This is a genomic window from Streptomyces sp. NPDC025721 (genome assembly GCF_055558595.1).
In genome coordinates, this window is the sequence record NZ_JBVHMF010000040.1 from 1 (window position 1) to 53,318 (window position 53,318).

At 72.5% G+C, this 53,318-nt stretch carries 43 protein-coding genes and 1 riboswitch; of the genes, 31 read left to right on the top strand and 12 right to left on the bottom strand.

The features are described from left to right. Positions 1-438: 438 nt before the first annotated feature. The 3 genes from ypfJ to ACZ4EF_RS34545 form a co-directional block, all read right to left on the bottom strand. Positions 439-1,344: a KPN_02809 family neutral zinc metallopeptidase gene (ypfJ, locus tag ACZ4EF_RS34535; RefSeq protein ID WP_391160763.1), complete on the bottom strand. Its 906-nt coding sequence runs from the start codon at positions 1,342-1,344 to the stop codon at positions 439-441. Between the two features lie 394 nt (positions 1,345-1,738). Beyond that, positions 1,739-3,193, bottom strand: a complete 1,455-nt coding sequence (locus ACZ4EF_RS34540) for a hypothetical protein (protein WP_467508128.1) — start codon at positions 3,191-3,193, stop codon at positions 1,739-1,741. A gap of 271 nt (positions 3,194-3,464) precedes the next feature. After that, the gene (locus ACZ4EF_RS34545) at positions 3,465-4,376 is read right to left on the bottom strand and encodes a MurR/RpiR family transcriptional regulator (RefSeq protein ID WP_467508130.1); all 912 of its coding nucleotides are present in this window, start codon (positions 4,374-4,376) and stop codon (positions 3,465-3,467) included. A 362-nt stretch (positions 4,377-4,738) separates the two neighbouring features. Between ACZ4EF_RS34545 and ACZ4EF_RS34550 the strand changes: the two genes are divergently transcribed. The 5 genes from ACZ4EF_RS34550 (at position 4,739) to ACZ4EF_RS34570 (ending at position 10,805) form a co-directional block, all read left to right on the top strand. After that, entirely contained in the window at positions 4,739-6,178 is a 1,440-nt protein-coding gene (locus tag ACZ4EF_RS34550; protein ID WP_391050593.1) for a GuaB1 family IMP dehydrogenase-related protein, read from the top strand. Positions 6,179-6,311: 133 nt separating this feature from the next. Continuing rightward, positions 6,312-6,770, top strand: coding sequence for an Lrp/AsnC family transcriptional regulator (locus tag ACZ4EF_RS34555; protein WP_355347055.1), 459 nt, complete (start codon positions 6,312-6,314; stop codon positions 6,768-6,770). A gap of 132 nt (positions 6,771-6,902) precedes the next feature. Continuing rightward, positions 6,903-7,919, top strand: a complete 1,017-nt coding sequence (locus tag ACZ4EF_RS34560) for a PRC and DUF2382 domain-containing protein (RefSeq protein WP_355347058.1) — start codon at positions 6,903-6,905, stop codon at positions 7,917-7,919. A gap of 294 nt (positions 7,920-8,213) precedes the next feature. After that, positions 8,214-9,014 (top strand): carbon-nitrogen hydrolase family protein, encoded by an 801-nt coding sequence (locus ACZ4EF_RS34565; protein ID WP_355347061.1) that lies wholly within the window; start codon positions 8,214-8,216, stop codon positions 9,012-9,014. Between the two features lie 78 nt (positions 9,015-9,092). Next, positions 9,093-10,805, top strand: coding sequence for a flavin monoamine oxidase family protein (locus ACZ4EF_RS34570; RefSeq protein WP_391050599.1), 1,713 nt, complete (start codon positions 9,093-9,095; stop codon positions 10,803-10,805). A 16-nt stretch (positions 10,806-10,821) separates the two neighbouring features. On the opposite strand, the gene ACZ4EF_RS34575 is transcribed toward ACZ4EF_RS34570, so the two are convergent. Both ACZ4EF_RS34575 and ACZ4EF_RS34580 read right to left on the bottom strand, forming a co-directional pair. Then, complete coding sequence (locus tag ACZ4EF_RS34575) at positions 10,822-11,496, bottom strand: DUF5995 family protein (protein ID WP_355347067.1); 675 nt, start codon at positions 11,494-11,496, stop codon at positions 10,822-10,824. Between the two features lie 128 nt (positions 11,497-11,624). After that, on the bottom strand, positions 11,625-12,488 hold the full coding sequence (locus ACZ4EF_RS34580) for an NAD-dependent epimerase/dehydratase family protein (protein WP_391050601.1): 864 nt from the start codon (positions 12,486-12,488) through the stop codon (positions 11,625-11,627). 153 nt (positions 12,489-12,641) lie between these two features. Here ACZ4EF_RS34580 and ACZ4EF_RS34585 point away from each other — a divergent pair, with 153 nt between their 5' ends. Beyond that, the gene (locus ACZ4EF_RS34585; RefSeq protein WP_355347073.1) at positions 12,642-13,484 is read left to right on the top strand and encodes a helix-turn-helix transcriptional regulator; all 843 of its coding nucleotides are present in this window, start codon (positions 12,642-12,644) and stop codon (positions 13,482-13,484) included. 378 nt (positions 13,485-13,862) lie between these two features. On the opposite strand, the gene ACZ4EF_RS34590 is transcribed toward ACZ4EF_RS34585, so the two are convergent. Further along, positions 13,863-15,092: an MFS transporter gene (locus tag ACZ4EF_RS34590; RefSeq protein WP_391160751.1), complete on the bottom strand. Its 1,230-nt coding sequence runs from the start codon at positions 15,090-15,092 to the stop codon at positions 13,863-13,865. 184 nt (positions 15,093-15,276) lie between these two features. Between ACZ4EF_RS34590 and ACZ4EF_RS34595 the strand changes: the two genes are divergently transcribed. From ACZ4EF_RS34595 to ACZ4EF_RS34645, 11 genes are all read left to right on the top strand, one after another. After that, positions 15,277-16,482: an ROK family transcriptional regulator gene (locus ACZ4EF_RS34595; protein WP_355347079.1), complete on the top strand. Its 1,206-nt coding sequence runs from the start codon at positions 15,277-15,279 to the stop codon at positions 16,480-16,482. 69 nt (positions 16,483-16,551) lie between these two features. Continuing rightward, positions 16,552-16,682, top strand: a riboswitch (FMN riboswitch). A gap of 149 nt (positions 16,683-16,831) precedes the next feature. Next, a complete protein-coding gene (ribD, locus tag ACZ4EF_RS34600; RefSeq protein ID WP_391160749.1) occupies positions 16,832-17,959 on the top strand; it encodes a bifunctional diaminohydroxyphosphoribosylaminopyrimidine deaminase/5-amino-6-(5-phosphoribosylamino)uracil reductase RibD in 1,128 nt (375 codons plus the stop codon). Position 17,960: 1 nt separating this feature from the next. After that, positions 17,961-18,593 carry a riboflavin synthase gene (locus tag ACZ4EF_RS34605; RefSeq protein ID WP_355347085.1) on the top strand — a complete coding sequence of 211 codons (633 nt, stop codon included), beginning with the start codon at positions 17,961-17,963 and terminating at the stop codon, positions 18,591-18,593. Further along, a complete protein-coding gene (locus tag ACZ4EF_RS34610; RefSeq protein WP_188279813.1) occupies positions 18,590-19,282 on the top strand; it encodes a nicotinamide mononucleotide transporter family protein in 693 nt (230 codons plus the stop codon). The genes ACZ4EF_RS34605 and ACZ4EF_RS34610 overlap by 4 nt, the downstream gene beginning before the upstream one ends. Continuing rightward, positions 19,279-20,571 carry a bifunctional 3,4-dihydroxy-2-butanone-4-phosphate synthase/GTP cyclohydrolase II gene (locus tag ACZ4EF_RS34615; RefSeq protein ID WP_391160747.1) on the top strand — a complete coding sequence of 431 codons (1,293 nt, stop codon included), beginning with the start codon at positions 19,279-19,281 and terminating at the stop codon, positions 20,569-20,571. Before ACZ4EF_RS34610 ends, ACZ4EF_RS34615 begins: the two co-directional genes overlap by 4 nt. Before the next feature lie 203 nt (positions 20,572-20,774). Next, positions 20,775-21,260 (top strand): 6,7-dimethyl-8-ribityllumazine synthase, encoded by a 486-nt coding sequence (ribH, locus tag ACZ4EF_RS34620; RefSeq protein ID WP_188279812.1) that lies wholly within the window; start codon positions 20,775-20,777, stop codon positions 21,258-21,260. A 34-nt stretch (positions 21,261-21,294) separates the two neighbouring features. Next, positions 21,295-21,567 carry a phosphoribosyl-ATP diphosphatase gene (locus tag ACZ4EF_RS34625; protein ID WP_188279811.1) on the top strand — a complete coding sequence of 91 codons (273 nt, stop codon included), beginning with the start codon at positions 21,295-21,297 and terminating at the stop codon, positions 21,565-21,567. Positions 21,568-21,697: 130 nt separating this feature from the next. Next, positions 21,698-22,546, top strand: coding sequence for an ATP phosphoribosyltransferase (gene hisG / locus ACZ4EF_RS34630; protein WP_355347093.1), 849 nt, complete (start codon positions 21,698-21,700; stop codon positions 22,544-22,546). Further along, positions 22,543-23,040: a PH domain-containing protein gene (locus tag ACZ4EF_RS34635; RefSeq protein ID WP_467508138.1), complete on the top strand. Its 498-nt coding sequence runs from the start codon at positions 22,543-22,545 to the stop codon at positions 23,038-23,040. Before hisG ends, ACZ4EF_RS34635 begins: the two co-directional genes overlap by 4 nt. Before the next feature lie 324 nt (positions 23,041-23,364). Continuing rightward, a complete protein-coding gene (locus ACZ4EF_RS34640; RefSeq protein WP_467508140.1) occupies positions 23,365-24,696 on the top strand; it encodes a hemolysin family protein in 1,332 nt (443 codons plus the stop codon). Next, the gene (locus ACZ4EF_RS34645; RefSeq protein ID WP_355347102.1) at positions 24,696-25,787 is read left to right on the top strand and encodes a hemolysin family protein; all 1,092 of its coding nucleotides are present in this window, start codon (positions 24,696-24,698) and stop codon (positions 25,785-25,787) included. The genes ACZ4EF_RS34640 and ACZ4EF_RS34645 overlap by 1 nt, the downstream gene beginning before the upstream one ends. A gap of 81 nt (positions 25,788-25,868) precedes the next feature. Here ACZ4EF_RS34645 and ACZ4EF_RS34650 read toward each other — a convergent pair whose 3' ends face one another. Together ACZ4EF_RS34650 and ACZ4EF_RS34655 are read right to left on the bottom strand one after the other, a co-directional pair. After that, entirely contained in the window at positions 25,869-27,761 is a 1,893-nt protein-coding gene (locus ACZ4EF_RS34650; protein ID WP_467508142.1) for an AAA family ATPase, read from the bottom strand. Between the two features lie 447 nt (positions 27,762-28,208). After that, positions 28,209-28,808 carry a uridine kinase family protein gene (locus tag ACZ4EF_RS34655; RefSeq protein WP_467508144.1) on the bottom strand — a complete coding sequence of 200 codons (600 nt, stop codon included), beginning with the start codon at positions 28,806-28,808 and terminating at the stop codon, positions 28,209-28,211. 121 nt (positions 28,809-28,929) lie between these two features. Here ACZ4EF_RS34655 and ACZ4EF_RS34660 point away from each other — a divergent pair, with 121 nt between their 5' ends. From ACZ4EF_RS34660 to ACZ4EF_RS34685, 6 genes are all read left to right on the top strand, one after another. After that, positions 28,930-30,072: a M24 family metallopeptidase gene (locus ACZ4EF_RS34660; protein WP_355347111.1), complete on the top strand. Its 1,143-nt coding sequence runs from the start codon at positions 28,930-28,932 to the stop codon at positions 30,070-30,072. 147 nt (positions 30,073-30,219) lie between these two features. Further along, entirely contained in the window at positions 30,220-31,629 is a 1,410-nt protein-coding gene (locus ACZ4EF_RS34665) for a C39 family peptidase (RefSeq protein WP_391050620.1), read from the top strand. Positions 31,630-31,906: 277 nt separating this feature from the next. Then, positions 31,907-33,157, top strand: coding sequence for a carbohydrate-binding protein (locus tag ACZ4EF_RS34670; protein WP_355347117.1), 1,251 nt, complete (start codon positions 31,907-31,909; stop codon positions 33,155-33,157). Positions 33,158-33,510: 353 nt separating this feature from the next. After that, a complete protein-coding gene (locus tag ACZ4EF_RS34675; protein ID WP_391050623.1) occupies positions 33,511-34,326 on the top strand; it encodes an SAM-dependent methyltransferase in 816 nt (271 codons plus the stop codon). Next, positions 34,323-36,512, top strand: coding sequence for a putative bifunctional diguanylate cyclase/phosphodiesterase (locus tag ACZ4EF_RS34680; RefSeq protein WP_355347124.1), 2,190 nt, complete (start codon positions 34,323-34,325; stop codon positions 36,510-36,512). The genes ACZ4EF_RS34675 and ACZ4EF_RS34680 overlap by 4 nt, the downstream gene beginning before the upstream one ends. A 104-nt stretch (positions 36,513-36,616) precedes the next feature. Beyond that, complete coding sequence (locus tag ACZ4EF_RS34685; RefSeq protein WP_467508156.1) at positions 36,617-37,921, top strand: SLC13 family permease; 1,305 nt, start codon at positions 36,617-36,619, stop codon at positions 37,919-37,921. Between the two features lie 15 nt (positions 37,922-37,936). Here ACZ4EF_RS34685 and ACZ4EF_RS34690 read toward each other — a convergent pair whose 3' ends face one another. Beyond that, on the bottom strand, positions 37,937-39,610 hold the full coding sequence (locus ACZ4EF_RS34690) for a serine/threonine-protein kinase (RefSeq protein WP_355347127.1): 1,674 nt from the start codon (positions 39,608-39,610) through the stop codon (positions 37,937-37,939). A 1,018-nt stretch (positions 39,611-40,628) separates the two neighbouring features. On the opposite strand from ACZ4EF_RS34690, the gene ACZ4EF_RS34695 reads away from it, so the two are divergent. Next, positions 40,629-41,840 (top strand): acyl-CoA dehydrogenase family protein, encoded by a 1,212-nt coding sequence (locus ACZ4EF_RS34695; RefSeq protein ID WP_401855182.1) that lies wholly within the window; start codon positions 40,629-40,631, stop codon positions 41,838-41,840. Between the two features lie 51 nt (positions 41,841-41,891). Here ACZ4EF_RS34695 and ACZ4EF_RS34700 read toward each other — a convergent pair whose 3' ends face one another. Continuing rightward, positions 41,892-42,344, bottom strand: coding sequence for a hypothetical protein (locus ACZ4EF_RS34700; RefSeq protein WP_401307219.1), 453 nt, complete (start codon positions 42,342-42,344; stop codon positions 41,892-41,894). 332 nt (positions 42,345-42,676) lie between these two features. On the opposite strand from ACZ4EF_RS34700, the gene ACZ4EF_RS34705 reads away from it, so the two are divergent. From ACZ4EF_RS34705 to fxsA, 6 genes are all read left to right on the top strand, one after another. Then, positions 42,677-43,933, top strand: coding sequence for an FAD-binding protein (locus tag ACZ4EF_RS34705; RefSeq protein WP_467508150.1), 1,257 nt, complete (start codon positions 42,677-42,679; stop codon positions 43,931-43,933). Between the two features lie 90 nt (positions 43,934-44,023). Continuing rightward, positions 44,024-44,464, top strand: a complete 441-nt coding sequence (locus ACZ4EF_RS34710) for an Lrp/AsnC family transcriptional regulator (protein ID WP_355347139.1) — start codon at positions 44,024-44,026, stop codon at positions 44,462-44,464. Between the two features lie 106 nt (positions 44,465-44,570). Further along, complete coding sequence (locus ACZ4EF_RS34715; protein WP_467508152.1) at positions 44,571-46,226, top strand: amidohydrolase; 1,656 nt, start codon at positions 44,571-44,573, stop codon at positions 46,224-46,226. A 658-nt stretch (positions 46,227-46,884) separates the two neighbouring features. Beyond that, positions 46,885-48,498, top strand: a complete 1,614-nt coding sequence (gene lnt, locus ACZ4EF_RS34720; protein WP_355347145.1) for an apolipoprotein N-acyltransferase — start codon at positions 46,885-46,887, stop codon at positions 48,496-48,498. Continuing rightward, a complete protein-coding gene (locus ACZ4EF_RS34725; RefSeq protein ID WP_355347148.1) occupies positions 48,498-49,262 on the top strand; it encodes a polyprenol monophosphomannose synthase in 765 nt (254 codons plus the stop codon). Before lnt ends, ACZ4EF_RS34725 begins: the two co-directional genes overlap by 1 nt. 152 nt (positions 49,263-49,414) lie before the next feature. After that, positions 49,415-50,017, top strand: coding sequence for an FxsA family membrane protein (gene fxsA, locus ACZ4EF_RS34730; protein ID WP_355347151.1), 603 nt, complete (start codon positions 49,415-49,417; stop codon positions 50,015-50,017). A 173-nt stretch (positions 50,018-50,190) separates the two neighbouring features. On the opposite strand, the gene ACZ4EF_RS34735 is transcribed toward fxsA, so the two are convergent. Next, the gene (locus ACZ4EF_RS34735) at positions 50,191-50,565 is read right to left on the bottom strand and encodes an RNA polymerase-binding protein RbpA (protein WP_093713023.1); all 375 of its coding nucleotides are present in this window, start codon (positions 50,563-50,565) and stop codon (positions 50,191-50,193) included. Between the two features lie 256 nt (positions 50,566-50,821). After that, positions 50,822-51,652 (bottom strand): membrane protein YczE, encoded by an 831-nt coding sequence (yczE, locus tag ACZ4EF_RS34740; RefSeq protein WP_401855193.1) that lies wholly within the window; start codon positions 51,650-51,652, stop codon positions 50,822-50,824. A 64-nt stretch (positions 51,653-51,716) separates the two neighbouring features. Here yczE and yczR point away from each other — a divergent pair, with 64 nt between their 5' ends. Beyond that, the gene (gene yczR / locus ACZ4EF_RS34745; RefSeq protein WP_355347155.1) at positions 51,717-53,228 is read left to right on the top strand and encodes a MocR-like transcription factor YczR; all 1,512 of its coding nucleotides are present in this window, start codon (positions 51,717-51,719) and stop codon (positions 53,226-53,228) included. The last annotated feature ends 90 nt before the right edge of the window (positions 53,229-53,318 follow it).

Below are 53,318 nucleotides of genomic sequence, written 5' to 3' on the forward strand. Positions count from 1 at the left end.
GGGTTTTTTTTTCCGCTCGACGATTTCCGGTGACAGCTGTTCTTTTTGGGCCCTTTTGGACCGCCGCCTTTCCCCTGCCCGTGGGGTGTTCTCCCCCCCTCGCGGGGCGGACACCGCTCAGTCGTATTGCGACAACGTTCTCCGATGACGGGTACCCCGGATATTCCGGGACAGGATGACAATGCTGGGGCGCCGCCCGCATCACCAGCGGTTCCACCTCCAGCGGGCAGCGCTCCAGTGCCCGCGACCGGGCCGGGGCGACCCCGGCACTGGCATTCAGGGGCAGTGGCATTCAGCGGCATTGACATCATTTGACATTCAGCGTTCAGGAACGCGGCGCTCATTCCGCGCCGCGCACGGTCTTGTCCGCGCGTGGTATCAGGTGTTCGGCATGTCCCGTCCGCGCTCACCGCGGACGGGGCCGGACGAGCTGACCTCTCAGGCGAAGGTGTCGCAGGCCGAGACGGCTCCGGAGGTGTAGCCCTTGGTGAACCACTGCTGGCGCTGCGCCGACGAGCCGTGGGTCCAAGTGTCCGGCGTGACCTTGCCCTGGTACTTCTGCTGGATACGGTCGTCGCCGACAGCGGCCGCCGCGTCCAGGCCCACAGTGATGTCGGACCGCGTCAGGTCGGTGATCAGCGGCTTTCCGCTCGCGGGGTCCGGGGTGGTCGTGGCGTGGTGGGCCCACACTCCGGCGTAGCAGTCGGCTTGGAGTTCGAGTTTCACCGAGCCGCTGTTCTCGCCCTGGCCGCTGCCGCGCGAGATGGTGCCGCTGAGGTCCTGAATGTGGTGTCCGTATTCGTGCGCGATGACGTATGCCTCGGCGAACGGGCCTCCCTTGGCACCGAACTTGCCTGTGAGCTCGTCGAAGAACCCGAGGTCGAGGTAGACCTTGTCGTCGGCGGAGCAGTAGAAGGGGCCGACCTCCGACGTCGCCTCCCCGCAACCGGTGTTGACCCTGTCGGTGAACAGCAGGGTCGGCGCCTGGGTGTAGGACTTTCCTGCGGCTGTCTCCGTCTGCTTCCAGAATGCCTGGACGCTGTCGACCACGGCCACGATCCGGCAGTCGTCCTTCTTGTTGGCGTCCGCCCCGGTCCGGCAGTTCGCCGCGAGATCGCCGGGCGCGACGCCCTGGGAGCCGCCGGATCGCGCGGCGCTGTCAGAGGTGCCGCCCGAGCTGAGCAGACCGGGGTCCACCCCGAACACCACAGAGGCGATCACGACCAGCAGCCCTACCACCCCACCGCCCACGGTCTTTCCGCCACCGGGAATCCCGCCCCGTGTGCCGCCTCGGTTGTCCTGCACCTCGGAGGTGTCCAGGGCGGCATCGTCGTCGAACTGCATCAGCTGACTCTCCCTCACAACACGCCGGTACGCCGTGTCTCACCGGGGGCGTCTACCCAGCCGAACAGACCTCATCTTGTTGTGCCCGGACCGTGTTCCGAGGGGTCGCCGTCCGCCGGAAGCTCTCCCGGCGGCAGTCACCTGGATCACCGACCCAGGAGAGTTGACCGTGCGGGGGGACGCCGCGGGTCAGTCGGCGGGGCGGGTGTCCCACGCGGCTCTCATATCGGAACGGTCGGGCGGGTACCGGCCCGTGATCGAGGCGCCGAGGTACGGGACGACCCGTTACGGCGAGGCGTCCGTCGCCGACGGCCGTGCCCCCCGCATGGCTCGGCCCGCCCGCACATGGTGTGCGGGCGGGCCGGGGCCGCCCAGTGCCGCTCAGCCTCCGGACTCAGCGCGGCGACAGGCGGTAGAGCGCCGCCGCGCCCGCTTTGAGGTGGACCTTCAGCGTGCCGTGCTGGGCCGCTCCGCGGTAGCGGCCGGTGGCCGGCTCGAAGGTCGCCACGCTTCCGACGTGCGCCTGGTTGACGCCGAGCCGCACCGAGGCGGGGGCGTCGGGGTTGCGGTTGGCCACGAGCAGGTAGCGGGTGCCGTCGTCCTGCGTGTTCCTGAAGAGACCGATGACGGCGGCGTCCCCGGTGGCCGAGGTCAGGTGGTCGCCCGGGGTGAAGGCCACCGCGCTCGGCGGCAGCGGGTCGTCGTTGGCGTGTTGGACCGACTCCGAGCGGAGCGGCTTGAGTTGGCGGCCGACCGGCTGGAGCCAGGTGCGGTTCAGCCTGCGGGCCGCGCCGTACAGCGGGGTCTGCTTGCCGTCGGCGGTGATCAGCGCCTTGGTGAAACCCTCGCCACGGGCGGGGTCCGGCGTCCAGTAGGTGAAGTACTGGATGCCCTTGCAGCCGTACGCCAGGCTGATGTTGGTCTGCCAGGCCAACTGCGAGGCGGTGGGCACCCGGTGGTTGTTGTAGCCGACCGACTGGATGAACGTCCACGCCGGCAGCCCGGACTTCAGCGACGCCTCGCGGTAGATCGCCCAGTTGTCGAAGTAGTTGAGGTCTATGCCGTCGGTGAGGATCGGGTACCGGTCGAACGAGATCAGCGGCGGCTTGACGGTGTCGATGTACGCCTGCACGAAGGCCGCGTAGTCCGGGCCGTTACCCGGCACGAGGTTGGAGTACGGCAGCAGCCCCGGTGCGACGTCACGCACGATGCCGGTGAGCGCCCCGACCGTAGGGAATCTGGACTGGGCCGGTTCGTCGAAGACGTTGAACCCGGCGAGCGAGGGGTGGTTCGCGTAACTGGCCAGTGCCGCACGCACCCATGACGTCGCGTCAGCGGTGGTGAGCGAGGACGGCACGCTCCGGTCATCGGTGACCGACAGGTACTGCGCGATCGCCTGGATCCGGGGGTCGCCCGAGATCAGCACTTTCAGGCCCACCTGGTCGGCCATCTGCAAGGCGTAGCCGCCGCTTTGCGGATCGAATTGGTAGTTGCCGGTGATCAGGAAGGTGAACCCGGCGTCCTTGATCTCCTGGTAGCGGTCGAGCGTGGTCTCGTACGGGTGCGGCGGCCAGAACAGCCCGATCGGGAAGTCCGGCCCTCCGGTGAGCGGAAGGTCCACGCTCGCGGCGGAAGAGTCCGCCGCGTCGGCGGCGTGCGTGCCGTCTCCGGAATCCACCGAACTCAGCGCCCCGGCGGTCGGGTCGCCGGGCCCCGGTGCGGCCGCCGCCCGGTTGGCGGCCAGTCCGCCCGCGGCGAGTACGCCGGCGCCCAGGCCCGCGGCCTGTAGCAGCGTCCGGCGGTGCATCGGCTGTGAAGCGCTGGAGATTGAGGAGTTCTGTTCTGGCATGGCCTACTCCGATCGTTGGAACGCGGGAGCGGGGAGGGGGCTGAAGGTCCCATCGGTGCACCGGCGACCGTGGCGGACGCACACATGCTGGCAGACGGTGGTGGTTCAATCAACCACGATGCGCAGAAATGATGAATGAATCATGCAGGATGCGGCGTGCACCGCCGCGCCCGCGCCCCGGTATCGGCAGACGGACTCGGCGCACTGAACTCGGCGCACTGAAACTCGGGCGCACTGAAACTCGGGCGCACTGAACTCAGCGCGCTGAAACTCAGCGCCCGCGGCGCCCCTTCACCATGTGGTCGCCCGGGATGTGCCCGGTGAGCGCCATGGACGCGCTGGCCCGGCCGTACGACAGCTGCGCCACGCGCACGTACAAGCAGTCGATCAGCACCAGCACCGAGTGCCGGGCTCCGATGCTGCCGGCGCGGAAGGAGGTCTCTGCGGTTGCGGAGATCAGCCGGACCTCAGCGGCCCGCGCCAACGGTGACCTGTGGTCGGCGGTGATCCCCACTGTGGTGGCGCCCCGCGCGCGGGCGAGTTCGAACGGCTCGATCGTCTCCCGGGTCGATCCGGAGTGAGAGATGCCGATGGCGACATCGGCCGGGGTGAGCAGGGCCGCCGACGTCGTGGCGGCGTGCACTTCGTTCCACCCGCGCACCGCGCATCCGATCCCGAAGAGCCGCAGCTCGGTCTCCACCGCCACCGCGCCGCTGCCGCCGACGCCGTACACGTCGATCCGCCGCGCTCGGGCGACCGCCTGGGCCGCGCGCTCAAGCGACGCCAGGTCGATGGTGTCCAACGTCCGCTGCACCGCGCCGAGATCTGCCTGGCCGACGACGGTGACCACCCGCCGCAAGTCGTCGTCGGGGGAGATGTCCGGCCCGATCTCCGAGGTGCCCCAGGCGGGCTCGTCGCCGCGCGCGCTCTCACGGACCAGTTCGATCAGCAGATGCTGGTACGACTCCAGGCCCACCGCACGGCAGAACCGCGTCACCGTCGGCTGGGACGTGCCGGTGCGCCGCCCCAGCTCGGCGGCCGAGCAGCCGATCACGGAGTTGGGGTCGGCGAGCACCAGCTCGGCCACTTTCCGCAGTGAGCCCGTCAGGTGCGGCAGCTCGGCTCGGATCAGCGCTGTGACATCAATGCGCGCTCCCGCGTGGCCGTAGCCCTTGGCCTCCATACGGGTCCCCGATCGCTCACACCTGCCGGCCGTCCGAAAGGCCATGATGCCATGCGATTATGTCATTCATCGTGTATCGACCACGCAGACTGACATATTCAGCCTGCTCGCTCCGGTACGCCGCGGACCTCCTCCGGCAGGCCCCTGCGCGGCGACCCCGACGGGGTGTCCCTCCTGGAGGTCTCCCGCTGGTCGGGGCGCTCTACAATTCAGATAACCGCGGACATCTATGGTCACCTGACCCCGGGCTCGGACGACAAGCTGAAGCGTGTGATGGACGAGGTACTGACCAGCGCCACCGTGCTGGTTCCGTGCTGACTTCGGCTCGCCTGCAAGGCAAAGCCGCAGGTGGGAGCAACAGCGTGAAATTCCTCAACGATATTCGGCCGCCGTACGACCTGACGTACGACGACGTCTTCATGGTGCCGAGCCGCAGCGCGGTCGGTTCCCGCCAGGGTGTGGACCTCAGGTCCCCTGACGGGACGGGCACCACCATCCCCCTGGTCGTGGCCAATATGACGGCTATCGCGGGCCGCCGGATGGCCGAGACCGTGGCCAGGCGCGGCGGCCTCGTCGTCATCCCGCAGGACATCCCCCACGACGTCGTCGCCGATGTCGTGGCCTACGTCAAGCAGCGCCATCTGGTGCTGGACACCCCGATCACGCTCGCCCCCTCCCAGACCGTCGCCGACGCGCTGTCCCTGCTGCCCAAGCGGGCGCACGGCGCGGGCGTGGTGGTCGAGGACGGGCGGCCGGTCGGCGTCGTCACCGAGTCCGACCTCAGCGGCGTGGACCGCTTCACGCAGCTCTCCGAGGTCATGTCCAGGGACCTGCTGCTGCTCGACGCGGACATCGACCCGCGCGAGGCGTTCAACCGGCTGGAGGACGCGCACCGCAAGCTGGCCCCGGCTGTGGACGCCGAGGGCCTGCTCGTCGGCATCCTGACCCGCAAGGCCGCGCTGCGCGCCACGCTGTACGAGCCCGCCGTCGACGCGAACGGGCGGCTGCGGATCGCCGCGGCCGTGGGCATCAACGGCGACGTGGCGGGCAAGGCCAAGCAGCTCCTGGACGCCGGGGTCGACACCCTGGTCGTCGACACCGCGCACGGCCACCAGGAGTCGATGCTCGCGGCGGTACGCGCCGTGCGCGCGCTCGACCCGCGGGTGCCGATCGTGGCGGGCAACATCGTGGCCGCCGAGGGCGTCCGCGACCTGATCGAGGCGGGCGCCGACATCATCAAGGTCGGCGTCGGACCCGGCGCCATGTGCACCACCCGCATGATGACCGGCGTCGGCCGCCCGCAGTTCTCCGCCGTCATGGAGTGCGCCGCGGAGGCGCGCAAGCACGGCAAGCACGTCTGGGCCGACGGCGGCGTCCGGCACCCGCGCGATGTCGCCATGGCGCTGGCGGCGGGCGCGTCCAACGTGATGATCGGCTCCTGGTTCGCCGGTACGTACGAGTCGCCGGGCGACCTCCAGCAGGCCGCCGACGGGCGGCTGTACAAGGAGTCCTTCGGCATGGCCTCGGCGCGCGCGGTCCGCAACCGTACGAGCGAGGAGTCGGCGTACGACCGGGCGCGCAAGGCGCTGTTCGAGGAGGGCATCTCCACCTCGCGGATGTTCCTCGACCCGGCCCGGCCGGGCGTCGAGGACCTGATCGACTCGGTCATCGCCGGGGTGCGCAGCTCCTGCACGTACGCCGGGGCCGCCTCGCTCGACGAGTTCGCGGAGAAGGCGATCGTCGGCATCCAGAGCGCGGCGGGCTACGCGGAGGGCAAGCCGCTGCACGCGAGCTGGAACTGACGCGCGGTCGGGCGCCGGTGCCTTCGCCGGTGCCCGTGGCCGCGCCGGTACCGGTGCCTTCGCCGGTGCCCGTCCCGGTGTCGCCAGGGGGCCTTGGTCCCGAGTCGTCGGAGATGTCTCTATCCTGCGAGCTGTGAAGCCGCTCAACGATCTCGACGAACGCATCGTGCACGCCCTGGCCGAGGACGCCCGGCGGTCCTACGCGGACATCGGCGCCCAAGTGGGCCTGTCCGCGCCCGCCGTCAAACGCCGCGTGGACCGGCTGCTGGCGGCGGGCGCGATCACCGGTTTCACCGTACGGGTCGACCCCGCCGCGCTCGGCTGGCAGACCGAGGCGCTGGTGGAGCTGTACTGCCGCCACAACACCTCGCCCGGCGACATCAGGCGCGGCCTCGCCCGCTACCCGGAAGTCGCGTCCGCCTCCACCGTCACCGGTGAGGCGGACGCCGTGGTCCAGGTCTTCGCCTCCGACGTACGGCACTTCGAGCAGGTGCTGGAGAAGATCGCGGGGGAGCCGTTCGTGACCCGCACCAAATCCGTGCTGATCCTCTCCCCGCTGCTGCGCCGCTACGGCGGAGGCGCCCCGGAGTGAGAGCGCGGAGTGCGCCTGCCGAGGCATAAGTTGGGTAATGTCGCAAATCATGCGAATTGTGGCTGAAGTCACCCGATCGGGGTACAACGGGTACTGAGGCCAGATCGGCCCCGGCAGCACGAAGGAGGCGACATGATCACGCGTGAGCAGATTCCCAAGGTCATGGGCCATGCGGTGCATGACGCTCAGGGGAAGAAGATCGGCGAAGCCGCCCACCTGTACCTGGACGACGCCACGGGCGAAGTCGAGTGGGTCGCGGTGAAGACCGGTTTCTTCGGCAACAACGAGACATTCGTGCCGACGCGTGCCGCCCGCCTGGTCGAGGACCATCTTGAGGTTCCGTACGAGAAGGACCAGGTCAAGGGCGCGCCCAATGTGGACGTGGACTCGGGCGGACACCTCTCGGCGTCGGAGGAGCAGAACCTCTACCGCTACTACGGCATGGAAGCCAGGTCCGGCGGGTCCGTGGGCCGCGCCGCGAACGGGCAGGGCGCCGGGACCGGCGACGCGAAGGCCGGAGCCGCCGCCGGTACGGCCGGTGCCGCCGGAGTGGCCGCGGGCACCGCCGCGGGCCGTCACGCGCGGACCGCGGACACCGGAGCGCCGAGCACCGACAAGACCGCCGCGGCCCGCGCGGGCGCGCCGGTCGCCTCCACCGGCAAGGACACGCCCGCCATGGCCTCGGGCGCACCGCAGCGCCTCGCCGCGGACGGTCTCGACCCCGAGAGCGAGACCATGATCCGCTCCGAGGAGGAGATGCACGTCCGGGTCGAGCGGGAGACCATCGGCCAGGCGCGGCTCCACAAGGTCGTGGACGTCGAGGAAGTCGAGCAGACGGTGCCGATCCGGCACGAAGAGGTCCACCTCGTCCGTGAGCCCATCGACCCGAAGACCGCCGCGGGCCGTACGGGCGACATCAGCGAGGCCGAACAGGTCGTCACCCTCCACGAGGACAAGGCGATCATCGAGACCGAGGTCGTGCCGAAGGAGCGCGTCCGCATGCGCGTCGACGAGCACGTCGAGCAGAAGACCGTGCACGGCCGGGTCCGCAAGGAGCGGATCGAGACCGACACGAGCCCCGCGACCACCGAGGAGACCAGCGGTTACGAGGGTGAGCAGGGCCGCAAGGACCGCCGCTTCGGTAGCTGAACCGACCTGACGGCCGGTCGAACGGCCTCACCGCACCACGCGAGCGGGCCCCCACCCCTGAATCCCGGGGTGAGGGCCCGCTTCCGTGCCCCCAGGACGCGCCCCGCGAGCCCCTCAGCTCGCGCCCCGCGAGCCCCTCAGCGGCGATCCGGCGCAACGAATCGCCGGTAGTGCCGGAGAAGACGCAACGAACAGCGGCAGGAGCCGCAATGATCGCGTCTTGCCGCCGCCGCGCACGGAACCGTACTGTCGAAGGAGTCCCGTACACCCCCTCTGAACAGGCGAAAGAGACCCATGGCACCGTTGCGCGCTGCGCTGTATCAGGGGCCGGGCGGCGTACCCGAGTCGGTGGACGCGGCGCTCGCCGGGTTCGAGGAGGCGGCTCGACGGGCCGCCGAGGGGGGAGCGCGGCTGCTGGTGACGGCCGAGCTGTCGCTGACCGGCTACGCGGTCGGCGACCGCCTCGCGGCGCTGGCCGAGGAGGCCGACGGACCGTCGGCGCGGCGGGTGGCGGAGATCGCCGCCCGGTACGGGATCGCCATCGTCTACGGCTACCCCGAGCGGGACGGTACGGCCGTGCACAACGCGGCGCGGCTGATCGGCCCGGACGGCGCCCCGCTCGCCAACTACCGCAAGACACACCTGTTCGGGGACTTCGAGCGGTCCGCCTTCACCGCCGGTGACACACCCGTCGTACAGGCCGACGTCGACGGCGTACGGATCGGGCTGCTGATCTGCTACGACGTGGAATTCCCCGAGGCGGTACGGGCGCACGCGCTCGGCGGCACCCAACTCCTCGTCGTGCCGACCGCGTTGATGCGGCCGTACGAATTCGTGCCGCACACCCTCGTCCCGGCCCGCGCGTACGAGAGCCAGCTGCACCTGGCGTACGCCAACCGTTGCGGGGCCGAGGGCGATTACCACTTCGCGGGGCTGAGCTGCCTCGTCGGACCGGACGGCGCGGTGCGCGCGCGGGCCGGGACCGGCGAGGAACTGGTCTTCGCCGATGTGGACCCGGCGCTGATCGACGCCGCCCGCGCGGAGACGCCGTATCTGGCCGACCGCCGCCCGGAGTTGTACCGCGCGCTCGGCTGAGCCCGCGCGCCGGAGTGCCCCGCGAGCGCCCGTAACCCCCCTTTTCCCGCACGCCAGTTCAGCCAGGAGAGCCGCCCCATGACGTCCGTGCCCACCGCGGTCCACGACGAGCAGCACGCCGAAGCCCAGGAGCAGCCGCCCGTCACCATGTTCGGGCCTGACTTCCCCTACGCCTACGACGACTTCCTGGCGCACCCGGCGGGCCTCGGCGCGGTGCCGCCCACCGAGCACGGCACGGAGGTCGCGGTGATCGGCGGCGGCCTGTCCGGCATCGTCACCGCGTACGAACTGATGAAGATGGGCCTCAAGCCCGTCGTCTACGAGGCGGACCAGATCGGCGGGCGGCTGCGCACGGTCGGCTTCGACGGCTGCGACCCCGGCCTCACCGCGGAGTTGGGCGCCATGCGCTTCCCGCCCTCGTCCACCGCCTTCCAGCACTACGTGGACCTGGTGGGCCTGGAGACCAAGCCGTTCCCCAACCCGCTCGCGCCCGGCACGCCTTCGACCGTCGTGGACCTCAAGGGCGAGTCGCACTACGCCACCTCGGTGGACGACCTTCCCGAGGTCTACCACCAGGTGATGCACGCCTGGAACGCGTGCCTGGAGGACGGCGCCGACTTCTCCGCGATGCAACGGGCCCTGCGCGAGCGGGACATCCCCGTGATCCGGGAGATCTGGTCGGCGCTGGTCGAGAAGCTGGACAACCAGACCTTCTACGGCTTCCTGTGCGACTCCCCGGCCTTCGCGTCCTTCCGGCACCGGGAGATCTTCGGGCAGGTCGGCTTCGGCACCGGCGGCTGGGACACCGACTTCCCCAACTCGATCCTGGAGATCCTGCGGGTCGTCTACACCGGCGCGGACGACGACCACCGCGGGATCGTCGGCGGCTCGCAGCAGCTCCCGCTGCGACTGTGGGAACGCGAGCCCGACAAGACCGTGCACTGGCCGAAGGGCACCTCGCTGCGCTCGCTGCACGCCGCCCGCGACGGCCGGCCGCGCCCGGCCGTGACCGGGCTGCACCGCACCGCGGGCAACCGGATCACCGTCACCGACGCGTCGGGGGACATCCGTACGTACCGCGCCGCCGTCTTCACCGCGCAGAGCTGGCTGCTGCTGTCCAAGATCGCCTGCGACGACTCGCTCTTCCCGATCGACCACTGGACGGCGATGGAGCGCACCCACTACATGGAGTCCAGCAAGCTCTTCGTGCCGGTGGACCGGCCGTTCTGGCTGGACAAGGACCCGCGGACCGGCCGCGACCTGATGTCGATGACGCTCACCGACCGGATGACCCGCGGCACGTACCTGCTGGACGACGGACCCGACCGGCCCGCCGCGATCTGCCTGTCGTACACCTGGTGCGACGACAGCCTCAAGTGGCTGCCGCTCAGCGCCCACGAGCGCATGGAGGTCATGCTGAAGTCGCTCGGCGAGATCTACCCGGGCGTCGACATCAGGAGGCACATCATCGGCAATCCGGTGACGGTCTCCTGGGAGAACGAGCCGTACTTCATGGGCGCGTTCAAGGCCAACCTGCCCGGCCACTACCGGTACCAGCGGCGGCTGTTCACCCACTTCATGCAGGACCGGCTGCCCGCCGACAAGCGCGGCATCTTCCTCGCGGGCGACGACATCTCCTGGACCGCGGGCTGGGCCGAGGGCGCCGTGCAGACCGCGCTCAACGCGGTGTGGGGTGTCATGCGGCACCTCGGCGGCGCGACTGACCCGCTGAATCCCGGTCCCGGCGACCGCTACGACGAGATCGCGCCGGTGCTGCTGCCGGAGGACTGAGCACGGGGCCCGTACGTCAGCTGCGACGGCCCACCGGCGTGAGCAGGCAGCGGCCGATCAGGCCGACGCCCGCGTCCAGGCGGCGCACGCACTCCTCGTACGCGTCCGGCCTGTCGCGCAGCGCCCACAGCAGCCGGGCCGCCGCCCAGGCCGCGTCCCGCGCCCGGTCCAGGCTCCACGAACCCACGACGTGGGTCAGCGGATCGGCGAGTTCGAGCAGGTCGGGGCCGGGCATCAGCTCTTCGCGCACGCGCTCCTCGACGGCGGTCAGGATCTCGCCGACGCGGTCGAAGTCGGCGGCCAGGGCGGGGGGTTCACAGCCGGTGGCGCGGCAGGTGTCGACCACCGCCAGGGGAAGGTCGTGGCCGACATGGGCGTTGACGCCCGCCAGCGCGAACTGGAGCGGGTGGATGTCGCGGTGGGCGCGCATACGGAGCAGGGGCCGCCAGGACGCCGGCGCTTGCCTTCCCCCGGCGTCGTCCTCGACGGCCTTGAGGTAGCGGTTCGCAAACCGCACCGCCAACCGGGCCGCCGTCTCGGCGTCCTCGAAACCGTTCGCGGCCAACTGCCGCCCCACCGCGCGTGTCACCTCCACGTACACGGCGTTGAACACGCCCAGTCCGTCGCGGCGGCCCCCCACCCGCCGCATCCGCCCCACCACCGAGGCGACATCCTCGTCCGTCGTCCGCATCCCCCCACCCTCCCGGCCCGCTCCACCCCCGAGCCCGCGGCGCGACCGGTTTCACCGCCCGCACCACCCGTGCGGATCAGAGTTCGCCGGCGGGCGCGCCTGTGCGGGTGCGGCACCGGACGCGCCGCTTAGAGGGCGCCCGCCGCGGCGGCGGACCAGACGGTGGGGTGGAGGGGGCGGAAGCCCAGCTCGTGGTGGATGCGGAGGGGGGAGGAGATGCCCTCCCAGGGGTCGGCGAGGGGGCGGTCGGCCATACCGGCAGGCACCTCGGCCCCGTTGATCCAGTGGATGTCGAGGGCGGTGACCGGCGCGTCGTCGGTGATGTTGTAGATCCGCCCGGCCACACCGGGGGCGTACAGGACGCGCAGGAGGCCCTGGGCGACATCGGCGTGGTGGACCATGGACATCCGGCGGTGGGCGGGCCAGTCCTGGGCCCACCGCAGCGCCTGCGGCAGGTGCGGATCGCCCTCGCCGTAGACGAAGGAGAGCCGCCCGACGCGCACGTCGACCCCGCTGTCGCGGCCGAGGGCGAGCAGCCCGACCTCGGCCTCGCGCTTGGCGGCGGGATAGGCGCCCCACAGGGAGGCGCCGGGCAGCGTCTCGTCGTCCTCGACGGCCGGTCGGCCACGGCCCGCGCCGTACACCAAGGTGGTGCTGACCTGCACGAAACGGCCCACGCCCGCGTCGGCGGCGGCGCGGCCGAGGTCGAGCGCGGCGTCGCGGTTGACGGCCCACGCCTCCTCGTCGGGGACACCGCGGAAGGCGGCGGCGATGTTGAGCACGGCGTCGGCGCCCGACACGGCCTCGCGGACGTCGTCGGCGTCACGCAGCTCGCCGACCACCGCCTCCGCGCCGAGCCGGGTGAAGGGCTCGGCGCGCGCCTCGTCGCGTACCAGGACGCGTACGGTGTCGGCGGTCCCCGCCCGTTGCAGCAGGCGGGGTACGAACCGGCGTCCGACCTGTCCCGTCGCGCCGGTGACCAGGATCTTCATGGGGTGCTCCTCGTGGTGCGGACCTGCGGCGGGACCCGGTGTTCCGCCGCTGTCTCCCACCCTGCGCGGCCCGGAGCGCGGGCGGCAGAGACCTCTCTATCCGGGGAGTGGCACTCCCTGGATAGCCGCGCCGCGCGGACGCATGCTGGAAGGGTGAACCGACCCGAGCTCGCCGACTTCCTGCGCCGCTGCCGCACCCGCCTCGCCCCCGCCGACGTGGGCCTGGCCGAGGGGGTCAGGCGCCGCACGCCGGGGCTGCGCCGCGAGGAGGTCGCCCAGCTCGCCGGGATGTCGGCGGACTACTACACGCGGCTCGAACAGTCCCGCGGCCCGCGCCCCTCGCGCCAGATGCTCACCGCGCTGGCCCGCGCGCTGCGGCTGACCGCGGACGAGCGGGACCACCTGTTCCACCTGTCGGGGGAGGAGCCGCCGCGCGAGGCGGGCGGCAGCGGGCACGTCAGGCCGGGGCTGCTGCTGGTCCTCGACCGGCTGCACGACACGCCCGCGCAGGTGGTGAGCGACTTCGGCGACGTCCTCGCGCAGAACGCGATGGCCGCGGCCCTGCTCGGCGACGTGTCGGCGCGGCCGCCCGCGCTGCGCAATGTCGTACGGCGGATGTTCACCGACCCCTCCGCCCGCGCGCTGTTCCCCGAGGAGGACCACGAGACGCTGGCCCGTCACCATGTGGCGAATCTGCGCGCCGTGCTCGCGGCCCGCCCCGACGACCCGCGCCCGGCCGCGCTCGTCGCCGAACTGCGGGCGCAGAGCCCGCAGTTCGCCCGGATGTGGGACGACCACGAGGTCGCGGTGCGCCGCTCGGACACCAAGCGCTTCCGCCATCCGGTCGTCGGGGAGCTGGAGTTGGACTGCGAGGTGCTGCTCAGCCCCGAGCACGACCAGCGGCTGATCGTCTACACCGCGCGCCCCGGCAGCGCCGCGTACGAGCGGCTGCGGCTGCTCAAGGTGGTCGGCCTCCAGGACCTGGCCGTCGGCTGAAACAGTCCCCGGACCGTCGTCCCCGGCGCGCCGCGGAATGTGACTGTCACGGCCCAACTCCCTTCCTACGTACGGGCGATGGCGCCTACGTAAGGGGTATGGAGGCGCGCCTGTGCCATGGCGTATTCCCGCGGCATGATTTGCCCCCGGGTATGCCCAACAGTGAGTGAAGGGCCGCTAACGTGAAGACACGGTCCGGCGGGCACGAATCCCCCGTGCGTGCCCGCCGGACCTTCGATTCCCCGGGATCCCCAGGGGCTTCCCGGACGTTCCGGACCGTGCCGCCGCCCCGCGTGCCGAGTGCCCCGTCGACGTGTTCGCCGTAAGGGGACGGCCGAGTGGGACCGTACGGCCTCGCCCGGCCGTCGCCGTACCGGATCAGTCGGCCGCGGCGGCGACCCCCGGCGCGGGCGCGGGGGAGGAGCCGGTGACCGTCTTGCCCGCGGCCGGGCGGACGACGCCCGCGCCCACCACCAGGCCGAGAGTGAGGACGGTGACCAGCGTGAAGGAGACCGTCAGCGAGGTGGCCCCGGCGATACCGCCGATCGCGGCCGGGGCGACCAGGCCCGAGGTGTACGTGACGGTGGCGACGCCCGCGATGGCCTGGCTCGGATTGGGGCCGCTGCGCCCGGCGGCGGCGAAGCACAGCGGCACGACCACGGATATCCCGATGCCGAGCAGCGCGAAGCCCGCGATGGCGGGCAGCGGCGAGTGCGAGAGCACCACCAGCAGACCGCCGAGGGTGGCGAGCACCCCGCCCGACCGCAGCGTCCGTACCGCGCCCAGCCGCCGTACCGCGAAGTCGCCGAAGAGCCGGGTGACCGCCATCGTGCAGGAGAACGCGGTGTACGCGACCGCCGCGATGCCGGGTGAGGCCCCGGCGACATCGCGCAGGTAGACCGCGCACCAGTCGGAGCTGCCGCCCTCCGCGAACACCCCGCAGAAGCCGATCGCCCCGATCACGAGCGCCGTGCGCGGCGGCAGGGCGAAGCGCGGCGGCGCGGCCTGGTCCGCGTCCGGCCGGATGTCGGGCACCCCGGCGCAGATCAGGTAACTCGCCACCAGCAGCGCCGCGGCCATCGCGCCCAGATGAATCCTGCCGTCGAGCCCCGCGTGCGCCGCGGGCACGCCGATCGCCGCGCCCACCAGCGTGCCGACGCTCCACATGCCGTGCAGCCCCGACATGATCGACTTGCCCTTGCGGTGCTCCACCTCGATGCCGATCGCGTTCATGACGACATCCGCCATGCCCGCGCTGGCCCCGAAGGCGAGCAGTGCCAGGCACAGCCACGGCAGGCCCGGCATGACCGCGGGCAGCGCCAGTACGGCCGTCCACATCCCGAGCAGGACGCGCAGCGCGGTACGGGAGCCGAGACGGTGCATCAGCCGCCCCGCCAGCGGCATCATCAGCGACGAGCCGATCGCGGGACAGGCCAGCGCCAGACCGAGAGCGCCGGGGCTCAGGGACAGATGGTCCTTGATCCACGGGATACGGGTGGCGAAGGTGCCGCTCGCCGCGCCGTGGACGGCGAACGCGATGGCGATGGCCATATGGGCCCGGCGGATCCGGGACGGAGCCGTCTTGTCGTCGGCGGCGGCGGTTTTCATGCGGCGTAAACTATCAGGAAGGCTACCTGAAAGTTAAGGGGTCATCGGCCGCCAGGAGACCGGGTTGCCGGGCCGACGGCTCAACGGGTTCACGGACTCGATCAGTCCGTGCTCCCGTCGGGCACCCGCTCCGGGAAGCCGTACGGCGTACGGGCCCACCGCCCCGGTCTGGAAGGATCCCCGCATGACCGTCACCCGCGCGCTTCCGGGCCGCAACGCGTCACCGCGCACCGCCCGCGCCATCAACGACCGCCTCGCCCTGCGCCTCCTCCAGCAGGAAGGCCCGCTCACCGCGGGTCAGTTGAAGGAACTCACCGGAATGTCCCGGCCGAGCGTCGCCGACCTCGTCGAGCGGCTCCAGGACTCCGGACTGATCGAGGTGGTCGGCGAGGCGGGCGAGGACAGACGCGGGCCCAACGCGCGGGTGTACGGCATCGTCGCCGACCGGGCGTACGTCGCCGGACTCGACATCCGCGTCGAGAGCATCGGCGTGGAGATCGCCGACCTCCTCGGCCGCACCGTCGCCCGCGCCGACCTGCACGTGCCGGACGGGGCCGACCCGGCCGGGACCGTGGCCGAGGGCGTGGCCCTGCTGCGCCGCGCCATCCGCACCGCGGGCGCCACCGAACTCCACACCGTCGCCTGCGGCGCGCCCGGCCTCGTCGACCCGGAGACCGGACGGCTGCGCGCCGCCAACGCGCTGCGCTCCTGGCACGCGGACCTGGTCGACGAGATCCGCTCCCGGCTCGGCGTGCCCGTGCTGCTGGAGAACGAGGTCAACCTCGCCGCCGTCGCGGAACAGCGCGTGGGAGCCGCGCGGAACGACGACACCTTCGTCCTGCTCTGGATCGGCGGGGGAGTCGGCGCCGCCGTCGTCCTCGACGGCAAACTGCGCCGCGGCGCGTCGGGCGGAGCCGGCGAGGTCGGCTTCCTCCCGCTGCTCGGCACCCCCGAACTGCCGACCGCCACCGACTGCGACAACGGCTACCACGGGCTGGTCGGCAGCCGCGCCGTCTGCGCGCTCGCCCGCGAGCACGGAATCCCCGTCGGGGGCGCCGACGAGGCCGAGGGGGCCGCGGCGGCCGTCACCGCCGCGCTCGCCGGAGGCGCCGCCACCGAAGGCTTCCTCGCCGAGCTGTCCACGCGGATCGCCGTCGGGGCCGCCGCCATCTGCGCCGTGCTCGACCCCGGACGGGTCGTCCTCGCCGGTGAGGTCGCCCAGGCCGGAGGGGCCGCCCTGGCCGAACGCGTCGCCGAGTGCCTCGGACGCATCTCGCCGCTGCCGACTGTCGTACGGGCCAGCGCCGTGCACGGCGGCGCCGTCCTGCGCGGGGCCGTGGTCACCGCCACCGACGCGGCCCAGGAGGAGCTGTTCGCCCCTGCGGTGTGAGGCAGGGCACACGGACGCCCTGGAGGCCGCGGGGGTGTGCGTGGCACACTGGTGCCGTACCAGTGACGTTTGCGCACTCCGGGGTCGGTGTAATTCCGAACCGGCGGTTACAGTCCGCGACCCGTCCGCAGCCAGCGGCCGGTTGACCAGGTGAAATTCCTGGACCGACGGTGAAAGTCCGGATGGGAGGCAGTGCGCGGCGGGCGTTCACTCGGGTACGCCGCCGTCAGCGGCCCCGTGCGCACAGCGCGAGCGGTCCGCGGCCGTCACCGGCGTACGCGATGGTTCGGTTTCCCCGCTCAGCATCCCAACGCCCCGGAGTCCGTGCCCGAAGAGGCAGGAGGACCCGGTGGCCACCGCCACGGAAACCGACGCGATGCGACGCGCTGTCGCGCTGTCGGCCCGCGCGCTCGGAGACACCGCCCCCAACCCGGTCGTCGGCTGCGTGATCCTCGACGCCGAGGGCGCCCGGGTCGGCGAGGGCTGGCACCAGCGGGCCGGCGGCCCGCACGCGGAAGTGCACGCGCTGTTCGCGGCCGGTGAGCGGGCCAGGGGCGGCACCGCCCTGGTGACGCTCGAACCCTGTAACCACACCGGCCGTACCGGTCCCTGCGCCCAGGCGCTCATCGAGGCCGGGATCGTCCGCGTGGTCTACGCGGTCGCCGACCCCAACCCGTCGGCCTCCGGTGGCGCCGCCACCCTGCGCGCGGCGGGCGTCGAGGTCGAGAGCGGACTCCTGCGGGACGAGGCGGAGGCGGTCAACGTCGCCTGGCTCACCTCGGTCCGCCTCGGCCGCCCGTACGTGCGCTGGAAGTACGCCGCCACCCTCGACGGCCGGATCGCCGCGGCCGACGGTTCGAGCCGCTGGATCAGCTCCGCCGAGTCCCGCGCCGACGTGCACCGGCTGCGCGCGGAGTCCGACGCCGTCGTGGTCGGCTCCGGCACCCTGCGGGCCGACGACCCCCATCTGGCCGTACGCGGTATCGACGGGGTGACTCAGCCGCTGCGCGTCGTGGTCGACACCCGGGCCCGTACCACCGCCGACGCCCGCGTGCTGGACGACGCGGCGCCGACCCTCATCGCCGTCGGCGAGGACGCCGACACCTCCCACCTGCCGGGCGTCGACACCGTACGCCTGCCGTACGCCAGGACCGAGGACGGTACGGAGGGCGGCGGCGTCGACGTGGCCGCGCTCCTGGCCGCACTGCACACGCGCGGGGTGCGCTCGGTACTGCTGGAGGGCGGGCCGACGCTGGCCGGGGCGTTCGTCGCCGCCGGAGCCGTCGACGCGGTCACCGCGTACCTGGCGCCCGCGCTGCTCGGCGCCGGGCCCAACGCGCTCGGCGACGCAGGAATCACCACCATCGCGCAGACGTTGCGGCTCGACGTGACCGATGTCGCCCGCCTCGGGCCCGACGTGCGCGTCACGGCCGTACCGGCCGTGTCCCACTCCTCCCACTCTCCTCAGGAGCGCTGAAGTGTTCACCGGAATCGTCGAAGAACTGGGTGAGATCACCGGCGTCGAGGACCTGGGCGACGCCAGCCGCTTCCGGGTCCGCGGACCCGTCGTGACCGAAGGCGCCAAACACGGCGACTCCATCGCCGTCAACGGCGTCTGCCTGACCGTGGTCGACTTCGGCGAGGACGACTTCACCGCCGACGTGATGGCCGAGACGCTGAACCGTTCCAGCCTCGGCGCGCTCGGCCCCGGCTCGCGGGTCAACCTGGAGCGTCCGATGGCACTGGGCGGGCGGCTCGGCGGCCACCTCGTCCAGGGCCATGTGGACGGCACCGGCGAGGTCGTCGAGCGCAAGCCCGCCGAGCACTGGGAGATCGTCAAGATCTCGCTCCCCGACGACCTGTCCCGCTATGTGGTCGAGAAGGGCTCCATCACCGTCGACGGCATCAGCCTGACCGTGGTGGAGGCGGGCGCCGACTTCTTCACCGTCAGCCTCATCCCGACCACCCTCGCGCTGACCACGCTCGGCCTCAAGCAGCCCGGCGACCCGGTCAACCTCGAAGTGGACGTCATCGCCAAGTACGTCGAGCGGATGCTGGGCGAGCGCGCGGCCGTCACCGGGCAGGATCCGGAACCGGAGGCCGTGAAGTGAGCGCCCTGCACTGGCTGAACAGCGAGGCGTTCACCGCCTTCGACCAGCACGTGATGTGGTCGGACATGATCGGCAATCTGCTCGGTCTCGGCGCGCTGGCGCTGGGCTGGCGGCGCGCGATGCTCACCTGGCCGGTCCAACTGCTCTCCGGTGCCGTGCTGGTGGCCGCCTTCTGGGCCGCGCACCTCGGCGGCGGCGTCGGCAAGCAGTTCGTGGTGATCACCGTCGCCGTGTGGGGCTGGTACCAGTGGCGGCGCGGCCGGGACGGCAGCGGACGGCTCGCGGTCCGCTTCGCCACCTGGCGCGAGCGCGCGGTGCTCGTCGTCGCCACCGGGCTCGGCACCGTGGCCGTCGCCTCGCTCTTCCTCGCCTACCCGTCGCTGTCCTGGAACCCGTGGCCCGACGCGTACATCTTCGTCGGGACGCTGGCGGCGATGGTCGCCCAGGCGCGCGGCTGGGTCGAGTTCTGGTTCGCCTGGCTCGCGGTCGACGCCGTCGGCGTACCGCTCAACTTCCACAGCGGCCTGCCGTTCTCGGGTCTGGTCTACATCATCTACTTCTTCCTGGTGATCGTCGGGATGTACGCCTGGTGGCAGCAGACCAGGGCCGCCGCGGCCACCACCGCTTCCGACGCAGCCGCTTCCGACTCCACCTCGCAGAACACCGTTCCGGAGGGAGTGACGGCATGAACGCCGTGACCGCACTGCACAACGACTGGTACGAGGACGGTGACCTGGTGCTCGACCCGGTCGAACAGGCCATCGCCGACATCGCCGCGGGCCGCCCGGTCGTGGTGGTGGACGACGAGGACCGGGAGAACGAGGGCGACCTCGTCGTGGCCGCGCAGAAGGTCACGCCCGAGATCGTCGCCTTCATGATGACCGAGTGCCGCGGGCTGATCTGCGTACCGCTGGAGGCCCCCGACCTCGACCGGCTCGACCTGCCGCAGATGGTCGACGCCAACACCGAGTCGATGCGCACCGCCTTCACCGTCACGGTCGACGCGAGCGCCGAGCACGGCGTCACCACCGGCATCTCGGCCGCCGACCGGGCCGCCACGATACGGCTGCTGGCCGACCCCGCCTCGCGGGCCACCGACTTCGTCCGGCCGGGACACGTCTTCCCGCTGCGCGCCAGGCCCGGCGGCGTCCTGGTCCGCAACGGCCACACCGAGGCGGGCGTGGACCTGGCCCGGCTCGCCGGACTGCACCCGGCCGCCGCCATCGTGGAGATCGCCCGCGAGGACGGCACGATGGCCCGGCTGCCCGAACTGGTGCCCTTCGCCCGCAAGCACGGCCTGTCGATCATCTCCATCGAGGACCTGATCGCGTACCGCCGCTCGTCGGAGCCCACCGTCCGCCGCGAGGCCGAGACGACGCTGCCCACCGCCTTCGGCGACTTCCGCGCCTTCGGCTACCGCTCCACCACCGACGGCGTCGAGCACATCGCGCTGGTCGCGGGCGACATCGGCGACGGCACCGACGTCCTGGTCCGGGTGCACTCCGAGTGCCTGACCGGTGACGTCTTCGGCTCGCAGCGCTGCGACTGCGGCCCGCAGCTCCAGACCGCGCTGCGCAAGGTCGCCGAGGAGGGTCGGGGCGTGGTGCTGTACCTGCGCGGCCACGAGGGCCGGGGCATCGGCCTGATGTCCAAGCTGCGCGCGTACGAACTCCAGGAGCGCGGCCGGGACACCCTGGACGCCAACCTCGAACTCGGCCTGCCCGCCGACGCCCGCGACTACGGCGCCGCCGCGCAGATCCTCACCGACCTCGGGGTCGGCTCGCTGCGGCTGATGACCAACAACCCCGCCAAGACCGGCGCGTTGGTCCGGCACGGCCTCGACGTCCTCGGCAGGGAACCCATGCCGGTCGCCGCCGGGGAGCACAATCTGCGCTATCTGCGGACCAAGCGGGACCGGATGGGTCACGACCTGCCGTGGCTCGACGCGGGCCAGAGCACCACCTGCGCCAACCAGTAGCCCGGCCGGGCCGGCGGGACCGCGCGTCCGAAGCGCGTCCCGAACGCGTCCCGACTATGTTCCGAGCACGTCCTGAGCATGTCCTGACCACATCCTGACCACGTCCTGATACGGACGATTGCCATGAGACACCTGATGGCCTTGATACGGGCGATCAGCTTGATACAACCGGCACGACAGCACATCGAGCACCGAGGAGAGAAGTGAGCGGTAAGGGCGCCCCCGAGCTGACCGTGAAGAACTGCGGCGACCTGCGTGTGGCCGTGATCGCGGCGCAGTGGCACACCCAGGTGATGGACGGCCTGGTCGACGGGGCGATGCGCGCCCTGCACGACCTCGGCATCGACGAGCCGACGCTGCTGCGCGTGCCCGGCAGCTTCGAACTGCCCGTGGTCGCCAAGGTGCTGGCCGGCCGCGGCTACGACGCGATCGTGGCGCTCGGCGTCATCATCCGCGGCGGCACCCCGCACTTCGAGTACGTCTCCCACGGCGTCACCGCCGGGCTGACCCAGGTCGCCGTGGACAGCGGCGTGCCCGTCGGCTTCGGCGTCCTCACCTGCGACACCGAGGAGCAGGCGCTCGACCGCGCCGGACTGCCGGGCTCGAATGAGGACAAGGGGCACGAAGCGGTCACCGCGGCCGTCGCCACGGCCACCATCCTGCGCTCGGTCTCCGAACCCTGGCGCTGAGCAGGCGGCGGTTCCCCGTAGGCTAGGGCCCACCATGGCCAACAAGACATTCGAGCAGCTCTTCACCGAGTTGCGGCACAAGGCCGCCACCGGCGACCCCAGCACGTCCCGCACCGCCGAGCTGGTGGGCAAGGGCGTGCACGCGATCGGCAAGAAGGTGGTCGAAGAGGCCGCCGAGGTGTGGATGGCCGCCGAGTACGAGGGCGCCGACGCCACCGCCGAGGAAATCTCCCAACTGCTGTACCACGTTCAGGTGATGATGGTCGCCCGGGGTATCTCCCTCGACGACGTCTACGCCCATCTCTGAGCGCGTACGCGACCCGTACGCGCTCAGAGACAGCCGGCCACCACCCCTGCCACCCGTACCGCTGTCACCCGTACCTCTCCACAGCCCTGCCCACGAGCCGAGACTCTCTTCAGAGAAGGAAACCGTCCTCATGCTGCGCATCGCCGTCCCCAACAAGGGCTCATTGTCCGGACCCGCGGCGGCCATGCTCCATGAGGCCGGTTACCGGCAGCGCAAGGAGTCCAAGGAGCTCGTGCTGGTCGACCGGGACAACGAGGTGGAGTTCTTCTACCTGCGCCCGCGCGACATCGCGATCTACGTCAGCACCGGCCGCCTCGACATCGGCATCACCGGCCGGGACCTGCTGCTGGACTCCGGCGCGGTCGCCGAGGAGATCCTCCAGCTCGGCTTCGCCCGCTCCACCTTCCGCTACGCCGCCGAGCCCGGCACCGCCGACACCGTCCAGGACCTCAACGGCAAGACGGTGGCGACCTCGTACGAGGTCGTCGTCGAGAAGCACCTCGCGGACAACGGCATCGAGGCGTCCGTCGTCCACCTCGACGGCGCCGTCGAGACCGCCATCCAGCTCGGTGTCGCGCACGCCATCGCCGACGTGGTGGAGACCGGCACCTCGCTGCGGAACGCCGGGCTCGAAGCCTTCGGCGAACCCATCATGGAGTCCGAGGCCGTGGTGATCCGGCGCACCGGGGCCGACCCGGACGAGCCCAAGGTCCGGCAGTTCCTGCGCCGCCTCCAAGGCGTCCTGGTCGCCAGGCGCTACGTGATGATGGACTACGACATCCGCGTCGAGCAGGTCGAGAAGGCCGTCGCCCTTACCCCGGGCCTGGAGTCGCCGACCGTCTCCCCGCTGCACCACGAGGGCTGGGTCGCGGTCCGCGCCATGGTCCCGACCAGCGACGCCCAGCGGATCATGGACGAGCTGTACGACCTGGGCGCCCGCGCGATCCTGACCACCGGCATCCACGCCGCGCGGCTGTGACCGGCGCCGAGGACCGTACGCGGGCGGCGCTCGACGGGCTGCCGCGTACCTTCCGCCCCGTCGTCACCCGCGTGGTGCTGCTGTCCCTGGGCGCCGCGCTGGTGGTGGCGCTCACCGTCGTCGCGCTGATGATGCCGCACGACGGCGCCGGGCCCTGGAGCACCGGCGACCGGATCACCGTGATCATGATGGGCGTGCTGATCGCCGCGGTGCTCGCGCTGCTCAGCCGCCCCAAGGTGACGGTGACGGCCGACGGCTTGACCGTGGTGAATCTCACGGTGAAGCGGCGGCTGGCGTGGGCCGAGGTGGTGCGGGTCAATCTGCGGCCGGGCGACGCCTGGGTCCATCTCGACCTCGCCGACGGCACGACGCTGCCCGTGATGGGCATCCAGCCCGGTATCGCCAAGGAGCAGGCGCTGCACGACGCCAGGCTGCTGCGCTCGCTGGTGGAGACGCTGGGCGAGGCGCAGGGCACGACGTCCGCCGGCCACTGAGCGCGCGGCGGTGCGCGCCGCGCCACGCGTCCGCGGGCGCTCCGTCCACGGACCGGGCCGCGAAGCGGCCCGCGATCCGTCCGTGACCTTTCCGCGAACTTTCCGTGAACCCTTCCGTGAACCCGGCCCCCGCCGTCCTTCGCGGGCGCGGCACCAATGGCTACTCTGGGGGACGAACGGCGCCCACCGCGCTTGCCCCGCACCCCTGGAGCACCGCCCGCGGGGCCCCGACCAACCAAGGAGTGACACTCACACCCCGATGGACGAACCGTCCGGTAGTACCTGCGCCGCCCCTCCCTCCCGGGAATCCGGAGCGGCGGCCTCATGAGCACCTCACTGCTGCTGCTCGCGGCAGCCCTCGTCCTGATCCTTGCCAACGGCTTCTTCGTCGCCGCCGAATTCGGCCTGGTGACCGTGGAGCGCCCAGCGGCCGAACGCGCCGCCGCGGCCGGTGACCGCCGGGCCCGCAGTGTCGTGGCCGCCCTGCGCAAACTCTCCTTCCAGCTCTCCGGCACCCAGCTCGGCATCACCATCACCTCGCTGGTCGTCGGCATGCTGGCGGAACCCGCACTCGCCGACCTGCTGACCGGCCCGCTGACCTCGGCCGGCGTCCCGGACGGCGCCGCCCCCGGCGTCGCCGTCGTCGTCGGCATGATGGTCGCCTCCGCCGTCCAGATGGTGATCGGCGAACTCGTCCCCAAGAACTGGGCGGTCTCCCGCCCGCTGGCCGTCGCCCGTGTGGTGGCCGGACCGCAGCGCGCCTTCTCGCGGGTCTTCCGGCCCGTCATCGAGGTGCTGAACACGGCCGCCAACCGGCTGGTGCGGCTGGTCGGCGTCGAGCCCGCCGACGAGCTGGCGTCCGCCCGCACCCCCACGGAACTGGTCTCCCTGGCCCGGCACTCGGCGCTCGCCGGGACGTTGGAGCAGGACACCGCCGACCTCTTCGTGCGCACCCTGTCGCTCGGCGACCTCATCGCGGAGAACGTGATGACGCCCCGCGTCCGGGTCAGCGCGCTGGAGGACACCGCCACCGCCGCCGACGTGCTCAATCTGACCAGGGCCACCGGCCTGTCCCGCTTCCCGGTCTACCGGGAGCGGCTGGACGACATCATCGGCATGGTCCACCTCAAGGACGCCCTCGCCGTCCCCGCCGAGCGGCGCGACCGCGTCCCCGCGGGGACCATCGCGGTCGCCCCGCTGCTCGTCCCGGAGACCCTGCCGGGCCAGCAGCTCCTGGAGCTGCTGCGCAGCCAGCAGCCGATCGCCGTGGTCGTCGACGAGTACGGCGGCACCGCCGGGGTCGTCACGCTGGAGGACATCGTCGAGGAACTGGTCGGCGAGGTGCGCGACGAGCACGACGCCGCCGACCTGCCCGAACTGGCGCAGGTCCCGGCCGCCGAGGCCGACGGTCCCGCCTGGGACGCCGACGGAAGCTGCCGGATCGACACCCTGGCCAGAATCGGCCTGCTCGCCCCCGAGGGACCTTACGAGACGGTGGCCGGCCTCGTCGCCGACCTGCTCACCCGGATCCCCGAACCGGGCGACGAGGCCGAACTGCCCGGCTGGCGGCTGCTGGTCCGCGAGGTCACCCACCACCGGGCCGAACGCGTACGGATCATGCGTACGGATCGCGTGGCGGGGGAGGCGACCTCGTGATGAGCGCTCTCCAACTCCTGTTCGCCGTCCTGCTGGTGCTCGGCAACGGCTTCTTCGTCGGCGCGGAATTCGCCCTGGTCTCGGTGCGCCGCAGCCAGATCGAACCGCTCGCCGCCGAACAGCGCAGGGCCCGTACCGTGCTGTACGGCCTCGAACACCTCCCGCAGATGATGGCCGCCGCCCAGTTCGGCATCACCGTCTGCTCGTTGACCCTCGGCGCGGTCGCGGAACCGACCGTCGCGCACCTGCTGGAACCGATCTTCGAGGCGGTGCGCGTCCCCGAGGACTTCGTGCACCCGATCGGATACGTCCTGGCGCTGGCCGTCGTGGTCTTCCTGCACCTGGTGATCGGCGAGATGGTGCCGAAGAACCTGGCGATGGCCGCGCCGGAGAAGACCGCGCTGTGGCTGAGCCCGGGTCTGGTCGGCTTCGCCAGGGTGTTCCGCCCGGTGATCTCGGTGCTCGGCACCTGCTCCCGGCTGATCCTGCGGGCCTTCGGCGTGGAGCCCAAGGACGAGGTCGACTCCGTGTTCACCAGCGCGCAGCTGACCGTGCTGGTCGAGGACGCCCGGCAGGCCGGGCTGCTCGACATCGACGAGCAGGAACGCCTGGAGGACGCGTTGGAGCTGGGCACCCGCCCGGTCACCGAAGTGCTGCTCACCCCGGCGGAGTTGATCACCCTCGACCCGGCCGCCACCCCGCGGCAGGTCGAGGAGCTGACGGTGCGCACCGGGTACTCGCGGTTCCCGATCGCGGGCGCGGGCGCGGACTTCCTCGGCTACCTCCACGTCAAGGACGTCCTCGACGTGGACGACCTCGACCGGCCCGTGCCGCAGCGGCTCTGGCGGCCGATCACCACCCTGCGGGCCGACCTGCCGCTGGACGACGCGCTCACCGCGATGCGGCGCGCCGCCTCGCACCTGGCCGCCGTCGCCGACGCCTCGGGGCGGGTCCTCGGCCTGGTCGCGCTGGAGGACGTCCTCGAAATGCTCGTCGGCGAGGTGAAGGACCCCGCCCACCGCGCGCCTTCCCCCGCCCGGGAGGTGCCCGTCCCGCACGCCGCGGAGGATTCCGGCGAACTGGTCCGGTAGGCGGTGCCCGGAAGGGGCGTGCGAAGCCGCTGAACACGCGGTCCGCACGCCCCTTCCGGATCTCGTCCCCGCGGCCCGGTACTACTCGACCGGGTCGGTCGGGGTCGCTCCGGGCCCGCGCCCGGAGAGGACTTCGCCGTACGCCTGCATGAGATCGGGCAGGCGCAGGGTGGACAATTCGTCGCGGCTCGGTGAGGCCGGGTACTCGGACAGCCGCAGGTCCCGGTAGGCGCAGCTCTTCTCGTACAGGGTGCGCAGCAGCCGTCCGTTGCCCAACTCGTCGATCCAGCCCTGGTCCACCACGTGCCCCGCGATGGCCTTCAGCTCCTCCAGCGCCTCCTCGTCCCAGCGGTCGCCGTTCTCCGCGGCGAGGACTTCACCGATCCGGGTGAGTTCCAGCGGCCGGTAGCTGGGGAAGTCGACGCGGGTGGTGAAGCGGGAGCTGAGTCCGGGGTTGGCGGCCAGCAGCCGGTCCATCCCCTCGGGGTAACCCGCGAGGATGACCACGAGCCGGTCGCGGTTGTCCTCGGCGCGCTTGAGCAGCACCTGAAGCGCCTCGTCGCCGTACGCGTCGCCCTTGCTGTAGCCGGAGTTGGACAGCGCGTACGCCTCGTCCACGAAGAGCACGCCGCCGAGCGCGGAGTCGATCAGCTCATTGGCCTTCACCGCGGTCTGGCCGAGGAACTCGCCGACCAGATCGGAGCGTTGGGCCTCCACCAGGTGGTCGCCGCCGAGCAGCCCGAGCGCGTAGAAGACCCGGCCGAGGATGCGGGCGACGGTGGTCTTGCCGGTGCCGGAGGGCCCGGAGAAGACGAAGTGCCGTTTCGGCGGCTGCACCGGCAGGCCCTGCCCGGCCCGCAGCCGGGCCATCCGCAACTGCGCGGACAGCGCCTTGACCTGGCGCTTGACCGGCTCCAGACCGACCATCCTGTCCAGTTCCGCCAGCGCCTGGGTGAGCAGCACCGGGTCGGAGCCGCCCATCGGGACCTGCACCGGCAGCGACCCGCCGAGCGGGGCGGCGGACCGGTCGCGTACGTCGTCGTCCAGCGGGCCCGCGGACAGCAGCGACTCGTCGGGCTCCGGCCCCGGACCGCGGCCCTCGCCGGGGTCGGCCAGCAGCGCGGACTCCATGTCGGCGCCGCCCTCCGGCATCGCCTGCCCGGTCCCGGCCAGCGATACGGCCGCCAGCCCCACGCCCTCGTCGAGGCCGTCGTCGGTCTCGTGGATCGCGGCCAGCCGGGCGGAGGTGTCCATGAAGGCGGGGTCGACGCGTTGCACCGCCCGGTAGAGCGGCACGGCCGCCGCCGTACGCCCGGTGCCCTCGTACGCGCGGGCCAGCCAGTAGCGCAGCTCCTTGCGCTGCGGCTGCTCGCTGCGGCAGCGCATCAAGGCGGCGGCCAGCAGCGGCTCGGCCTGGCCGCACATCTCCAGCCTGACCCTGGCCATGCCGCCGAACAGCCCGGCCTCGATGCCGAGTACGGGATCGCCCAGCAGCGGCTCGGTGTGCCGGACCAGCCGCTCCCAGTCCTTGACGAGATAGGCGCGGCAGGCGTGCAGGAAGCGGACCTGCGGATCGGTGTCGACCGGCGGGCAGTCCGCCAGGGCCCGGTCCAGCTCGGCGACATGGCGGCCGTCCAGCCAGTGCGAGGCGTGCGCCAGCAGCAGGTCGCGGCTGGTCTCCAGCACCGGCTGCACCCACCAGCCCAGCCAGTACCAGGAGTTGAGGGTCCTGCGGTGGGCGGCCCGCTGCTCGCCGAAGCGGTCGCGGTGCCGGTACATCTGGAGCAGCGCGGTGGCGGTGTCGGCGCGCAGCGCGTGCAGCCCGAGCCAGGCGTCCGCCATGCCGGGGTCGATCCGGACCGCGGTCCTGAACTCCTCCTCGGCCTGGACGTACGCGCCCATCGTGTACGCGTCGACGCCGCGCAGCCAGGCGAGATCGGCCGGGGCGCCCGGACGCTCGGTGCCGAAGTCCATCAAGTCCCCACCAATCGTTCCCCCGCGCCGCACTGTCGCCCGCTGTCCCAACCCGTGCGCACCGGGCGGGAGTTGGGACAGGCGACAGTCCACCCCCGGCTGCCGGTCCGCCCTTTTCGCATCGTACCCGCGATGTCCCGCGGGCCGTAGGGTGCCGTGACCTGCGGGACAGCGGGAATCCGCGCGAGCGCGGGGAACACGGCCCCGACGTACGGCCGTCGGGCGGTGACCGTGAGTGAGAAAAACCGGCTCTCGACGGGCCGATTCCGGCCCGGAGACAGGGCAGAGCCCCCGGTCACGGGGGAACAACCGGGGGCTCCGCGTCTTGTCAACGGCCGTCTCCGGCCGCTTGTTGAAAACGTAAGTGCTGGATACCCGGCCGGTCAAGCGGTGTTGACGGACGTGTGCCCGGCGGCGGGGGAGTGGCGGCGGGCTGCCGCCGAGCCGTCACTCCCGGTGATCGCGGGCGGGGTTCGGGACGGCCCGGCAGCCGCCGGCGTCGTCGGTCTGGCGCACCAGAAGGTCGGCGAAGGGGCGGGACGGATCCGCGGCGAAATGCGCGTCCTCCGCGCGAGTCCAGCCGGTCCAAAAACGCGCCAGTTCCGGTCCGTCGCGCAGCAGTCCGCGCTGCCGCGCGGTCGCCGGAGGCACCTCCAGCCACAACAGCAACGCCAGATACGGGCGCAGCGCTTGCCGCCCGCTGCCGACGCCGTCCAGCAGCACGACCGGCGCGGCCGGGATCTCCCGCTCGCCCGCGAAACGGCGCGCCGTCCAGTCGTACACCTGGTGCCGGGCGGCCCTTCCCTCGCTCAGTGGCGTCAGCACCTGTTCGACCAGGCGGCCGGTCCACTCGAACGGCTCCTCGTGCGTGGCCAGGTCGTCCAGATGGACGACGGGCGCGCCGCCCAGCTCCGCCGCCAGCCGCCCGGCCAGCGTGCTCTTGCCCGAGCCCGCGTGCCCGTCCACGGCGATCAGCCGCGTCCGCCCGCAGGACGGCTCCGCCCCGTCGAGCAGCCGCCCCAGCTCCCGTACCGTCAGTCCGTTCACCCCCCGACCTTACGGCGGGCCCCGCCCGGCGGCCCGCGCGCCGTCGCGTGTCCGGGGGCTCGGGGCCGCTGACCCGCCACCGCTGCACGCGCCGCCTGGGGCGCCCCGGTACGGTGCGAAGGTGACCCACTCCGAGAGCGGCGGCGCAGCCGCATCCGTGCTGTACACCTCCGAGCGCCTGGCGAGGGCGCGTGCCGAGGCCGAAACGGCGGGCGTCCAGGCCCTGCTGGTGGCGCCCGGCGCGGACCTGCGCTACCTCACCGGGTATCAGGCGCTGCCGCTGGAGCGGCTGACATGCCTGGTGGTGCCGGTGGAGGGCGAGCCCTTCCTGGTGGTGCCGCGACTGGAGAAGCCCGCCGCGCAGGCGTCGCCCGCCGGCGGGCTCGGCATCGAGATCGTCGGCTTCGACGAGACCGACGACGCGTACGCGCTCATCGCCCGGCGGCTGCCCGCCGCGGTGGCCCGCTTCGCCGTCGACAACCACATGTGGGCGGAGAAGCTGCTCGCCTTCCGGGCCGCGCTCCCGGACGCCGAGGCCGTCCTCGCCGGTGACGTGCTGGCGGAGCTGCGGATGCGCAAGACCCCGGCGGAGATCGCGGCGCTGCGCCGCGCGGGCGCGGCGATCGACCGGGTGCACCGCAGGATCGGCGAGTGGCTGGTGCCCGGCCGCACCGAGCGGGAGGTCGCCAAGGACATCGCGGACGCCATCATCGAGGCGGGCCACGAGCGGGTCGACTTCGTGATCGTCGGCTCGGGGCCGAACGGCGCGAGCCCGCACCACGAGGTGTCCGACCGCGTGATCAGGGCGGGCGACCCGGTGGTGATCGACATCGGCGGCACCACCGCGGAGGGCTACTGCTCGGACTCCACCCGCACCTACGCCGTGGGAGAGCCGCCCGCCGCCTTCCGTGAGCTGTACGACGTGCTGCTGCGCGCCCAGACCGCGCAGACCGCGGCGGTACGGCCCGGTGTCACCGCGGAGGAACTGGACGCCGTCGGCCGGGACATCATCACCGACGCGGGCTACGGCGAGCACTTCATCCACCGCACAGGACACGGCATCGGCCTGGACACCCACGAGGAGCCGTACATCGTGGCGGGCAGCAAACGCCCCCTCGAGCCGGGAATGGCGTTCTCCGTGGAACCGGGCATCTATCTGCCCGACACCTTCGGCGCCCGCATCGAGGATATTGCCGTCTGTACGGAAAGCGGTGGCGAGCGGCTCAATCTGACAGGGCGTGACCTGGTGGTTCTTCCCTGTTGAGCGCCAGTGGTCCAGTCCAATATTGTTCCCGGCGCGCGGCCGGAAACCCTGGTGGAAACGGCCGGTGAACGACGATAGTTGGGGCCACCTGTCATGCACTCGTAGGAGCGGGCAGGAATTCCCGATCACATCGAGGGGAACACCGCCATGACCAGACCCGCGCCCCGGCGTGCCGTACTGACCGCCGCGCTCGCGGCGGCCGCGGCCACCGCGACCGCGTCCGCGCAGTCCGCCTCCGCCGCCCCGGCCACCGCCTCCGGCGCGGCCGTTCCCGACGCCGCGCGACACCAGGCAGGCGGCGGCACGCCTGACGCCGCCCCCGTCGACTACCACGGCTGGACCTCGCTGCCCGACTGGCTGTTCGGCACCCACCGCGGCACGCTGCCGCTGCCGGGCCGCCGGCCCGGCGTGGTCATCGGCCGCGCCACCGGCACGCTCGACTACACCGACCCGCACACCGGCACCACCGCGACGTGGGAGTCGGCCACCTGGACCTCGCCGGTCCGCCGGGTGCCGCACCCCGCGAGCGAGCTGATCGCGTCCTGGAACGCGCACACCCCCGCGGGCACCTGGATCCAGATCGAACTGCTCGGCACCTACACCGACGGCACCGCGACCCCGGCGTACGTCATGGGCCGGTGGACCGCGGGCGACGGCCCCGAGGACATCCGCCGCACCTCGGTGGACGACCAGACCGACGGCAAGAGCAGCATCTGGACCGACACCTTCTCCATCGACGACACCACCGCCGGGCCACTGCTGGCCTCGTACCGGCTGCGGCTGACGCTCTTCCGCAAGCCCGGCAGCCGCGCCACGCCCACCGTGTGGCGGCTCGGCGCGATGGCGTCCAACATCCCGGACCGCTTCACCGTCCCGGCGTCGGTGCCGGGCGTGGCCAAGGGCGTCGAACTCCCGGTGCCGCGCTACTCGCAGAACATCCACAAGGGCGAGTACCCGGAGTACGACAACGGCGGCGAGGCCTGGTGCAGCCCGACCTCCTCGACGATGGTCATCGAGTACTGGGGCCGCGGCCCCACGGCCGCCGACCTGGCCTGGGTGAACCCCGCCTACGCCGACCCCCAGGTCGACCAGGGCGCGCGCTACACGTACGACTACCAGTACGAGGGCTGCGGCAACTGGCCCTTCAACGCGGCCTACGCGGCCACGTACAAGGACCTCCAGGGCGTCATCACCCGGCTGCGCTCGCTCGACGACATCGAGCGGCTGATCAAGGCCGGTATCCCCGTCATCACCTCGCAGTCCTTCCTCGCCACCGAACTGGACGGCGCGGGATACGGCACCTCGGGCCACCTGATGTGCATCGCGGGCTTCACCGCGGACGGCGACGTCGTCGCCAACGACCCGGCCAGTTCCAGTGACGACGCGGTGCGCAACATCTACAAGCGCGCCCAGTTCGAGACCATCTGGCTGAGGACCAAGCGGATCAACGCCACCGGCGGCGTCAGCGGCGGCACCGGCGGTGTCGCCTACGTCTACTTCCCGGCGCAGCCGAGCCCCGGCCAGCGCCGCGCGCTGGCGGCGGTCGGCATCGTCTGACATCCGTCCGTCCGGTCGTCTCCGGTCGTCTCCGGTCGTCTGTCCGACCGACCGGCCGACCGGCCGTTTCCGGCCCGGCCCCGCTCCTCGTACGCGAGGGGCGGGGCCGGGTGCGTGCGGGGTGCGTGCGGGGGTGGACAGGCCGTCGCACGTGGGGAATTGGACTCGAAGTGGTAGAGACCAATTCGTGGTTTAGTCCAAAGGTCTGGACCAACTATTGACGGGTTCGCGTCACCGCAGGATTCTGTCTGCCACGTTCCCCCACAGGAGGCTAGACGTGAACCGTCTCAAAGCAATCGGCTCGGGCGTGGCCGCCGTCGCCCTGGCCGTGGCCGGGCTCGGTACCGTTGCCGCTCTCGGCCCAAGTCAGGCCAGCGGAGCCACGGTCTCGACGAACGCCCTGACCAACAACTGGTACGCCGCCGCCCCGTATCTGATGCCCAACGACAACAACCCGCCGAGCGCGACCGCCATCATGGACGCGACCGGCCTGAAGGCGTTCCAGCTCGCCTTCATCCTCGCCCCCAACGGCGGTGGGTGCAGCCCCACATGGGACGGGACCAGTGCGGTGTCCTCCGACACCGCGGTGGCGAACGTGATCTCCGCGATCCGGGCCAAGGGCGGAGACGTGTCCGTCTCCATCGGCGGCTACGGCGGCACCAAGCTCGGCCAGGCGTGTTCCGACGCCGCGTCCACGGCCGCCGCGTACCAGCAGGTCATCACCAAGTACCAGCTCAAGGCGATGGACTTCGACCTGGAGGAGCCGGAGTACGAGAACACCGCGGCCGTCGCGCGCGAGATCGGCGCGGCCAAGATCCTCCAGCAGAACAACCCCGGCCTGTTCATCTCGGTGACCACGGCGGGCACCGCAGCGGGCACCGGCTGGTTCGGCCAGCAGATGCTCAACGAGGCCAAGTCGCAGGGCTTCACCCCCAACAACTTCTCGATCATGCCCTTCGACGGCGGCTTCAACGGGGCGGCGTCGCAGACCAGCGCGCTCACCGCCTTCAACGGCCTGCTGAAGACCACCTTCGGCTGGGACACCGCCACCGCGTACGCCCACGAGGGCTTCTCCGGTATGAACGGCCGCAGCGACACCGGCGAGTTCTTCTACCAGGCCGACTTCCAGACCGTGCTGGACTACGCGACCAGCCACGGCATGGGCCGCTTCACCTTCTGGTCGCTCAACCGCGACCGCCAGTGCAGCCCGCCGGACAACAACGGCAGCACCTCGGGCACGTGCAGCAGCGTGGCGCAGAACTCCTGGGACTTCGCCAAGTACTCGGTGAAGTTCGCGGGCGCCACGCCTCCCACCAACCCGCCCACGACGCCGCCGACCACACCGCCGACCACCCCGCCCGGCGGCGGCACCTGCACGGTCGCCCAGTGGGCCGCCTCCGCCGTCTACGTCGGCGGCAACGAGGTGGCGCACAACGGGCACAAGTGGAAGGCCAAGTGGTGGACCACCAACGAGGAGCCCGGCACCACCGGTGAGTGGGGCGTGTGGCAGGACGAGGGCACCTGCTGACCGGCCGCCGACCGCGACCGTCCGACGTTCCGGGGCGGCGACCGCACAGGCCGCCGAACCGCTGTCGGTCGAACTGGTCTGAACTGGTCTGATGCTGTCCGAAAATCTATCGCGGGTCCGCGGCCGTCACCGGCAGCGGACCCGCGCTGGTGTGTGCGCGAGTCCGCATCTGCGCGTTTTCGCATATGCACATGCTGGTGGTTGTTGACCAAAAACGGACCCTGGATCTCCGGTCGCGTGTTTCACTCCGAACACGTGATCAGTAGCCTCACAGGGTAGACAGGTGCGCGCCCGTCGGCCGAACCACCGTGTGCGACGCGCCCGTTGAGCCCGATGACCTGGAGACAGCAACCGTGACCGACCGTCCTTCCTGGGCCCCGCAGGGCATCGACCTGACGGTGCCCAGCGTGTCCCGGATCTACGACTACTTCCTCGGTGGCTCGCACAACTTCGAGGTGGACCGGGAGGCGGCGCGGCTGGCCATGCGGGCCATGCCGGGGGCGCCCAAGATCGGCCAGGCCAACCGGGCGGTCATGCACCGCGCCGTGCGCTTCGCGATGGACCGCGGCATCGACCAGTTCCTCGACATCGGCTCCGGCATCCCCACCTTCGGCAATGTGCACGAGGTGGTGCAGCGGGCCAACCCCGACGCCCACGTGGTGTACGTCGACAACGACCCGGTCGCCGTCGCCCACAGCCGCGCCGTCCTGGAGGGCAACGACAAGGCGACCATCGCCGCCGCCGACCTCCGCGACCCCGGCTCGGTGCTGGACAACCCCGAGACCAAGCGGCTGCTGGACTTCGACCGCCCCATGGGCCTGCTGCTCGTCGCCGTCCTGCACTTCCTGTCCGACGCCGACCATCCGAACGAGGTCGTCGCCGCGCTGCGCGACGCGCTGGCCCCCGGCAGCGTCCTGGTCGTCACCCACGCCACCCTCCAGTTCGGCCCCGTCCCCTCCGGACAGCGCGGTGTCCAGGCCGTCTACCAGCGCACCGCCACCCCGCTGATCATGCGCACCAAAGAAGAGGTGGAACGCTTCTTCGACGGCTTCGAACTCGTCGAGCCCGGCGTCGTCCCGCTGCCGCACTGGCGCCCCGAGGCCCCGCTCAGCGACGACGACGACCCCGCCGTACTCCACGGTCTCGCCGGTGTGGGGCTGAAAGCGTGACCGCGCTCCCGGCCGCGGCCGGAAACGAGGGCGCGCACGCGCCCGACGCACGCCCCGGCGACAATCTGCGCAGATTCGCCGCCATTTGGGCACGCGCCATCTACCCGGTGACGGTCACCTCGATGACCCGCGCCGAGTTCGAGGACCACCTGGTGCCGCTCACCCGTGTGCTGAGCGACACCCTCAGGGGCCGCCCGTTCGACCCCCGCCCGGCCGCCGAGGTCGGCACCGCCCTGGTCGCCGCGCACTGCACCGACCCCGAGGCGCTGCCCAGCATCCTCGGCGTCATCGACGCCTACCTCGTCCTGTACTGCCCGCCGGGCCCCGGCCTCGACACCGACGACTGCCGGGCCCGCTGCTCACGCCTCCAGCACGCGGTCGCCGTCGGCTTCTCGCGGGCCCTGCGCGAACGCACCCTGCGCGAGCAGGAGTCCATCATCCGCGCCGCCCTGGACGCCCAGCGCGACGCCGAAGGCGCCCTGGCCGCCAGCGAGGCCCGCTTCCGCGCCGTCTTCGAGGGCGCCGCCCTCGGCATCGGCATCGCCGACCTCGACGGGGAAGTCCTCGAGGTCAACGACGCGATGACCCGGATGTTCGGCAGCGAATCCCTGACCATGCGCCGCAATGTCACCGAGTGGGTCCACAAGGACGACGGCACCGGCACCGGCACCCGCCGGCTCAACGGCGAGCTGGTACGCGGCGAACGCGACACGTACGACGTCGAGCGCGCCTACCAGCGGGTCGACGGCACCATCTTGTGGGCCAACGTCCGGGCGTCCCTGCTGCGCGACGCCACCGGCCGCCCGCAGTACCAGCTCGCGCTCGTCGAGGACGTCACGGAACGGCGCGGACTGCTGCGCCGACTGCGCCACCAGGCGACCCACGACGCGCTCACCGGACTGCCCAACCGCGCCCTGTTCTTCGAACGCCTCGACGCCGCGCTCGACGCCGACCCCGCCAACGGCACCAGCCGGATCGGCGTCTGCTACCTCGACCTCGACGGGTTCAAGGCCGTCAACGACAGCCTCGGCCACGCGGTGGGCGACCAGCTCCTCGTCGCCGTCGCCGAACGCCTCCAGTCCTGCGTCACCTCGCCCGACCAGCTCGTCGCCAGGATCGGCGGCGACGAATTCGTCGCCCTCTACACCGACCCGCCGAGCCTCGCCGCCGTCACCGCGCTCGCCGAACGCATCCTGGACGCGCTGTCCGCCCCCGTCCTGCTCGACGGCCGCGAACTGCCCGTCCACGGCAGCATCGGCATCGTCCACGGCCCCGTCGAGTCCCGGATCGCCGCCGACGTCCTGCGCAGCGCCGACATCACGATGTACCGCGCCAAGGAACAGGGCGGCAACCGGTACGAGGTCGCCGACCCGGTCGCCGACGCCCGCGCCATCACCCGGCACGGCCTGACCAACCAGCTCCCGAGCGCCCTGGAACACGACGAGTTCTTCATCGAGTACCAGCCCCTCGTCGGCCTCGACGACGGCGCCGTGCACGGCGCCGAAGCGCTGGTGCGCTGGTGCCACCCCACCCACGGCATACTCGGGCCCGACCAGTTCATCCCGCTCGCCGAGAGCACGGGACACATCGTCGGCCTCGGCCGCTGGGTCCTGGAGCGGGCCGCCCGCCAGGCGTACGCCTGGCAGAGCGAGCACATCGGCGGCGGTCCGCCGCCACGGGTCAACGTCAACCTCTCACCGATCCAGCTGCACCACCCCGAGCTGGTCCAGGAGGTCTCCCGCGTCCTGGAGGACACCGGCCTCGACCCCGCCTCGCTCTGCCTCGAGGTCACAGAGAGCGCTCTGATCGGCGCCGACGAGGACACCCTCAAGCCCCTGCGGCAGATAGTCGACCTCGGCGTCTCCATCGCCCTCGACGACTTCGGCACCGGCTACTCCAACTTGTCCTCCCTGCGCTGGCTCCCCGTCAGCGTCCTCAAGCTCGACCGCTCCTTCACCCGCGGCATGCGCGGCCACGCCGCCGACCCCGTCGACCTCAAGATCGTCGGCGGCATCGTCTCCCTCGCCCACGCCCTCAACCTGACCGTCACCGTCGAAGGCGTCGAGACCCGCACCCAGGCCGACCATCTGCGCGCCCTCGGCTGCGACACCGGCCAGGGCTGGTACTACGCCCGCCCCGGCCCGCCGGAACGGCTCCACACCCTGTCGCTGGCCGACGCCAGCTAGCCGCCCGGTCCGCCGTCACGGCTCCGCCAGCGCGCGGGGCCGTGAGAAACGACGCACTTGAGTGCGTCGGGCGGGCGTCGGGGCGGAGCCGCGCGGCCCACGTGGTGGAATCAGGCGGTACGCGAGCCCGTGGTCCGTCCGAGGAGAGCCCCCTGAACACCGCCGTCGCGGAGACGATCTCCGCCCTCGCTCTCCTGCTGGTCCTCGGCTTCGCCGTCCTGCGCCCGCGCGGCTGGCCCGAGGCGGTGGCCGCGGTGCCCGCCGCGGGACTGCTCATCGGCATCGGGGCGGTGACGCCGTCCGCCGCCTGGCACGAGACCAGGGAACTGCTGCCGGTCGTCGGCTTCCTGGCGGCCGTGCTCGTCCTGGCGGAACTGTGCGCCGACGACGGTCTGTTCACAGCGGCGGGCGACGCGGTCGCGCGGGCCTGCCGGGGCGAGCCCAAGCGGCTGCTGGCCGGGGTGTTCGTCGTGGCCGCGCTGGTCACGGCGGTGCTCAGCCTGGACGCGACCGTCGTCCTGCTCACCCCGGTGATCATCGCGACGGCCGCGCGGGCGGGCGCCAAGGCGCGCCCGCACCTGTACGCGACCGCGCACCTGGCCAACTCCGCCTCCCTGCTGCTGCCGGTCTCCAACCTCACCAATCTGCTGGCCTTCACGGCCGCCGGCGTGTCCTTCACCCGCTTCGCGCTCCTGATGACCCTGCCGTGGCTGCTGTCCGTCGGCATCGAATACGCCGTCTTCCGCCGCTACTTCGCCGCCGACCTCGCCGTCCGCGAGCACCCGCCGGAGCAGGGCGAGCCGCCGGCCGTACCGGTGTTCACGCTGGTCGTCCTCGGCCTGACCCTGGCCGGCTTCGCGGTCACCTCGCTCGGCGGCCTCAACCCCGCCTGGGCGGCGCTCGCGGGCGCGCTGGTCCTGGGCGTACGGGCGCTGCGCCGCCGCCGGGCGACGGTCCGCGGCCTGGTCGCGGCGGCCGGGCCGCTGTTCTGCCTGTTCGTGCTCGCCCTCGGCGTCGTGGTGAAGGCCGTGGTCGACAACGGCCTGTCCGACGCCGCCGACGGGGTGCTGCCGCACGGCAGCGGCCTGCTCGCGCTGCTCGGGACCGCCGCGTTCGCCGCCGTCCTGGCCAATCTGATCAACAACCTGCCCGCCGTGCTCGCACTGCTCCCGCTGGCCGCCGCGGGCGGCCCCGGCCCGGTGCTCGCCGTGCTCATCGGCGTCAACCTCGGCCCCAACCTCACTTACGCGGGCTCGCTCGCCACCCTGCTGTGGCGGCGCGTGCTGCGCGACCACGGCACCGACTCCGACCTGGGCACCTTCACCCGGCTCGGGCTGCTCACGGTGCCGCCGACGCTCATCGCCTCCACGGTCGCGCTCTGGGCGGGCCTGCGGCTCACCGGAACCTGACCGGCGCCTTCCCCGTCAGCTCCGCTTGGTGAGCGTGCTCGGGGCGCCCTCGGCCTGCGGCCCCGCCTCGATCCGCAGGGTGCGCGCGTCCGTCATGGAGACGGAGTACTCATGCCCTGTCAGACAGGTCAGCGACGAGTCGGGGTCCGTGGGCTCGGCGGCGGTGACCCGCAAGGTCATGGTGTTCCCCCGGACCTGCGCCAGCGACAGCGCCTCCGTACAGCCCCGCTCCGCCCCCGTGCCCGCCTCGGGGATGTTGCTGACGTCCTGGCCGACGGCCTCGCCGCGCGCCCCCGCGTGCAGGGTGAGCGTGACGGTGAACCGGTCGCTGCGCGGCTGGCCGCCGCTGCCGCTCGGATTGCCGGGCCCCGTACCGACCCAGGTGCCGACCCACGAGGCGGGCAGCGCGTCGGCGGGCGCGGAGGTGTGGGTGCTCGTGCTCGGGCCGGGATTCCCGTTGTTGTCGTCGCCGGAGCCGCGCTGCTGGTCGAGGATCACGCCGACCACCACGCACAGGGCCAGCACGCCCGCGACGACCAGTCCGACGCGGGCACCGCGGCCCATCCCCGGCGCGCGGCGCGCGGCACCCCACGGCGCGGGCTGCGGCCCCGAGTACGGCCCGGTGGGCCGGACGGGGCCCGGCAGGGGCGACGGCGTACGCGGCGGCGCGTACGCGGCGTGCGGGGGAGCGGGGGTCTGGCCTCCGGAGCCGGGGCCGCGGCCGGGCGCGGTCAGCGGCGCCGTGGGGGAGTAGGGCGACGGCCCCACGGCGGCCGTCGGGTCCGCCAGCAGCGTGCGGACCCGCGCTTCTCGGCCGCGCAGCTCGTCGGTGAGGCCGGGCGGCGGGACCTCGTGCCACACGCCCGTACGGTGCCCCGCCTCCCGCAGCAGCGCCAGCGCCTCCTCGGCGGTCGGCCGGTCGGCCGGTTCCTTGGCGAGGCACGCGTGGACCAGCGGCGCCACCGCGTCGGGCAGCCCGGTGAGGTCGCCGTCCTCATGCACGATCCGGTACATCAGCGCGGGCGTCGACGGCTCCTCGCCCGGCCGGTTGAACGGGCCGTGCCCGGTCCCCGCGTAGACCAGTACGGCCGCCAGCGCGAACAGGTCGCCGGGCTCGGCGGACGCGCCCGCGGTCGCCTGCTCGGGCGCCATGTAGCCGGGGGAGCCGATCACCCCGCCGGTCCTGGTGTGCCGGGAGTCCTCCGCGGCCCGCGCGATGCCGAAGTCGATCAGCAGCGGCCGGTCAGGGCCGAGCAGTACGTTCGACGGCTTCACGTCGCGGTGCGCGAGACCCACCGCGTGCACCGACCGCAGCGCCTCGCAGAGTTCGGCGGCCAGCGACGCCAGGGCCGGTTCCGGCAGCGGGCCGTGCGCCGAGACCCACTCGGCCAGTGAGGGCGCCGCCACGTACTCCGTCGCCAGCCACGGGGGGCGGGTGCCGGGCGGGCTGTAGTCCACCACCGCCACCGTCCACGGCGAACGCACGCGGTCCGCGTGGCGGATCTCCCGCGCGAACCGTTCCCCGAAGCCGGGGTCGAGTCCGAACTCGGACCGTACGGTCTTCAGCGCCAGTGCCCTCCCGGCGGGGGTGCGCGCCAGATAGACCTGTCCCATGCCGCCCGCGCCGAGCCGCGCGAACAGCGGGTATCCGCCGACTGTGCGCGGATCCGTGGCGTCCAAGCTCTCCATGGGCAGCAGCGTAGGGCCGCTTGCGGCCCTGGGGGAGCGTGATCGTACTCATCCGCCTCCGTCGCCGTACTCACCTGTCACTCCAGTCGTGTCTTGCTTCTTTTCCCGCCCGCCCGCCCACCCGTGCGGGTGTTTTCTTCGTCTGCGGGTGCCGCTTGTGCCTGGTCGGTGCCGGTCCGGGGCACCTCCTCGAAATGCGGCTACCTGGTCGTGGGTATCCAGTGCCCTTCTTGTCACCGCATTTCTGCGGGGGCACCCCGGCCCGTCCCCTCCGGGTACGTCGGCGTCCGCCTGTCCGGTGGGTGTGGCCGGGAGGGGGGGTGGGTGGGCTCGGGTACGTCGGCATCCGACGGCCGGGAGGGGGGTGGGGGTGAGGTGGTCGGCGTCCGCCTGTCGGTGAGGGTTGCTGGGGAGGGGGTGCTCGGGGACGTCGGCGTGCGCCTGTGCGCTGCGGCTGAGGGAGGTGCCAAGGACCGGTGAGGGCGGCCGACTGTTCCTCCGCCGTGGGGATCGGCGGAAGCCGCCTGTCCTTGGCACCCGTCCGGCTGCGGAACGCGTGAGGGGGCCACCCATGCGGCCCCTTGGGTGGAGGACGCTCGGGGTGCCCTCACGGTCTTGGACACCCACCCCGGCCATCCACGGACAGGCGGACGCCGATGGGCGAGGAGGGGACGGGGCGGGGTGCCCCCGCAGAAATACGTTGACGGCCGGGTGCCGGATTCGCGAAGGCCAGGTGGTACGGATTTCGAGGAGGTGCCCCGGACCGGCACCGACCAGGCACAAGCGGCACCCGCAGACGAAGAAAACACCCGCACGGGTGGGCGGGCGGGAAAGACACGACACACTCGCGCCCGTGACGTGGCGCGTCCGATCAGGCATACTCCAACGCGCCAGAACCGCTGATCACCGCGTGCCGCGACCCGGCAGGGGACCATCGGTTCATGGGCACTGCCCACCGACGGCGCCGCCACACCCAGGGCGTGCCGCCGACGCCCCCGACAGGGAGGAGCGTGCCGCGATGTCGCAGCACGGCCCGCAGCCGGTTGTCCGCCACCTGCCCACCGAGGAGGCGCGGGATCTGCTCGCGCTCACCCGGGACCTGGCCCAGCGGGAGATCGCGCCCGCGGCCGCCGCGGAGGAGGACGCGGGCCACTTCCCGCGTGAGACCTTCGCGCTGATCGGGGAGACCGGACTGCTCGGCCTGCCGTACGCGGAGGAGCACGGCGGCGGGGGTCAGCCGTACGAGGTCTATCTCCAGGTGCTGGAGGAACTGGCCGCGGCCCGCCTCACCATCGGCCTCGGCGTCAGCGTCCACACCCTCGCCTGCCACGCGCTCGCGCACTTCGGCGCCAAGGAACAGCGCGCCGAGCACCTGCCCGCCATGCTCGGCGGCAGCCTCCTCGGCGCCTACTGCCTCTCCGAGCCCGCCGCGGGCTCCGACGCGGCCAGCCTGCGGACGCGCGCCGTACGTACCGGCGGCGGCGCGGACGGGGGCGGGGCGGACGGCGACGGCGGGAACTGGACGATCGACGGCACCAAGGCGTGGATCACCCACGGCGGGGTCGCCGACTTCTACACCGTCCTGGCCCGCAGCGGCGGCGACGGCGCGCGCGGCATCTCCGCGTATCTGGTGCCGGGCGACGCGCCGGGCCTGAGCGCCGCCGCGCCCGAGCGGAAGATGGGGATGAAGGGCTCGCCCACCGCGCAGGTGCACTTCGACGGCGTGACCGTCCCCGACAGCCGCCGCATCGGCGAGGAGGGCCAGGGGTTCGCCATCGCGCTGGCCGCGCTGGACGCCGGGCGGCTCGGCATCGCCGCCTGCGCCGTCGGCCTCGCCCAGGCCGCGCTGGACGCCGGTCTCGCGTACGTCAAGGAGCGGCGCCAATTCGCCCGGCCCCTGGCCGACTTCCAGGGGCTGCGCTTCATGATCGCCGACATGGCCACCAAGATCGAGGCGGGCCGCGCCCTGTACCTGGCCGCGGCCAGGACCCGCGACGCCGGTCTCGACTTCTCCCGGCAGGCCGCCATGGCCAAGCTCTTCTGCACCGACGCGGCGATGCAGGTGACGACGGACGCCGTCCAGCTCCTGGGCGGCTACGGCTACACGGCCGACTTCCCCGTGGAGCGGTACATGCGCGAGGCCAAGGTGTTGCAGATCGTCGAGGGCACCAACCAGATCCAGCGCATGGTGATCGCGCGCCACGTGGCGGGCCCCGAGTCGCGGAGCTGAGCGGTCGCCCGGCGGCGGGCGGTACCCCGGCGCCCCGGTCGGGGCGCCGGATCAGGCCGCGCGGGGCGCCGGTACCCGGAAGGGGCGCGAGCCGGGGCCGCCCACGTGCGAGAAGGGCTGGGTGCGCCAGTCCAGGGTGTCGGGCAGGACCAGGAGGGTGCCGAGGTCGAGGTCGTGGACCTCGCCGGGCAGGGAGCCGTCGAGGGGGCGGGCCTCCTCGACGGGGCGGCCCGAGCCGGAGCAGACGGTCAGGCCGAAGGGGTTCCACGGCGTGGGGCACAGGGCGTGCTCCGGAAGCCGGTCCTCGTCGGCGAAGACCGCGATCGGCCGCGCGCACTCCGGGCAGTCCACCCGGACCAGGTCGAGATCGTCCTCGAACGAGTCATCCGTGTCGTCGGCGTCCGGCAGTCCCGGCAGCAGCGCGAGCGCGAATTCGCGTTCGTGCCCCTCCTCGGGCGCCGGCTGGGTCCGCTCACTGCGGTTGTGGCGCACATGGTTACGCATATTCGCGTCTCCCCCATCGGACGGATGTGCCCTCCATCGGGCCGGCCCGGCGTCAATCCCGCGGCCATAGCGAGCACTTCCCGCCGCGCTACGCGGGTAATCACGCCATCGACCTCATAGGGATGCATGGGGTGTGGCCTTCGTCACATCCCGCCTTTCGGCCGGTCCATGCGCCCTCGCCATGCCTCCGCGCACCCCTCGTGCCCCCGCGCGGCATCTTGCGGGAGTGCCGGATAAGGTGCGAGCGGGCGTGGCCGGGCAGGGCCCCGCCGACCGGTGGAAGCAGCTCGGCAGAATGCGTGGCGACGTGATGCGTGACGGGTGGCGGCGTAATGCGTGACGGTGGGATGCGGACCAACTGGGCCGGGAACATCACCTTCTCGGCGGAACGGGTGCACCGCCCGGAGTCGACCGGCGCCCTGCGCTCCCTGGTCGCCGCGAGCCGCCGCGTGCGGGTGCTGGGCAGCGGCCACTCCTTCAACGACATCGCCGACACCGACGGCGCCCTCGTCGAACTCTCCGGCCTGCCACCGGAGATCGACATCGACACGGCCGCGGCCACCGTCCGCGTCGCCGCGGGCGTCCGCTACGCCGAACTCGCCCAGCGGCTGCACGAGTCCGGCTTCGCGCTGCCCAACATGGCGTCGCTGCCGCACATTTCGGTGGCGGGCAGCGTCGCCACCGGCACCCACGGCTCCGGCAACGCCAACGGCGGCCTCGGCACCTCGGTCAGCGCCCTCGAACTCGTCACCGCGGACGGCGAAGTCGCCGTGCTCAGCCGGGACAAGGACGGCGACCGCTTCGACGGCGCCGTGGTCTCGCTCGGCGCGCTCGGCGTCGTCACCGCCCTCACCCTCGACCTGGTCCCCGACTTCGCCCTCCGCCAGCACGTCTTCACCGGGCTCGAAGTGGCCGACCTGGACGGCCACTTCGACGCGATCACCGGGGCCGCGTACAGCGTCAGCATGTTCACCGACTGGCGCGCGCCGCGCTTCGGGCAGGTCTGGCTCAAGCAGCTCGCCGACGCGCCCGCGCCCGAATTCCCCTGGGCCGCGCCCGCCACCGGGCCGATGCACCCCGTCCCCGGCGCCGACCCGGTGAACTGCACCGCGCAGCAGGGCGTGGCCGGACCCTGGCACGAGCGACTGCCGCACTTCAGGCCGGGATTCACCCCCAGCAGCGGCGCCGAGTTGCAGTCCGAGTACCTGCTGCCCCGCGAACACGCCCTGCCCGCGCTCCACGCCCTCGCCGGGCTCGGCGCCGACATCGCGCCGCTGCTCCAGATCTGCGAAGTGCGGACCGTCGCCGCCGACCGGCTCTGGCTCAGCCCCGCCTACGGGCACGACTGCGTCGCCTTCCACTTCACCTGGGTGCCGGACACCGCCGCCGTCCTCCCCGTCCTCGCCCGCCTCGAACAGCGCCTCGCGCCGTACGCGCCGCGCCCGCACTGGGGCAAGGTCTACGTCGCCGACGCCGCCGAGGTCAGGTCCCGCTACCCCCGTATGGCGGACTTCCGGGCGCTGGCCGCCGAGCTGGATCCGGGCCGCACCTTCAGCAACGCCCACCTGGACCGGCTGCTGCCCGCGTGAGCGCGACGGCGACACCCGGCGCGGGATGTGACCGAACCGTGCACATGCATACGTAACGCGGCGCTGTGCCTATGGGTAAGGTCATCCGCTATGGAGGAGTTGGACCGGCACATCGTGGAACTTCTCGTCGCCGACGGGCGCATGAGCTACACCGACCTGGGCAAGGCCACGGGCCTGTCCACCTCGGCGGTGCACCAGCGCGTGCGCAGGCTCGAACAGCGCGGCGTGATCCGCGGATACGCGGCCATCGTCGACCCCGAGGCGGTCGGCCTGTCCCTGACGGCCTTCATCTCCGTCAAACCGTTCGACCCCAGCGCCCCCGACGACATCGCGGACCGCCTCGCCGAGGTCCCCGAGATCGAGGCGTGCCACAGCGTCGCGGGCGACGAGAACTACATCCTCAAGGTGCGGGTCTCCGCCCCCATCGAGCTGGAACACCTCCTGACCCGGATCCGCACCCTCGCGGGCGTCTCCACCCGCACCACGGTCGTCCTGTCCACGGCGTACGAGGCCAGGCCGCCGCGCGTCTGAGCCGCGATTCCGGCCGCCGCGGACCCGCCGTCACGGGAGGCGCGCAGGCGCCGGGGGCGCCACCCCGGAGTCCGGCGCGCGCCCCGACCGGGGGAGACTTGTGCCCATGCACCGCACCTCCACTCCGCAGCCCCCCGCCACCCCCGCGCCGACCGGAACCGTCCTGCTCCGTGGCGGCGCCGTCTACAGCCCCGCCGACCCCTTCGCGACCGCGATGGTCGTGGACGGCGGCACCGTCGCGTGGGTCGGTTCCGAAGGGGCCGCGGACTCCTTCGCGGACGGCGTGGACCGTGTCGTCCGGCTCGAAGGGGCGCTGGTCACCCCGGCCTTCACCGACGCGCACGTGCACACCACCGCCACCGGCTTCGCCCTCACCGGCCTCGACCTGTCCGGCGCCGCGTCGCTGGCCGACGCGCTGACCCGTACGGCCGCGTACGCCGCCGAGCGGCCCGCCGACCGCGTGCTGCTCGGCCACGGCTGGGACGAGAGCCGGTGGCCCGAGCGGCGCACACCGACCCGCGCGGAGCTGGACGAGGCGGTCGGCGGACGACCCCTCTACCTGACCCGTACGGACGTCCACTCGGCCGCCGTCAGCACCGCGCTGCTCGACCTGGTGCCCGGCGTCCGGGACGAGCCCGGCTTCGACCCGCAGGCGCCGCTGACCCGCGACGCGCACCACGCGGTACGCCGCGCCGCGTACGCCGCCGTCACCCCCGCCCAGCGCGCCGCCGCCCAGCGCGCCGCGCTGCTGCACGCCGCGGAACAGGGCATCGGCGCGCTGCACGAGTGCGCGGGCCCCGACATCTCCTCCGAGGACGACCTCACCGGCCTCCTCGCGCTGGCCGCCGCCGACGCCGGGCCGCGGGTCTTCGGCTACTGGGCGCAGGCCGCGTCCACCCCGGCCGACCTCGACCGGGTCCGGGACCTCGGCGCGATCGGCGCGGGCGGCGACCTCTTCGTGGACGGCTCGATCGGCTCCCACACCGCCTGCCTGCACGCCCCGTACGCCGACGCGCCGCACACCGGCGTCAGCTACCTGGACGCCGAGACCATCGCCCGCCACCTCACCCTCTGCACGGAAGCGGGCCTCCAGGCCGGTTTCCACGCCATCGGGGACGCGGCGATCGGCGCGGTCGTCGACGGTGTACGGGCCGCCGCCGCGGCCGTCGGCCTGGAACGCGTCAGGGCCCTGCGGCACCGCGTGGAGCACGCCGAACTGATGACCCCGGACACCATCGCGGCCTTCGCCGAATTCGGCCTCGTGGCCTCCGTGCAGCCCGCCTTCGACGCGGCCTGGGGCGGTGAGGACGGCATGTACGCCGACCGGCTCGGCGCCGACCGGGCCCGCGACCTCAACCCCTTCGCCGCCATGACCCGTGCCGGGGTGCCGCTGGTCCTCGGCTCCGACAGCCCCGTCACCCCGCTCGACCCCTGGGGCGCCGTCCGCGCCGCCGCCTTCCACCGCACCCCCGAGCACCGCGTCTCGGCTCGCGCCGCCTTCAACGCCCACACCCGTGGCGGCTGGCGCGCCATCGGGCGGGACGACACCGGCGTCCTGGTCCCCGGCGCCCCCGCCGACTACGCCGTCTGGGACAGCGGCGACCTCGTCGTCCAGGCCCCCGACGAACGCGTCGCCAACTGGTCCACCGACCCGCGCTCCGGCACCCCGGGCCTGCCCGATCTCACCCCCGGACGCCCGCTTCCGTCCGCCCTGCGCACCGTCGTCGGCGGCCGTACCGTCTTCGAGCGGCCGAACGGGTGAGCATCGCTCGGCACATGCGGCCGAACGGTGTGCCCTCGGCCTGTCGCGGCGTGTCGCAGGTGCCCGCACTGACCTGCTGATTTGGCGAAACCCCGCAGGTCAAGGGGGTGTTGACAGCCGATGGTCGGAGGCGAGTAGGTTCGGCCAAGTCCACCACAGGACGTCGGACCGGGGGCCCTCCGCGGTTCTGTCGACCGCCGCTGGGCCATGGGGCGCCGCGCCGCACGTGCACGCCGCCACTGGCAGCCAGGTCCAGCGTCAGCGGCGCCGGAACGCGTACGCGCCCCGGTCGGCAGGTGTGACCCGGGAAGGGCCCGGACGCCCAGTAGACAACGGCCTTGGTACTGACCCGCAGCCAGCGGGTCCCAGGTCGGCCCGAAGGGCGTCCGGGCCCGTTCCGTTGCCCTTCCGCAGTCTGGGGGTCCCCCCGGACGGAGTCTGGGGGAGGGTCCCGCGTCGGCCCGATGGGCGCCTGGGCCCGTTCCGCTGCCCTTCCGCTCCCTGTTCCGCGGCCTGGGGGTCCCCAGACTTCGTCCGGGGGTGCCCCCAGGCGGGTGGGGCGGGGTACCGTCGCCTTCATCACCACTTCACCTGCAAGAAAGGCCGCGACGTGCGCCCGCGACCCGACACCGTTTCCGCGGCGACCGCGGTTGAGCCGTTGACGGAGCCGTCAGCGGCGCCAGGGGTTGGGGCGGAGGGGAAGGCGTCGCGCCGCGAGCGGTTCGCGGCGGCGGCGCGGGCGGCCGCGCCCAGGTCGGCGGTGGCCGCGGTGAGCGGCTGCGCGCTGGCGCTGGCGTTTCCGCCGTACGGGGTGTGGCCGCTGTCGGTGGTGGCGGTGGCGGCCCTGGCACTGGTGCTCGAGGGCAGGACGGTGCGCCAGGCGGCCTGGCTGGGCTTCGCCTTCGCGTTCCCCTTCTTCCTGTGGCTCCTGGTGTGGCTGCGCTCGGTGATCTGGCTGGCCGTACCGCTGCTGTCGGCGGTCGAGGCGGCGTACCTCGTGCTGATGGCCGCGCTGATCGTGCTCGCCCGGCGGCTGCCCGGCTGGCCGCTGTGGACCGCGTGCCTGTGGGTCGCACAGGAGCTGGTACGCGACCGGCTGCCGTTCGGCGGCTTCCCGTGGGGGCGCCTGGCGTTCGCCAACACCGCCTCCCCGTACACCCCGCTCGCCGCGCTCGGCGGCGCCCCGCTGGTGACCTTCGCGGTGGCGCTCAGCGGCACGCTGCTGGCCGCGGCGGCCCTGGCCGGGTACCGGGCGTACAAAGCCCGCCGCGCCGCCGTCCTGCCGGGCGTGACCGCCCTGGCCCTGTCGGTGGCCGTCCTGCTGTCCGGCCTGCTCGTGCCGGTGCACACCAATGCCGTCGGCCACGTGCGCGTCGCCGTCGTCCAGGGCAATGTGCAGCAGCCCGGCATGCACTTCCTCGGCCGACCGATGCAGATCCTCAACAACCACGTACAGGCCACCCTCAAGCTCGCCGCCGACATCGAGGCGGGCAAGGTGCCCAAGCCCGACATCGTGCTGTGGCCGGAGAACTCCTCCGACCTGGACCCCTTCACGTACCCGGAGGCGTACGACAAGATCACCGAGGCCGTGAAGGCGGTGGGTGTGCCGGTGCTGGTCGGCGCCCTGGTCGACGGCCCGGACGAGGACCACGTTCAGAACGAGGGCATCGTGTGGGACCCGGTCACCGGCCCCGGCGCCCACTACACCAAGCAGCACCCGGTGCCGTTCGGCGAGTACGTGCCCTTCCGCAAGGCGCTGACCAAGGTCGTCCCGATGCTCAACCAGATCCCGCGGGACTTCTACCCCGGCAAGGGCACCGGCGTGATGCGGATCGGCCCGGCCGAACTCGGCGACGTGATCTGCTTCGAGGTCGCCTACGACGGCATCGTGCGCGACACGGTGAAAGCCGGGGCGCGGGCCCTGGTCGTCCAGACCAACAACGCCACCTACGGCCGCACCGGCCAGCCCGAACAGCAGCTCGCCATGTCCCGGCTGCGCGCCGTCGAGCACGGCCGCGCCATCGTCACCGCCGCGACCAGCGGAATCAGTGCGATCGTCGCTCCTGATGGCAAGATCGAACAGCAGAGCGCGGAGTTCACCCAGCAGGTGCTGAGTGCCGACATCCCGCTGCGCGACGAGATCACTCTCGCCGACCGCGTCGGTACGTTTCCTGAGTGGTCACTCGCTATTGTTGGGCTCCTGTCCTGTGCGGTCGCCTTCGCGCTCGGCAGGCGCGACCGCACACGCATGGGCATGGCAAAGGGGCAGTAGTGAACGACGGCGAGCAGCGGAGCTTCGGGCCGCTCGGCAAGGTTCTGGTCATCATCCCGACCTACAACGAGGCCGAGAACATCAAGCCGATCGTGCAGCGGGTGCGCACGTCGGTACCCGACGCCCACATCCTCGTCGCCGACGACAACAGCCCGGACGGCACCGGGAAGCTCGCCGACGAGCTGGCGGGCGCCGACGAGCAGGTCCACGTCCTGCACCGGCAGGGCAAGGAGGGCCTGGGCGCGGCGTACCTCGCCGGCTTCCAGTGGGGCATCGACCACGGCTACGGCGTCCTGGTCGAGATGGACGCGGACGGCTCCCACCAGCCGGAGGAACTGCCCCGGCTGCTGACCGCGCTCAAGAGCGCGGACCTGGTGCTCGGTTCGCGCTGGATCCCGGGCGGACGGGTCGTCAACTGGCCGAAGTCCCGCGAGTATCTGTCGCGCGGCGGCAGCACCTACTCCCGGCTCCTGCTGGACGTCCCGATCCGTGACGTGACCGGCGGCTACCGCGCCTTCCGCAAGGAGACCCTGGAAGGTCTCGGCATGGCCGAGATCGCCTCCGCCGGCTACTGCTTCCAGGTGGACCTCGCCTGGCGCGCGGTCAAGGGCGGCTTCCACGTGGTCGAGGTGCCGATCACCTTCGTCGAACGCGAGCGCGGCGACAGCAAGATGAGCCGCAACATCGTGGTCGAGGCGCTGTGGCGGGTCACCGCGTGGGGCGTGGGCTCCCGGGCGGGCAAGATCGTCGGCCGCAAGGCGTAAGGCCGCCCACGGCCCCCTGAGCCCCTTCGTGGGGCACGCGGGGGCGGGACGCGCGGACGTGCGCACGGGCGTCCGCGGGAATCCCCCGCGGAACCCGAAGAGGGAAGCGTCCACCGATCCGGTCTTTACCTGATCTTTGGCACACTTGAGCTATGACGATGAGCACTCCGCCCTCTGTCCGTCCGCAGCAGCCCGGCCCGCGGCGACGGCGCCGTTCGCGCGTCCGCACCATCCTGCCGCTGGCCGTCGCGGCCTGGGCGGTGCTGGAGATCTGGCTGCTCATCGTGGTGGCGGGGGCGACCAGCGGGCTGACGGTCTTCCTGCTGATCGTCGCCGGGCTGATACTGGGCGCGAGCGCGGTCAAGCGGGCCGGGCGCAGCGCGTGGCGGAATCTGACCGCGCAGGTGCAGGCCGCCCAGGCGCAGGCCGCGCGGGACCCGAACGCGGCCCCGACCCCGCCCGCCGAGAGCAAGGGGCGCAACGGACTGGCGATGCTCGGCGGCCTGCTGCTGATCATCCCCGGCTTCCTCTCCGACGCCGTGGCGCTGTTCCTGCTCTTCCCGCCGACCCGCAGGCTCATCGGCAAGGGCGTCGACCGGCTCAACGCCCGCGCCCTCGCGGCGCGGCCCGCCGCCGGGGAGCCCGGCTCCGTCGGCGACCTCTTCCAGCAGGCGCGGGACGCCAACGAGCAGATCCGGATCCACAAGCCCGACGGCAAGGTCATCCAGGGCGAGGTCGTCGACCACCGGGACTGATCACGCGCGCTGATCCCGAGATCCGCGCCCCGCGGATCTCGGGATCAGCGCCGCGCCACGCAAAAACCCGCCGGGGGGGGAGCAGGTGCTCCGCCCCCGGCGGGGAAGTGTCGGGGGGCCTTGGTCCCCGGGGAGGTGATCCCTGGGGCGCCCCCATGGGTGAGCCCGCGCTGTCAGGCGCTCTTGCGGTTGTCGCGCGGATGCACGGCGATGTTCATCGCTCCGGAGCGCAGGACGGCCAGCCGTTCGGCCAGCACCTCCTCCAGCTCCTCGAGCGTGCGCCGCTCCATCAGCATGTCCCAGTGCGTGCGCGCGGGCTTGGTCGTCTTCTCCTCCGGGCCCTCTCCGTCCACCAGCAGGGCGGTCTGGCCGCAGGCGCGGCACTCCCACTCCGGCGGAATCTCGGCCTCAACCGAGAACGGCATCTCAAATCGATGTCCGTTCCGGCATGCGTACTCAACGGTCTGGCGCGGGGCCAGATCGATACCGCGGTCGGTCTCGTAGCTGGTGGCCCCGAGTCGCGTGCCGCGGAGAGCTCGCTCACTCATGAATCGTGCCTCCCGGGCTTGGTCGCCCACAGGACAGGTGTCGCTGTCGTCGTCATCCGGTCAACGTCCGGTCGGCGGTGAAGATTCCCGTTTAGGGAGATGCGTCGCCCGTCGTGTCGCCCCTGTTTGTACCCACCGGTGCCCGGTTTGTCACATCTGAGCGGAGATGTCACCCGGTGTCGTCATATCTTTTGCGTGCAGTAACGGTCAAGCTGCTGGGCCAACCGCGTACACTACCGGTCCGCACCGCCTCCGGCTAAATCGGATCGACCGCAGCGCGTTCGGGCGCGTCCCGACGAATCACCGCAGAAGCGGGCATTACGTCCGGGGTCGAGCCCGCGTCAGCACCCGAATTCGTATCCGAATTCGCCTCCCCGTCCCTGGTCGCGTCCGTGGCCCGGTCCCTGTTCGCGTCCTTGGTCACGCTCGGACCCGGCGCTCCCTCCGGTTCCGCGAAGACCCGCAGGAAGAACTGCGCGAGCGGGCCGATGGCCAGCGCGTAGAGCACCGTACCGACCCCCACGCCGCCGCCCAGCGCGAAACCGGCGGCCAGCACGGTCACCTCGATGCCGGTACGCACCAGCCGTACGGAACGGCCGGTCCTGCGGTGCAGGCCGGTCATCAGGCCGTCGCGCGGTCCGGGGCCGAAACGGGCGGTGATGTAGAGGCCGGTCGCCAGGCCGTTGAGCGCCACCCCGGCCACCAGCAGCGGGACGCGTACGGCCAGGGCCTCCACGTGCGGCACCAGGCGGCAGGTCCCGTCCATCGCCAGGCCCACGACGAAGACGTTGGAGACCGTGCCGAGGCCGGGGCGCTGCCGGATCGGCCACCACAGGAGGAGAACGGCCGCGCCGACGACAATGGAGACGACGCCGATGCTCAGTCCGGTCAGCCGGGACAGCCCCTGATGGAAGACGTCCCACGGGTCCAGGCCGAGCGCGGCGCGGATCATCAGCGCTGAGCTGGCCCCGTACAGGACCAGCCCGACGTAGAGACGGACGAGGCGGCGGTACGGGACCGGCGAGAGCGACGGGTGCGGGAACGACGAGAACAACGGAACCCCCCTGGCGGACGTGTTGGCGCACATGCCACTCTGTGGCCTGTAAGTGCTTCGGATCCACGGCCAATCTGTGGAAGGTGGACTGATTTCTGTGTCCCAGTGGACTGCGACGGTCGGCGCCGCGCACCTCGCCCGGCTTCTCGAACCGCGCCCGCGAAGCGGCCGCGGCGCCGGAGCGGCGGCGGGCCACGGGCGGAAACTGCCCGCCTACCGGGGGCTGGCCGACGGGATCAGGCTGCTGGTGCTCGAAGGCCGGGTACAGGTCGCCGCGCGGCTGCCCGCGGAACGGGAACTGGCTCTCGCGCTCGGCGTCAGCCGGACCACCGTCGCCGCCGCCTACGAGGCGCTGCGCGCCGAGGGGTTCGCCCGCTCGCGGCGCGGCGCCGGAAGCTGGACCGCGATCCCCGACGGCCATGTGCTGCCCTCGCGCAGCCTGGAGCCGCTGCCGCCGGACGCCGCCGGGTCCGTGATCGACCTCGGCTGCGCCTCGCTGCCCGCGCCCGAGCCGTGGCTGACCCGCGCGATGGAGGGCGCGCTCGCCGAACTGCCCGCCTACGCCGCCACGCACGGCGACTTCCCCGCGGGGCTGCCGGTGCTGCGCGAGGCCATCGCCGACCGCTACACCGCGCGCGGTGTGCCCACCATGCCGGAGCAGATCATGGTGACCACCGGGGCGATGGGCGCCATCGCGGCGGCGGCCCGGCGGCTGGTCGGCTTCGGCGAACGGGTCGCCGTCGAGTCACCCAGTTACGCCAATGTGCTGGAGCTCTTCCGCGAGACCGGCTCCCGGCTCGTGCCGGTCACGCTGCGCGAGGGGCTCGGCGGCTGGGACATGGACGCCTGGCGGCGCGTGCTGCGGGACGCCGCGCCGCGCATGGCGTACGTCATGCCGGACTTCCACAACCCGACCGGCAGTCTCATCGGGGAGGACCAGCGGCGCGACCTGGTCGAGGCCGCGCGCGCGGCGGGCACCGTCGTCGTGGCCGACGAGACGATGGCCGAACTCGTGCTGGACGGTGAGGAGTCGGGGGTGCGGCCGATGGCCGCCTTCGACCGCGGCGGCACCGTCATGACCGTGGGCTCCGCCAGCAAGGCGGTCTGGGCGGGGCTGCGGATCGGCTGGGTCCGCACCACCCCGGACGTCGTACGCCGCCTGGTCTCGGCCCGCGCCTACCTCGACATCGGCTCGCCCGTCGTCGACCAACTCGCCGTCGCCTGGCTGCTGCGCGGCGGCGGCTGGGACCTGGCCCTCGCGGCTCGCCGCGAGCGGGCCCGCGAGTGTCGCGACGACCTCGTCGCCGCCTTGCGTGAGCACACTCCCGACTGGGACTTCGCGGTGCCCCGCGGCGGTATGACCATGTGGGTCCACACCGGTGACGTGTCCGGCTCGCGGCTGGCCGTCGCCGGTGAACGGCTCGGTGTCCGCGTGCCGTCCGGGCCGCGCTTCGGCGTCGACGGCGCCTTTGAGCCGTACATCCGGCTTCCCTTCACCGTCAGCGGGGCCGCCGCCGTTGAGGCTGCCGCCCGGCTTGCCCAAGCCGCCCACGTCGTCCGCTCCGGCGGCGCCGCCGACGGCGAAACCACCGGCCTCTTCGTGGCCTAGGTGTATTGACCTGGAGGGTTGTTGACGCGGGTGATGGGTGGCTGGCCGCCGAGTGCGGTGTGGGTGCGGTGGTGGTTGTAGGTGTGGAGG

Excerpts from the sequence above, each read along its gene's own strand:
- ACZ4EF_RS34590 (WP_391160751.1), bottom strand. The coding sequence starts at position 15,092 with ATGAAAACCGCCGCCGCCGACGACAAGACGGCTCCGTCCCGGATCCGC.
- ACZ4EF_RS34710 (WP_355347139.1), top strand. The coding sequence starts at position 44,024 with ATGGAGGAGTTGGACCGGCACATCGTGGAACTTCTCGTCGCCGACGGG.
- ACZ4EF_RS34640 (WP_467508140.1), top strand. The coding sequence starts at position 23,365 with ATGAGCACCTCACTGCTGCTGCTCGCGGCAGCCCTCGTCCTGATCCTT.
- ACZ4EF_RS34575 (WP_355347067.1), bottom strand. The coding sequence starts at position 11,496 with ATGCGGACGACGGACGAGGATGTCGCCTCGGTGGTGGGGCGGATGCGG.
- ACZ4EF_RS34595 (WP_355347079.1), top strand. The coding sequence starts at position 15,277 with ATGACCGTCACCCGCGCGCTTCCGGGCCGCAACGCGTCACCGCGCACC.
- ACZ4EF_RS34625 (WP_188279811.1), top strand. The coding sequence starts at position 21,295 with ATGGCCAACAAGACATTCGAGCAGCTCTTCACCGAGTTGCGGCACAAG.
- ypfJ (WP_391160763.1), bottom strand. The coding sequence starts at position 1,344 with ATGCAGTTCGACGACGATGCCGCCCTGGACACCTCCGAGGTGCAGGAC.
- ACZ4EF_RS34735 (WP_093713023.1), bottom strand. The coding sequence starts at position 50,565 with ATGAGTGAGCGAGCTCTCCGCGGCACGCGACTCGGGGCCACCAGCTAC.
- yczE (WP_401855193.1), bottom strand. The coding sequence starts at position 51,652 with ATGTGCGCCAACACGTCCGCCAGGGGGGTTCCGTTGTTCTCGTCGTTC.
- ACZ4EF_RS34545 (WP_467508130.1), bottom strand. The coding sequence starts at position 4,376 with ATGGAGGCCAAGGGCTACGGCCACGCGGGAGCGCGCATTGATGTCACA.
- ACZ4EF_RS34690 (WP_355347127.1), bottom strand. The coding sequence starts at position 39,610 with ATGGAGAGCTTGGACGCCACGGATCCGCGCACAGTCGGCGGATACCCG.
- ACZ4EF_RS34715 (WP_467508152.1), top strand. The coding sequence starts at position 44,571 with ATGCACCGCACCTCCACTCCGCAGCCCCCCGCCACCCCCGCGCCGACC.
- ACZ4EF_RS34540 (WP_467508128.1), bottom strand. The coding sequence starts at position 3,193 with ATGCCAGAACAGAACTCCTCAATCTCCAGCGCTTCACAGCCGATGCAC.
- hisG (WP_355347093.1), top strand. The coding sequence starts at position 21,698 with ATGCTGCGCATCGCCGTCCCCAACAAGGGCTCATTGTCCGGACCCGCG.
- fxsA (WP_355347151.1), top strand. The coding sequence starts at position 49,415 with ATGACGATGAGCACTCCGCCCTCTGTCCGTCCGCAGCAGCCCGGCCCG.
- ACZ4EF_RS34645 (WP_355347102.1), top strand. The coding sequence starts at position 24,696 with ATGAGCGCTCTCCAACTCCTGTTCGCCGTCCTGCTGGTGCTCGGCAAC.
- ACZ4EF_RS34700 (WP_401307219.1), bottom strand. The coding sequence starts at position 42,344 with ATGCGTAACCATGTGCGCCACAACCGCAGTGAGCGGACCCAGCCGGCG.
- ACZ4EF_RS34560 (WP_355347058.1), top strand. The coding sequence starts at position 6,903 with ATGATCACGCGTGAGCAGATTCCCAAGGTCATGGGCCATGCGGTGCAT.
- ACZ4EF_RS34695 (WP_401855182.1), top strand. The coding sequence starts at position 40,629 with ATGTCGCAGCACGGCCCGCAGCCGGTTGTCCGCCACCTGCCCACCGAG.
- ACZ4EF_RS34570 (WP_391050599.1), top strand. The coding sequence starts at position 9,093 with ATGACGTCCGTGCCCACCGCGGTCCACGACGAGCAGCACGCCGAAGCC.
- ACZ4EF_RS34615 (WP_391160747.1), top strand. The coding sequence starts at position 19,279 with ATGAACGCCGTGACCGCACTGCACAACGACTGGTACGAGGACGGTGAC.
- ACZ4EF_RS34705 (WP_467508150.1), top strand. The coding sequence starts at position 42,677 with ATGCGTGACGGTGGGATGCGGACCAACTGGGCCGGGAACATCACCTTC.
- ACZ4EF_RS34650 (WP_467508142.1), bottom strand. The coding sequence starts at position 27,761 with ATGGACTTCGGCACCGAGCGTCCGGGCGCCCCGGCCGATCTCGCCTGG.
- ACZ4EF_RS34565 (WP_355347061.1), top strand. The coding sequence starts at position 8,214 with ATGGCACCGTTGCGCGCTGCGCTGTATCAGGGGCCGGGCGGCGTACCC.
- ACZ4EF_RS34665 (WP_391050620.1), top strand. The coding sequence starts at position 30,220 with ATGACCAGACCCGCGCCCCGGCGTGCCGTACTGACCGCCGCGCTCGCG.
- ACZ4EF_RS34580 (WP_391050601.1), bottom strand. The coding sequence starts at position 12,488 with ATGAAGATCCTGGTCACCGGCGCGACGGGACAGGTCGGACGCCGGTTC.